At 50.9% G+C, this 56562-nt stretch carries 51 protein-coding genes, 1 tRNA gene, 2 pseudogenes and 1 riboswitch; of the genes and pseudogenes, 24 read left to right on the top strand and 30 right to left on the bottom strand.

The features are described 5' to 3' along the window. Nucleotides 1-345 precede the first annotated feature (345 nt). Nucleotides 346-2565, bottom strand: a complete 2220-nt coding sequence (locus tag A7090_RS16140) for a YgiQ family radical SAM protein (RefSeq protein ID WP_105274785.1) — start codon at nt 2563-2565, stop codon at nt 346-348. A 190-nt stretch (nt 2566-2755) separates the two neighbouring features. Here A7090_RS16140 and A7090_RS16135 point away from each other — a divergent pair. Then, a pseudogene (locus A7090_RS16135) lies at nt 2756-3122 on the top strand (IS1 family transposase); the annotation flags it as partial. Nucleotides 3123-3188: 66 nt separating this feature from the next. Here the strand turns inward: A7090_RS16135 and A7090_RS26645 are convergent. The 7 genes and pseudogenes from A7090_RS26645 to ygiW form a co-directional block, all read right to left on the bottom strand. Beyond that, nucleotides 3189-4598 carry a hypothetical protein gene (locus A7090_RS26645; protein WP_240246550.1) on the bottom strand — a complete coding sequence of 470 codons (1410 nt, stop codon included), beginning with the start codon at nt 4596-4598 and terminating at the stop codon, nt 3189-3191. 230 nt (nt 4599-4828) lie between these two features. Next, the gene (gene ftsP / locus A7090_RS16120; RefSeq protein WP_105274784.1) at nt 4829-6241 is read right to left on the bottom strand and encodes a cell division protein FtsP; all 1413 of its coding nucleotides are present in this window, start codon (nt 6239-6241) and stop codon (nt 4829-4831) included. 73 nt (nt 6242-6314) lie between these two features. Then, nucleotides 6315-7052, bottom strand: coding sequence for a 1-acylglycerol-3-phosphate O-acyltransferase (plsC, locus tag A7090_RS16115; RefSeq protein WP_105274783.1), 738 nt, complete (start codon nt 7050-7052; stop codon nt 6315-6317). Nucleotides 7053-7283: 231 nt separating this feature from the next. Continuing rightward, nucleotides 7284-9542 carry a DNA topoisomerase IV subunit A gene (gene parC / locus A7090_RS16110; protein WP_105274782.1) on the bottom strand — a complete coding sequence of 753 codons (2259 nt, stop codon included), beginning with the start codon at nt 9540-9542 and terminating at the stop codon, nt 7284-7286. Nucleotides 9543-9679: 137 nt separating this feature from the next. Beyond that, nucleotides 9680-9928: pseudogene (locus A7090_RS16105) on the bottom strand (ABC transporter substrate-binding protein); the annotation flags it as partial. A 193-nt stretch (nt 9929-10121) separates the two neighbouring features. Then, nucleotides 10122-10604: an AraC family transcriptional regulator gene (locus A7090_RS16100; RefSeq protein ID WP_105274781.1), complete on the bottom strand. Its 483-nt coding sequence runs from the start codon at nt 10602-10604 to the stop codon at nt 10122-10124. Nucleotides 10605-10656: 52 nt separating this feature from the next. Beyond that, a complete protein-coding gene (ygiW, locus tag A7090_RS16095) occupies nt 10657-11049 on the bottom strand; it encodes an OB fold stress tolerance protein YgiW (protein WP_105274780.1) in 393 nt (130 codons plus the stop codon). Between the two features lie 151 nt (nt 11050-11200). Between ygiW and qseB the strand changes: the two genes are divergently transcribed. The 4 genes from qseB (at nt 11201) to A7090_RS16075 (ending at nt 14242) form a co-directional block, all read left to right on the top strand. Then, entirely contained in the window at nt 11201-11860 is a 660-nt protein-coding gene (gene qseB / locus A7090_RS16090; protein WP_105274779.1) for a quorum sensing response regulator transcription factor QseB, read from the top strand. Continuing rightward, complete coding sequence (gene qseC, locus A7090_RS16085) at nt 11857-13212, top strand: quorum sensing histidine kinase QseC (protein ID WP_105274778.1); 1356 nt, start codon at nt 11857-11859, stop codon at nt 13210-13212. Before qseB ends, qseC begins: the two co-directional genes overlap by 4 nt. Before the next feature lie 103 nt (nt 13213-13315). Next, nucleotides 13316-13897 (top strand): NADPH:quinone oxidoreductase MdaB, encoded by a 582-nt coding sequence (gene mdaB / locus A7090_RS16080; RefSeq protein ID WP_105274777.1) that lies wholly within the window; start codon nt 13316-13318, stop codon nt 13895-13897. 30 nt (nt 13898-13927) lie between these two features. Next, nucleotides 13928-14242: a putative quinol monooxygenase gene (locus A7090_RS16075; protein WP_105274776.1), complete on the top strand. Its 315-nt coding sequence runs from the start codon at nt 13928-13930 to the stop codon at nt 14240-14242. 44 nt (nt 14243-14286) lie between these two features. Here A7090_RS16075 and A7090_RS16070 read toward each other — a convergent pair whose 3' ends face one another. The 5 genes from A7090_RS16070 to A7090_RS16050 are packed head-to-tail and all read right to left on the bottom strand — an operon-like array spanning nt 14287 to nt 18964. Then, on the bottom strand, nt 14287-15174 hold the full coding sequence (locus A7090_RS16070) for a MurR/RpiR family transcriptional regulator (protein WP_105274775.1): 888 nt from the start codon (nt 15172-15174) through the stop codon (nt 14287-14289). Then, nucleotides 15171-16118 carry an iron-siderophore ABC transporter substrate-binding protein gene (locus A7090_RS16065; protein ID WP_105274774.1) on the bottom strand — a complete coding sequence of 316 codons (948 nt, stop codon included), beginning with the start codon at nt 16116-16118 and terminating at the stop codon, nt 15171-15173. Before A7090_RS16065 ends, A7090_RS16070 begins: the two co-directional genes overlap by 4 nt. A 10-nt stretch (nt 16119-16128) precedes the next feature. Further along, the gene (locus A7090_RS16060) at nt 16129-17166 is read right to left on the bottom strand and encodes a FecCD family ABC transporter permease (protein ID WP_123056963.1); all 1038 of its coding nucleotides are present in this window, start codon (nt 17164-17166) and stop codon (nt 16129-16131) included. A gap of 8 nt (nt 17167-17174) precedes the next feature. Continuing rightward, nucleotides 17175-18158 (bottom strand): FecCD family ABC transporter permease, encoded by a 984-nt coding sequence (locus A7090_RS16055; protein ID WP_105274772.1) that lies wholly within the window; start codon nt 18156-18158, stop codon nt 17175-17177. Beyond that, nucleotides 18155-18964, bottom strand: coding sequence for an ABC transporter ATP-binding protein (locus A7090_RS16050; RefSeq protein ID WP_105274771.1), 810 nt, complete (start codon nt 18962-18964; stop codon nt 18155-18157). The genes A7090_RS16055 and A7090_RS16050 overlap by 4 nt, the downstream gene beginning before the upstream one ends. A 369-nt stretch (nt 18965-19333) precedes the next feature. Between A7090_RS16050 and A7090_RS16045 the strand changes: the two genes are divergently transcribed. Next, nucleotides 19334-21475 (top strand): TonB-dependent siderophore receptor, encoded by a 2142-nt coding sequence (locus A7090_RS16045; protein ID WP_105274770.1) that lies wholly within the window; start codon nt 19334-19336, stop codon nt 21473-21475. A gap of 64 nt (nt 21476-21539) precedes the next feature. On the opposite strand, the gene parE is transcribed toward A7090_RS16045, so the two are convergent. Genes parE through nudF form a run of 5 tightly spaced genes read right to left on the bottom strand, consistent with a single transcriptional unit; the run spans nt 21540 to nt 25946 of the window. After that, nucleotides 21540-23432, bottom strand: coding sequence for a DNA topoisomerase IV subunit B (gene parE, locus A7090_RS16040; protein WP_105274769.1), 1893 nt, complete (start codon nt 23430-23432; stop codon nt 21540-21542). Between the two features lie 28 nt (nt 23433-23460). Then, entirely contained in the window at nt 23461-24042 is a 582-nt protein-coding gene (gene yqiA / locus A7090_RS16035) for an esterase YqiA (protein WP_105274768.1), read from the bottom strand. Next, the gene (gene cpdA, locus A7090_RS16030; RefSeq protein WP_105274767.1) at nt 24042-24869 is read right to left on the bottom strand and encodes a 3',5'-cyclic-AMP phosphodiesterase; all 828 of its coding nucleotides are present in this window, start codon (nt 24867-24869) and stop codon (nt 24042-24044) included. Before cpdA ends, yqiA begins: the two co-directional genes overlap by 1 nt. Nucleotides 24870-24893: 24 nt before the next feature. After that, a complete protein-coding gene (locus A7090_RS16025) occupies nt 24894-25316 on the bottom strand; it encodes a DUF1249 family protein (protein ID WP_105274766.1) in 423 nt (140 codons plus the stop codon). Then, on the bottom strand, nt 25317-25946 hold the full coding sequence (gene nudF / locus A7090_RS16020; RefSeq protein ID WP_105274765.1) for an ADP-ribose diphosphatase: 630 nt from the start codon (nt 25944-25946) through the stop codon (nt 25317-25319). A gap of 204 nt (nt 25947-26150) precedes the next feature. Here nudF and tolC point away from each other — a divergent pair, with 204 nt between their 5' ends. The 6 genes from tolC (at nt 26151) to dsbI (ending at nt 33242) form a co-directional block, all read left to right on the top strand. Next, entirely contained in the window at nt 26151-27632 is a 1482-nt protein-coding gene (tolC, locus tag A7090_RS16015; RefSeq protein ID WP_105274764.1) for an outer membrane channel protein TolC, read from the top strand. Between the two features lie 147 nt (nt 27633-27779). After that, on the top strand, nt 27780-28451 hold the full coding sequence (locus tag A7090_RS16005; RefSeq protein ID WP_000831533.1) for a DUF1190 family protein: 672 nt from the start codon (nt 27780-27782) through the stop codon (nt 28449-28451). Nucleotides 28452-28456: 5 nt separating this feature from the next. Continuing rightward, on the top strand, nt 28457-29617 hold the full coding sequence (locus A7090_RS16000) for a glutathionylspermidine synthase family protein (protein WP_105274763.1): 1161 nt from the start codon (nt 28457-28459) through the stop codon (nt 29615-29617). A 457-nt stretch (nt 29618-30074) separates the two neighbouring features. Further along, nucleotides 30075-31871, top strand: coding sequence for an aryl-sulfate sulfotransferase (locus tag A7090_RS15995; RefSeq protein ID WP_105274762.1), 1797 nt, complete (start codon nt 30075-30077; stop codon nt 31869-31871). A 16-nt stretch (nt 31872-31887) separates the two neighbouring features. Then, nucleotides 31888-32556, top strand: a complete 669-nt coding sequence (locus tag A7090_RS15990; RefSeq protein WP_105274761.1) for a thiol:disulfide interchange protein DsbA/DsbL — start codon at nt 31888-31890, stop codon at nt 32554-32556. 14 nt (nt 32557-32570) lie between these two features. Continuing rightward, the gene (gene dsbI / locus A7090_RS15985) at nt 32571-33242 is read left to right on the top strand and encodes a protein-disulfide oxidoreductase DsbI (RefSeq protein ID WP_105274760.1); all 672 of its coding nucleotides are present in this window, start codon (nt 32571-32573) and stop codon (nt 33240-33242) included. Between the two features lie 43 nt (nt 33243-33285). Here dsbI and ygiD read toward each other — a convergent pair whose 3' ends face one another. Further along, nucleotides 33286-34074, bottom strand: a complete 789-nt coding sequence (gene ygiD, locus A7090_RS15980) for a 4,5-DOPA-extradiol-dioxygenase (RefSeq protein WP_105274759.1) — start codon at nt 34072-34074, stop codon at nt 33286-33288. 142 nt (nt 34075-34216) lie between these two features. Between ygiD and zupT the strand changes: the two genes are divergently transcribed. Continuing rightward, nucleotides 34217-34990: a zinc transporter ZupT gene (zupT, locus tag A7090_RS15975; RefSeq protein WP_073553523.1), complete on the top strand. Its 774-nt coding sequence runs from the start codon at nt 34217-34219 to the stop codon at nt 34988-34990. Between the two features lie 61 nt (nt 34991-35051). On the opposite strand, the gene yqiD is transcribed toward zupT, so the two are convergent. Together yqiD and ribB are read right to left on the bottom strand one after the other, a co-directional pair. Then, nucleotides 35052-35222, bottom strand: a complete 171-nt coding sequence (yqiD, locus tag A7090_RS26010) for a protein YqiD (protein WP_000469266.1) — start codon at nt 35220-35222, stop codon at nt 35052-35054. A 261-nt stretch (nt 35223-35483) separates the two neighbouring features. Continuing rightward, a complete protein-coding gene (gene ribB, locus A7090_RS15965; RefSeq protein ID WP_001076997.1) occupies nt 35484-36137 on the bottom strand; it encodes a 3,4-dihydroxy-2-butanone-4-phosphate synthase in 654 nt (217 codons plus the stop codon). A 103-nt stretch (nt 36138-36240) separates the two neighbouring features. After that, nucleotides 36241-36389, bottom strand: a riboswitch (FMN riboswitch). A gap of 121 nt (nt 36390-36510) precedes the next feature. Between ribB and ubiK the strand changes: the two genes are divergently transcribed. Further along, nucleotides 36511-36810, top strand: coding sequence for a ubiquinone biosynthesis accessory factor UbiK (gene ubiK / locus A7090_RS15960; protein ID WP_123056961.1), 300 nt, complete (start codon nt 36511-36513; stop codon nt 36808-36810). Nucleotides 36811-36844: 34 nt separating this feature from the next. Here the strand turns inward: ubiK and glgS are convergent, their stop codons facing one another. After that, nucleotides 36845-37045: a cell surface composition regulator GlgS gene (glgS, locus tag A7090_RS15955; RefSeq protein ID WP_105274757.1), complete on the bottom strand. Its 201-nt coding sequence runs from the start codon at nt 37043-37045 to the stop codon at nt 36845-36847. Nucleotides 37046-37313: 268 nt separating this feature from the next. Here glgS and A7090_RS15950 point away from each other — a divergent pair, with 268 nt between their 5' ends. From A7090_RS15950 to A7090_RS15935, 3 genes are all read left to right on the top strand, one after another. Further along, nucleotides 37314-37943, top strand: coding sequence for an OB-fold-containig protein (locus A7090_RS15950; protein WP_105274756.1), 630 nt, complete (start codon nt 37314-37316; stop codon nt 37941-37943). 26 nt (nt 37944-37969) lie between these two features. Further along, nucleotides 37970-39631 carry a flotillin family protein gene (locus A7090_RS15945; RefSeq protein WP_105274755.1) on the top strand — a complete coding sequence of 554 codons (1662 nt, stop codon included), beginning with the start codon at nt 37970-37972 and terminating at the stop codon, nt 39629-39631. 238 nt (nt 39632-39869) lie between these two features. After that, nucleotides 39870-39929: a type I toxin-antitoxin system Ibs family toxin gene (locus tag A7090_RS15935; protein ID WP_072148302.1), complete on the top strand. Its 60-nt coding sequence runs from the start codon at nt 39870-39872 to the stop codon at nt 39927-39929. Between the two features lie 120 nt (nt 39930-40049). Here A7090_RS15935 and hldE read toward each other — a convergent pair whose 3' ends face one another. From hldE to ygiF, 3 genes are read right to left on the bottom strand one after another with little or no spacing between them, the layout of a single operon-like run. Further along, on the bottom strand, nt 40050-41483 hold the full coding sequence (gene hldE, locus A7090_RS15930; protein ID WP_105274753.1) for a bifunctional D-glycero-beta-D-manno-heptose-7-phosphate kinase/D-glycero-beta-D-manno-heptose 1-phosphate adenylyltransferase HldE: 1434 nt from the start codon (nt 41481-41483) through the stop codon (nt 40050-40052). 47 nt (nt 41484-41530) lie between these two features. Continuing rightward, nucleotides 41531-44371, bottom strand: coding sequence for a bifunctional [glutamate--ammonia ligase]-adenylyl-L-tyrosine phosphorylase/[glutamate--ammonia-ligase] adenylyltransferase (gene glnE / locus A7090_RS15925; protein WP_105274752.1), 2841 nt, complete (start codon nt 44369-44371; stop codon nt 41531-41533). A gap of 22 nt (nt 44372-44393) precedes the next feature. Then, nucleotides 44394-45695: an inorganic triphosphatase gene (ygiF, locus tag A7090_RS15920; RefSeq protein WP_105274751.1), complete on the bottom strand. Its 1302-nt coding sequence runs from the start codon at nt 45693-45695 to the stop codon at nt 44394-44396. A gap of 241 nt (nt 45696-45936) precedes the next feature. Between ygiF and A7090_RS15910 the strand changes: the two genes are divergently transcribed. Together A7090_RS15910 and cca are read left to right on the top strand one after the other, a co-directional pair. Continuing rightward, complete coding sequence (locus A7090_RS15910) at nt 45937-46557, top strand: TIGR04211 family SH3 domain-containing protein (protein ID WP_105274750.1); 621 nt, start codon at nt 45937-45939, stop codon at nt 46555-46557. A gap of 63 nt (nt 46558-46620) precedes the next feature. Continuing rightward, complete coding sequence (gene cca, locus A7090_RS15905) at nt 46621-47859, top strand: fused tRNA nucleotidyltransferase/2',3'-cyclic phosphodiesterase/2' nucleotidase/phosphatase Cca (RefSeq protein WP_105274749.1); 1239 nt, start codon at nt 46621-46623, stop codon at nt 47857-47859. A gap of 103 nt (nt 47860-47962) precedes the next feature. Here cca and bacA read toward each other — a convergent pair whose 3' ends face one another. Next, nucleotides 47963-48784 (bottom strand): undecaprenyl-diphosphate phosphatase, encoded by an 822-nt coding sequence (gene bacA, locus A7090_RS15900; protein WP_105274748.1) that lies wholly within the window; start codon nt 48782-48784, stop codon nt 47963-47965. A 90-nt stretch (nt 48785-48874) separates the two neighbouring features. Further along, nucleotides 48875-49243, bottom strand: coding sequence for a bifunctional dihydroneopterin aldolase/7,8-dihydroneopterin epimerase (gene folB, locus A7090_RS15895; protein WP_105274747.1), 369 nt, complete (start codon nt 49241-49243; stop codon nt 48875-48877). 104 nt (nt 49244-49347) lie between these two features. Here folB and plsY point away from each other — a divergent pair, with 104 nt between their 5' ends. Next, nucleotides 49348-49965, top strand: a complete 618-nt coding sequence (gene plsY, locus A7090_RS15890; protein ID WP_105274746.1) for a glycerol-3-phosphate 1-O-acyltransferase PlsY — start codon at nt 49348-49350, stop codon at nt 49963-49965. A gap of 44 nt (nt 49966-50009) precedes the next feature. Here plsY and tsaD read toward each other — a convergent pair whose 3' ends face one another. Next, entirely contained in the window at nt 50010-51023 is a 1014-nt protein-coding gene (gene tsaD / locus A7090_RS15885) for a tRNA (adenosine(37)-N6)-threonylcarbamoyltransferase complex transferase subunit TsaD (RefSeq protein WP_105274745.1), read from the bottom strand. A gap of 237 nt (nt 51024-51260) precedes the next feature. Between tsaD and rpsU the strand changes: the two genes are divergently transcribed. From rpsU to rpoD, 3 genes are all read left to right on the top strand, one after another. Then, nucleotides 51261-51476 carry a 30S ribosomal protein S21 gene (gene rpsU / locus A7090_RS15875; protein ID WP_001144069.1) on the top strand — a complete coding sequence of 72 codons (216 nt, stop codon included), beginning with the start codon at nt 51261-51263 and terminating at the stop codon, nt 51474-51476. A 110-nt stretch (nt 51477-51586) separates the two neighbouring features. Beyond that, complete coding sequence (gene dnaG / locus A7090_RS15870) at nt 51587-53332, top strand: DNA primase (protein WP_105274743.1); 1746 nt, start codon at nt 51587-51589, stop codon at nt 53330-53332. Nucleotides 53333-53526: 194 nt separating this feature from the next. Further along, entirely contained in the window at nt 53527-55368 is a 1842-nt protein-coding gene (gene rpoD, locus A7090_RS15860) for an RNA polymerase sigma factor RpoD (protein WP_105274741.1), read from the top strand. A gap of 80 nt (nt 55369-55448) precedes the next feature. Here rpoD and mug read toward each other — a convergent pair whose 3' ends face one another. Beyond that, on the bottom strand, nt 55449-55955 hold the full coding sequence (mug, locus tag A7090_RS15855; RefSeq protein ID WP_105274740.1) for a G/U mismatch-specific DNA glycosylase: 507 nt from the start codon (nt 55953-55955) through the stop codon (nt 55449-55451). A gap of 124 nt (nt 55956-56079) precedes the next feature. Between mug and A7090_RS15850 the strand changes: the two genes are divergently transcribed. Further along, nucleotides 56080-56155, top strand: a tRNA-Ile gene (locus A7090_RS15850). 231 nt (nt 56156-56386) lie between these two features. On the opposite strand, the gene A7090_RS15845 is transcribed toward A7090_RS15850, so the two are convergent. After that, a partial coding sequence (locus A7090_RS15845) for a transposase (RefSeq protein ID WP_198599560.1) occupies nt 56387-56562 on the bottom strand: 176 nt, incomplete at its 5' end.

Here is a 56562-nt window from a genome sequence, read left to right as displayed (position 1 = left end):
TGGACATTATTTTTGTAGAGCCGGAGGAAACAGACCAGACGGTTTAAATGAGCCGGTTACAAATGAAGCCACTATTGTTAATCATTTCTATATTAATCCCCTGCCCAGTCTCCCCCATTAAATGTTGAACAACCTCGTGGGCTGGCTCATCTATACTCTAAATAATTCGAGTTGCAGGAAGGCGGCAAGTGAGAGAATCCCGATGAGCTTACATAAGTAAGTGATTCGGGTGAACGAACGCAGCCAACGCACATGCAACTTGAAGTATGACGGGTATAAATGCCTAATGAGATAGATTCTGAAGTAATATCCCCGGTAGCAATTCTGCTACCGGGAACAGCGAATCTAACGTCCAACCACTGCTTTAGGCCGTTTCTTCGCGCCGACATTCACCGGACGAGATTGCGTAGACGACGCTTTTTTTGCCGTAGCAGAGGTCTGACGCTGAGTCGCCATCGGCGTATGTTTGGTCAACGCTGGCCGGGTATTGCGGTTCTGACGGCGAGCTTCACGCATCTCTTCAATGGTTGGCGCAGGCACTAAGCAATCGCGACGGCTGCCAATCAGATGCTTTTTACCCATCGCTTCCAGCGCCTGGCGAATTAACGGCCAGTTTGCCGGATCGTGGTAACGCAACAACGCTTTATGCAAACGACGCTGTTTGTCGCCCTTCGGTACGAAGACGTCTTCACTCTTATAACCAATCTTCGCCAGCGGGTTTTTCCCGGTGTAATACATGGTGGTCGAGTTAGCCAGCGGCGATGGGTAGAAGTTCTGTACCTGGTCGAGACGGAAACGATGCTTTTTCAGCCACAGCGCCAGATTCACCATGTCTTCATCACGCGTACCCGGGTGCGCAGAGATGAAATACGGGATCAGATACTGCTCTTTACCTGCCTGTTTCGAGTAAGTATCAAACAGCTCTTTAAAGCGGTCATAGCTGCCCATGCCCGGCTTCATCATCTTCGACAACGGCCCTTCTTCGGTATGTTCCGGGGCAATCTTCAGATAACCACCAACGTGATGAGTTGCCAGCTCTTTGATATAGCGCGGATCTTTCACGGCGATGTCATAACGTACGCCTGAGGCGATGAGGATCTTTTTAATCCCTTTCAGATCGCGAGCGCGGCGATAGAGGTTGATCGTCGGTTCGTGGTTAGTGTCCATATGCGGACAAATATCCGGATAAACGCAAGACAAACGACGGCAGGTTTGCTCGGCGCGTGGCGATTTGCAGCGCAACATATACATGTTGGCAGTTGGCCCACCAAGATCGGAAATCACGCCCGTAAAACCAGGAACGGTGTCGCGGATCGCTTCAATCTCATTAATGATCGAATCTTCCGAACGGCTCTGAATAATACGTCCTTCGTGCTCGGTAATAGAACAGAAAGAACAACCGCCAAAGCAGCCACGCATAATGTTGACCGAGAAACGGATCATTTCGTAAGCCGGAATACGGGCATTGCCATAGGCCGGATGCGGTACGCGCTTGTACGGCAGCGCAAAGACGCTATCCATCTCTTCGGTAGAAAGCGGTATTGCAGGTGGGTTGATCCACACATAGCGGTCGCCGTGTTTTTGCATCAACGCACGGGCACAGCCTGGGTTGGTTTCGTGGTGCAGAATACGCGAAGCATGAGCGTACAGCACTTTGTCGCCCTTCACTTTCTCGAATGAAGGCAACAACACGTAGGTTTTTTCCCACGGTTTCGGGCGCGGCGGCTGCACGGTAACGGCTTTGGCTTCCTGCTTTTTCGGTGCCACCGGTTTGTTATCAGCGCACGGCAAATCTTCGCCATACGGGTGCGGAATCGGGTCTATTTTCCCTGGGGTATCGAGACGGGTGGAATCCACACCGCTCCAGCCAGGCAGCGCTTCTTTCACGATAATCGCGGTATTACGCACATCGCGGATTTCACTAATCGGCTCGCCCATCGCCAGACGATGCGCCACTTCCACCAGCGGACGCTCACCGTTACCGAACATCAGCATGTCGGCTTTGGAATCCACCAGCACGGAACGGCGCACGGTATCCGACCAGTAATCATAATGCGCGGTACGGCGCAGGCTGGCCTCAATACCGCCGAGGATCACCGGCACATCTTTCCACGCCTCTTTACAACGTTGGGTATAAACCAGTGTGGCGCGATCGGGGCGCTTACCCGCGACGTTATCCGGCGTGTAGGCATCGTCATGACGTAAACGGCGATCGGCGGTATAGCGGTTGATCATCGAATCCATGTTGCCAGCAGTAACGCCGAAAAACAGATTCGGTTTACCCAGCCGCATGAAATCGTTTTTGCTGTTCCAGTCCGGTTGGGCGATGATCCCGACGCGAAAGCCCTGCGCTTCCAGCATACGACCGCAAATCGCCATCCCGAAGCTTGGGTGATCGACATACGCGTCGCCAGTAACCAAAATGATGTCGCAGCTATCCCAGCCAAGTTGATCCATCTCTTCACGAGACATCGGCAAAAACGGTGCCGGCCCAAAACAGGCGGCCCAGTACTGCGGCCAGGAGAACAGGTCGCGATCCGGTTGGATCAGGGAGATAGAGCTCATTTTGCTTCCAGAAATGGTAAAAAAATAATCAAAGGCCGGGGATTATACGCTGTATCACGCAGGGAAATGAAGTGATGTTGATAAACGGTGACGAAATACCCCAGCGAGCGCTGACTCCCTGGCTGAAATTGCATCAGCAAAAACAAAAGGTAATGCCTCTAATTAGTTGAATTGCTTTTGAGGTTTTCTTATGGCCAGCGTTACTGCTCATTGTCCCCGTTGTCAGTCTGCTCAGATCTACCGCCATGGTCAGAACCCTAAAGACGTGACCGGTTTCGCTGTCGTGACTGCCATCGCGTGTTTCTACTCACCTACACCTATGAAGCCCGCAAGCTCGGCAGCACTGGCTCTGGTACGCATACAACACCAAAACAGGCGGTGTTCTGGCTTATACGTTTGGCCCACGCACGGATGAAACCTGCCGCGAACTTCTGGCACTGCTCGCGCCGTTTAATATTGGCATGATAACCCGCGATGACTGGGGCAGTTATGCCAGAAAAGTGCCGAAGGCGAAGCATCTGACGGGCAAAATATTCACTCAGCGTATTGAACAAAACACATGTTCTACTAATTGGATGCACTACCTAAAATAGTACATTTCTATCGGATGACTCCCGGTCAGTTTACTTCTTTGTACACATCGAGGACTGCATGCGGCGTAATTGATTCACTGACAGAACAAGCTCTTTCGCCTGGAAACTTTCTTCAATCGCAGTACAGAATTGCGTTTGGCTCATTCCGGCAGTCAAAAAATCGTCTGGGGTCATGCCATCCTTAATACAGTTCATTATTTCATCTGCCGCCAGTGGCGTGTTTTTCGCCAGCATATCCTTTAAAATCAATGGAAAGGTTTCGTGATCATCCTCGTATTTTTGTCGCCAGGTCGCCAGGAGCAATGGCGTTGAGTGTTCCTGAAGTTGAGTAAACCGTTGCCAGTCAATTAGGTTAGCGTCAATCAGTGCTTGTATTGCAGCAATATTCCCAAAACGCACAACATAAGTGAGCACTGTCCTACCACTCTTATCCCGCGACTCCAGTAGAGTTGGCGACGCCTTCACCTGTTGCACCAGTTCCACCGTGTTGGGGATTACGGACAACGCTTCCAGACGCAAAACAGATGTGGGTGGCGGTTGTATCTGCCAAAAAGCCTTCAGCGTTGCACTGTCATAAGCATCAATAACATTTGCATATGCCTCCTGGGTTAATAATTCCGGCATCAGAGGCAGCAAGGTCAGACTTATCTCGCGGGCAGCGACAAGTTGGCGAGCAATATCGTCTTTGTTATAGCGAATGGGTATGCGTATTCCCTGGTACATATTTTGTAACGGATTATATTGACGAACGATCTCGCGGTATTCCTGCGCTTGTTGGGAATCCCCCTGTAGAAAGCGACTGAATGCACGGATGGCACGGGTATTGTAATGTTCCAACGCGATGGTAAAAAATGAGCGGGAAAAATACTTTTCATCACCAACGGAAGGAACGGCAAATGGTGAGATACGCTTTGACAGATAGCGAAAGGCATTTTCGGACGTTTCATTTTCCGGGGATTTCAACGCCACCAGCAACATCCGCTCCAGATGCTGCGTGTCATAAATAGCATCCAGTGTACGGAAATTCTGCTGCTCTGCGTGGGCCAACTGACTTAATTGTTGGTGATTAAAGCCGATTTTGAATAACGTAGGCTGAACCTGCCAAAATAACAGCAGCAAGCAAATAGTGTGGCAAACACACGTCCATACGAGGGAACGCTGTGACCACTTATTTATCACTAATATCAATAATAGACTGGGGAATAATACCCACACCGATTCCAATAAAGTCAAAACCGCAACGGAATATCGCGCCAAATAAGACAAACCGAGTGACACCAGTAGCGCCATCACCAGTTGCGGCAATGCACCACTGAAGACTACTTTTCGACATTTCGGGCTAAAAAAAGAACAAAAAATCACGATGAATAGCGTCAATAAATAGCCACCCAGTATGAACACCGTCAGAATAAAATGGTGAAGAAATTCATCGTTACGCATGGATTAATCCTTTATTTTTTATCTATATTTCACTTCACTAACAGCATTCATACAGATGTCATCAACGGTTCAACTATGAAGTAGAGCAATATCAGCAGGAAAATAAAGTGAACACGCCATGAATGTATTATTTGCCTGGCGGGAAAAAAACCAACCGGTAACAGGCCGAACTCATCGATGATTCATTCTTGTATCGCCCCAACTTCTCCGTGGGGCGATAAATTGGTACGTTACGGTACCGGATTGACCAACAGTTGCCCAATCGAGCCACGGTCGGCCATTTCCAGCGTCTGACTGTTAAAGTAGAACGGGAAGTGTGCCCAGGAAGGCTGACCGAAATAAACAAGCAGCTCCACTTGTCCATCAACCCAAACGGTATCTTTCCAGCCTCTGTCTTCCGGGAACGGCATCGCACCATTCACGTTACGGATCTGGAACATGACGCCTTCAATATGGAACGCTTGCGGCTCGTCCGCACGTACTGTCCAGCGTTCCCACGTTCCTTGCTGCGCGGTGACATCAATACGGTTGACGTCCCACAGCTGCCCATTAATACCCGGGTCATCACCCAAACTGAGATCACGACTACGAATCGGCGAACCCGCCATGATTTCAGTTGGCAGCAGGCGCATCGGCAGACTGTCTGTAACCAGCGGCAGAAGACCGGTTGGGCGCAGTGTTAGCACCAGCGTAGAAACCAGAATGCTGGATGGCTCAAAGAAGCCACGAATACGATCAACAATGCTCGCCGCTTCACCACAGGTGATAGACACTTCATCACCGTTGCTCATATCAACCAGAATCTCACGGCGCTCGCCCGGCGCCAGCGAAAGCTGCTTCACCGATACAGGAGCAGGCAGGAATCCCTGATCGCCAGAAATCACATGTAACGGACGACCATCGCTCATCTGCAGTTGATAGCGGCGAGAGTTCGACGCGTTCAACAGGCGCAGGCGCACCCAACCGCGTGAAACTTCAACATACGGGCTTTGTACACCATTAACCAGCAGCGTATCACCAACAAAGCCGCCGCTTCCCGGTTCGTTGTATTCTGGCGTACCAAAGTTATCCAGCCTTTTATCCTGGATAATGACAGGAAAATCATCCACACCATAATGGTTGGGAATGGGCAGCGACTTGCTGACTTCATCTTCCACCAGCCACATTCCGGCAAGGCCGTTATAGACCTGCTGAGCCGTGCGGTTGGGAGTATTGGCGTGATACCACAAGGTCGCTGCGTTCTGGCGAATGGGTAGTACGGGCGCCCAGTCAGCGTTTGGCGACATCATCCGTGCCGGACCGCCCATCAGCGGGCCTGGTACCTGTAGCCCGGCCACCGTCATTGAGACATTTTCTGTCAGGCGGTTGCTGTAAATAAGCTTAACATCGTCGCCCTTCCAGACGCGGATAGTCGGCCCCAGGTAACGACCGTTAATCCCCCAGACCGACGCGCGAGTCCCTGGCGTAAATGACCAGTGCGCACGTTGTACAGTCATAAACAGCGGTTGCCCACGGCGAGACTCAAGCAGCGGTGGAACGGGTAGCGGTTGCTGTTGCCCGGCTGCGCTGGCCTTCAGGGGAACAGCGCCTGCACAAAGTGCAATCCCCGATGCCTGAATGAACTGACGCCGACTGAGTGACATATTTGCTCCATGTAAAACTGGCTAAAGTAATACTGTGCAGGAAAGTGTTCCCGCAAAAATACAGATTGCCGACTTAAACTTTTCCGGCGGCTTCGCGTTCTGCGACTTCTTTATCGAGCTCGGCGATTTTTTGTTCCATTATCGAACGACAATGGGCAGCCAACTCACGAACCTGATCTTTGCCATACTGACTGACGTCAATTGGCGGCAGCATTTCGACAATCACCAGACCGTTGTGTAGCCGGTTAAGATTAATCTTATTCGAAGTGGTAGAGACGCACACGGGAATAATCGGGACGCCCGCCGCAATTGCCGCGTGAAATGCTCCGGTCTTGAACGGCAGCAGACCGCGACCACGGCTGCGGGTACCTTCCGGGAACATCCAGATGGAAATACGGCGTTTTTTGAAGTGATCCACGACTTCCGCAATCGTGCCGTGAGCCTTCGTGCGATTGTTTCTGTCGATCAATAAGTTGCCGGTTAGCCAGTACAACTGCCCGAAGAAGGGGATCCATAGCAAACTCTTTTTACCTACCGTCACCGTCGGCGGCTGTACGATGTTCGATGCTGTCACCATGTCATAGTTGTTCTGGTGGTTAGCGATATAGATAGCATTGCCGTAGCTTTCAGCATCTGCAGGTTTGCGGCACTCAACTTTCAGGCCGAACAGCGGCGCAAGACGGCCAAACATATGCCCAAAGGTGGCGACATGTTTCGGGTTTCGTGGGCTGAAAAGGCAGTAAATAGAGCCGAATACACAGACTAAGATGCTGAAAATCAAGGTAATAATAAGACGAAAGATATATAGCATAACACCCTCTGAAGGTCTGAGAGACTGGCATTGTACGTCACCTGAGATCAGGTTAGGGCATTGTTAAAAGCCGCTCTCTGGAAAAGCGTATTGTTAATCGCAACGCATGAATAAACAACGGTTTCAAGGGAATTTTTATTGTTTCCGGGGGTTGAATTCGCTGCCGGATGACGACTTAACGTTTCATCCGGCATTCCTTACAAGTGGGAGGAAGCAAGGCCTCCCCGCATATTACTCTTCGCTATCACCGCTGCTGGCGCGGCGAGGAGAGTCGATCTCGACACGATCGATACGCTGCAAACCGCGCATCAACGTACCGCGGCGTCCACGTTCGCCAGTGACTTTCTGCAACTCTTCCGGGCGCAGTTTAATTTTGCGTTTCCCGACATGAATGGTCAGCGTGCTTTGCGGTGGTAGAACGTACAGTTGCGCCAGACCATCCTCGCCCCGAGCGGCTTCTGCCGACGGAATGTTGATAATCTTATTGCCTTTACCCTTCGACAGCTGCGGCAAATCACTTACCGGGAACATCAACATACGACCTGCCTGCGTGATTGCCAGCAGCATATCGGAAGCATCTTCAATCACCACCGGCGGCATAACATGAGCATTTTCCGGTAAAGTGATTAAGACCTTACCTGCACGATTACGCGCCACCAGATCGTTAAAGGTGCAGACAAAACCATAACCCGCGTCGGAAGCCATCAACAGTTTCTGATCGTCGCTTTCCATTAGCATATGGTCAACGGTCGCCCCTGGCGGCAACGTCAATTTGCCGGTGAGCGGTTCGCCCTGACCACGCGCCGACGGCAGCGTAATCGGGTCAATGGCATAGCTACGACCGGTGGAATCCACAAACACTACCGGTTGGTTGCTCTTACCTTTCACCGCCGCTTTGAAACTATCACCCGCTTTATAGTTCAGGCCCGGCGCGTCGATGTCATGGCCTTTAGCGCTGCGTACCCACCCCATCTGCGACAGCACAATAGTGACAGGTTCAGACGGCAGCATGTCGTGCTCGCTCATCGCTTTCGCTTCTTCGCGCTCCTGCAACGGCGAACGGCGATCGTCACCGTAGGTTTGCGCGTCTGCCTGCAGCTCTTTCTTCAACAGGTTATTCATTTTACGCTCGGAAGCCAGAATGCCCTGCAACTGGTCGCGCTCTTTTTCCAGCTCACTCTGCTCACCGCGAATCTTCATCTCTTCCAGTTTGGCGAGATGACGCAGTTTCAGTTCGAGGATCGCTTCTGCCTGGGTTTCCGTGAGGCCAAAGCGCGACATCAGCGCCGGTTTCGGTTCATCTTCATTACGAATGATCTCAATCACTTCGTCGATATTGAGGAACGCCACCAGCAAACCTTCGAGGATATGCAGGCGCTTGAGAACTTTCTCCAGACGATAGTTCAGTCGGCGGCGCACAGTATCGCGGCGGAATACCAGCCATTCGGAGAGGATTTCCAGCAGGTTTTTCACCGCCGGACGCCCATCCAGACCGATCATATTGAGGTTAATGCGATAGCTCTTTTCCAGATCAGTGGTAGCGAAGAGGTGGTTCATCACCTGATCCATATCCACGCGGTTAGAACGCGGCACAATCACCAGACGGGTCGGGCTCTCGTGGTCAGATTCATCGCGCAGATCGTCAACCATCGGCAGCTTTTTGTTGCGCATTTGCGCAGCAATTTGCTCCAGTACGCGCGCACCTGAAACCTGATGCGGCAATGCGCTGATAACCACTGCGCCATCTTCTTTCTTCCACACCGCGCGCATACGTACAGAACCGCGACCATTTTCGTAGATTTTACGGATCTCGGCACGCGAGGTGATGATTTCCGCTTCGGTCGGATAATCCGGCCCCTGCACGATATCCAGCAGTTGATCGAGCGTGGTTTTCGGCTGGTCGATTAATGCGATTGCCGCCTGAGCCACTTCACGCAGGTTATGCGGTGGAATATCGGTCGCCATGCCGACGGCAATACCAGTCGTGCCGTTAAGCAAAATGTTTGGCAGACGGGCAGGCAGCATTTTCGGCTCCTGCAAAGTGCCGTCGAAGTTTGGCACCCAGTCAGCCGTCCCCTGCCCTAGCTCGCTCAATAGCAGCTCGGAATATTTCGACAACCGAGATTCGGTGTAACGCATCGCCGCGAACGATTTCGGATCGTCCGGCGCGCCCCAGTTCCCCTGACCATCCACCAGCGGATAACGGTAAGAGAACGGCTGCGCCATCAGGACCATCGCCTCATAACAGGCGCTATCGCCGTGTGGATGGTATTTACCCAGTACGTCACCGACGGTACGGGCCGATTTTTTAAATTTGGCGCTGGCATTCAGGCCCAGTTCAGACATCGCATACACAATGCGGCGCTGAACAGGTTTCAGACCATCACCAATAAACGGCAACGCACGGTCCATGATGACGTACATGGAATAGTTTAAGTAGGCGTTTTCCGTAAATTCATGTAGCGCAAGGCGCTCTGCCATATCGCTCATTAATTCTGATTCCTCAACTTATTCGCCAGCCTTCAAAGGGGCAATATTGCCGGAGATACTACATTATCTGCCGCGTCGAGTCACAGGAGATCAGCGTGAATAGCGCCGCCGGACGTGATCCGACGGCGATAAAGGCATCAATGTGCCTTGATATACAACTCTTTGCTATAGACATAATCCTGAGGATTATGCAGCGGAAAACCGCCAACGTAGGGTTTAAGCAGTTTGATTAACGGCTGATAGTAGATAGGAATCAGCGGTGCCTGCTGGTTGATGATCACTTCTGCCTGCTGATACAACGCATTACGCTTTTTCGCATCAGTGATCTGTGTGGCCTGGTTTAGTAAGGCGTCATATTGCATATTTTTCCAGTGGCCGACGTTTTTTGGCGTGCAGAAATTTTTTCGTTAGCTACCCATTTATCAAGCACAAAGGCACCGTTGTAAACCACGGAACCGGCTGCTCAAGCGGAACTTCAAGAGTATGATCATCCGTCGCTTTGGCACCCAACTGCCCGCGACATTGTTCGCTCAAACTGATAGCGAGTGATTTGGCTCACACTCCGCTAAAGATTCCCTATCACGCCAACGGCACATAAACATCCGTTTCCAGTCGCTGCTCAGTCACCCCTTCGGCAAGATTGGTGTAGTGAAACAGAATCGGTGCTTTACGCATTTTCTCGCCGCTTGCAGGCAGCCAGTGGCGAATGATGCCCCATATCGTATGTGAAATATCGTCCAGCTCACCAACGTGGCGGGCCACGGCATAGCGTCCACCGGTAAGTTCACCATTACTCACGCCATAACGATTATCGGGAATCGGTTCGCTAACGCTGCCGCAGATATCAAAGCGGAACGCTTCCGGTGCGGTGGTGGCAGGGTCGTCCCAGGCGACACCAAAAGTCTGGCTTTGGTTAACAGGAGAAAGCCCCGTCTCTTTACGCCACATGATAAATTTCGCCACGCTATAGTTGAGCAACTCAGGGCTACAGCGGTGCGGCAACATCGCCACAGGGGTTGATGGGAAATCGATAATGTTTACATCCAGTGCCAGGTTTGTCATTTTGCCTCCCTGCGAAATTATTCCCGGGAACGCGTCCCGGGAGCGGTAACCATTACGGATTGACCTTGCGGATCTGTTTGACGTCAATTTCAACAGAATTCCAGTCTTTATCGACTTCACCCTGAATCTCAACCGTATCTTTCGGCGTCACCGTCACGCCGTTCCAGCGTTTGTGGTCGATATCAACATTGATAGTACCGCTGGCATCTTTGAACACGTAGAGATCGTCAGCGATGCGTTCAACGATATTGCCGCGCAGGGTGACCCAGTTGTCGTCACGTAGAGATTTTGCGTTTTCTACAGTCGTTACGCTGCCGTTCGGCCCCTGGAATCCTCCGGCCTGACTTTGCGTTGCCGATGGGCCAGAAAAACCGCCCTGCTCTGCTGCCATCACCGGTGCGCTGCACAGGGCCATTACTGCGATTGCTGCTGCGAATTTTTTCATGTTTATTACTCCCTTTAATGTCTGTTTCCGAGCATTTAACAAAATAGTCCTTAACAACTTCTTAAGGGGAAAAAATAAATTTTAGTGCTGTACAGAGCGCGTTACAACACGGTTTACTGGCAGCAAATACGGTTATCACAGGGATGAAAAAATGCGAATTTTACTGATAGAAGATGACATGCTGATTGGCGACGGCATCAAAACAGGCCTTAGTAAAATGGGTTTTAGCGTCGACTGGTTTACACAAGGTCGTCAGGGAAAAGAGGCGCTATATAGCGCGCCTTATGATGCGGTGATCCTGGATTTAACCTTACCAGGCATGGATGGTCGGGATATTTTGCGCGAATGGCGAGAAAAAGGTCAGCGTGAGCCGGTACTGATCCTGACCGCGCGCGATGCGCTGGCAGAACGTGTAGAAGGGCTGCGTCTGGGCGCTGACGATTATCTGTGTAAACCTTTTGCGTTGATAGAAGTCGCCGCCAGGCTGGAAGCTCTGATGCGCCGAAGCAACGGCCTGGCCAGCAACGAACTGCGCCACGATAACGTCATGCTCGACCCCGGCAAACGTATCGCCACGCTGGCTGGCGAACCCTTAACGCTGAAACCAAAAGAATTTGCCCTGCTGGAATTACTGATGCGTAACGCTGGTCGGGTACTGCCGCGCAAGCTGATTGAAGAGAAACTGTATACCTGGGACGAAGAGGTCACCAGTAATGCTGTTGAAGTTCATGTGCATCATCTGAGACGCAAACTCGGTAGTGATTTTATTCGTACCGTTCATGGTATTGGCTACACATTAGGTGAGAAATGAAATTTACCCAACGCCTTAGTCTGCGAGTCAGGCTGACGCTAATCTTTTTAATTCTGGCCTCGGTGACCTGGCTGCTTTCCAGCTTTGTCGCCTGGAAACAAACAACGGATAACGTCGATGAACTGTTCGACACCCAACAGATGCTGTTTGCCAAGCGACTAAGTACGCTCGATCTCAACGAAATCAACGCTGCGGATCGCATGGCACAGACGTCAAATAAATTAAAGCACGGTAATGTGGATGATGATGCGCTGACCTTTGCCATCTTTACCCACGACGGCAGAATGGTTCTTAATGATGGCGATAACGGAGAAGATATTCCCTATAGCTATCAACGGGAAGGTTTTACTGACGGGCAACTGGTCGGTGAAGACGATCCCTGGCGTTTTGTCTGGATGACCTCACCTGATGGCAAATATCGCATCGTTGTGGGTCAGGAATGGGAATACCGTGAAGACATGGCGCTGGCGATTGTTACCGGACAATTGATCCCGTGGCTGATCGCTCTGCCGATTATGTTAATCATCATGATGGTACTACTGGGTCGTGAACTCGCGCCGCTGAACAAACTGGCGCTGGCGCTACGTATGCGTGACCCTGACTCAGAAAAACCACTAAACGCGACTGGCGTACCCAGCGAAGTACGTCCGCTGGTTGAGTCGTTGAATCAACTGTTCGCCCGCACACACGCGATGATGGTTCGTGAACGACGCTTTACCTCCGACGCAGCTCACGAACTACGTAGCCCGTTAACGGCGCTGAAAGTGCAAACCGAAGTTGCGCAGCTCTCTGACGATGATCCGCTGGCGCGGAAAAAAGCACAGCTCCAATTACATTCCGGGATCGATCGCGCTACTCGTCTGGTTGATCAACTGCTCACTCTATCTCGGCTGGACTCACTGGATAACCTTCAGGACGTCGCTGAGATCCCGCTTGAAGACCTCCTGCAATCGTCGGTGATGGATATTTACCACACGGCGCAGCAGGCAAAAATTGACGTGCGACTGACACTCAATGCCCACAGCATCAAACGCACCGGACAACCGCTATTGCTAAGTGTGTTGGTACGAAATCTTCTGGATAACGCCGTGCGCTACAGTCCACAGGGCAGCGTGGTGGACGTCACGCTGAATGCCGATAATTTCATCGTGAGGGATAACGGCCCCGGTGTGACCCCAGAGGCACTGGCACGAATTGGCGAACGTTTCTATCGCCCACCGGGACAAACCGCCACCGGCAGCGGACTGGGGCTGTCAATTGTCCAGCGAATCGCCAGGTTGCATGGCATGAATGTTGTTTTTGGGAATGCGGAACAAGGTGGATTTGAGGCGAAGGTGAGCTGGTCAGAGTAAGACTTTTGCTAAATTCGCAAAAGACTTTGCACATTTTGCTAATTTCACCGTACCGCTCTATGACGTACTATGGCCGGCAAACGTCTCACCTTGAGGATAAAAAATGAGTAACATCCTGATTATCAACGGCGCGAAAAAATTCGCCCATTCCAATGGTCAACTGAACGACACCCTGACCGAAGTCGCGGATGGCACGTTGCGCGACCTCGGGCATGATGTCCGCATCGTTCGCGCCGAGAGCGATTACGATGTGAAAGCCGAAGTACAAAACTTTCTCTGGGCTGATGTGGTGATCTGGCAGATGCCAGGCTGGTGGATGGGCGCACCGTGGACGGTGAAAAAATATATTGATGATGTGTTCACCGAAGGTCACGGTACGCTGTATGCCAGCGATGGCCGCACCCGTAAAGATTCGTCGAAAAAATACGGTTCTGGTGGTTTGGTGCAGAGTAAAAAATACATGCTTTCCCTGACATGGAATGCACCAATGGAAGCTTTCACTGAAAAAGACCAATTCTTCCAGGGTGTTGGCGTGGACGGTGTGTATCTGCCGTTCCATAAAGCGAACCAATTCCTCGGTATGGAACCGCTGCCAACCTTTATCGCTAATGACGTGATAAAAATGCCTGATGTTCCCCGCTATACTGAAGAATATCGCAAGCATCTTGTGGAAATTTTTGGTTAACTAAGGCTCAGGCTTTAGAAGGAGTTAACCATGATTACAGTAATCGCAGAAATCCGTACTCGTCCTGGTCAACATCACCGTCAGGCGGTGTTGGATCAGTTTGCTAAAATCGTTCCAACCGTACTGAAAGAAGAAGGTTGCCACGGCTATACGCCAATGGTGGATTGCGCTGCTGGCGTGAGTTTCCAGTCTACGGCACCGGATTCTATTGTGATGATTGAGCAGTGGGAAAGCATCGCGCACCTTGAAGCGCATCTGCAAACCCCGCACATGAAAGCATATAGCGAAGCCGTAAAAGGCGACGTGCTGGAGATGAATATTCGTATCCTGCAGCCGGGGCTTTGACATTTCTGAAAAGAGGCCGGTGCTGCTACCGGTCTCAGGTCAGATTAGCCATTCTTTCTTCCCGTTTTCAGACCCCGATGGAAATCGTTAATTCGCTTAATGGTTTTAACCGCACGCTGCGGCACTGCGGAAGCCACCGACCAGACAATCATTTCCAGGCACAACAATACTGTACCATGTAGCGGCGTTTTCCCCTTTTCATCGCCGCGCGGAACATGAATCACGATACTGGCGTCCTTGCTAAAACGCGAATCCAGAGCGTTTGTCAGCAAAATAACAGGGATCCCCAGTCGTCTTGCCTCTCGCAGCGTTGTCAGTCCTTCCCGGTGTGCGGATTTTTGCGCCATCATGATCAATACATCACCACGTTGAAGCGCGATCAACTGCTCGGCAAGACCAATACCAGTACGGTTTAGTGCCGTGGCGGGTAAGCCAATACGGTTAAATAACCGCGCAGTATAGTCTGCCAGTATACCCGAAGCGCCAATGCCAAAAATAACAACTTGCCGCGCCTGCACCAGCATGGCTACCGCTTGTGCAAGCGCGTGGCGGTTTTCAGGCTCTGACAGGACATTACAGGTATACAAATGCCCTTCAAGAACAAAGTCGATTGCGGTGTTAACATCATTCGTCAAGTTACTCACCGTCGTAGACATCTTTTCGCTGGAGCTAAGGGCAGGCCCCAGCCATTGTTCCAGAGTGCGCTTCAGATCTCGCAGTCCCGTAAACCCCAGGGCTTGTATAGCCCGAATCACTGTGGCATCGGAAGTGTTCAACGTGGCGGCAATTTCCATCGCTGTTTGCTCGAGTACCACTTCACGATGCTCATTAATGTAGCTGGCGACGGCTCTTAGCCCTGGCGTTAACTGACTCGCGCGAGTGCGAAAACGCTCACCAAAAATATCAACCCGCGTTTTGTCTTTCTGAATCATTTAGCCTCCGGTAGAGGTCGTCCCGCAATTTGTGATTGTATCTGCGCAGCCATCAGCCCCAGAGATGCAAAGGAGTTAGAAATCGCCTCTTCACGAGAAATCAGCACATAGCGCCCGGAGCGGCAGGCCGTCAGAAACTGACACCATCCCGGCATGACTTTTTCCATTGCTGCCAGCTCATCCTGAGGTTTGCCACCGGTGTCACCGCGCCAGGTTGCAAAAACAAAATCGGCATCCAGTTCAGGTAAACGCTCCGCGCTCACATCCATTCGCCCACCTTCAGGAATGCTCTCAATCAGCGGCGGGAAGCGAAATCCTGCATCGCGTAATACACGCCCCAGCGAATGATAACTATGCATCACATTAATTTTTCCCTGATTTGCCTGAATCACCGATACCGTTATTTTTTGGCTGTCCAGCGTCGCCTTTAGCGCATTGATTTGTGCCCGATAGCGGCGTTTAAGTATCTCCAGCCGCGACTGCGTTCCTGTAAGTTCTGCCAGCTTGCGGTAAATTTCTGGTGCCCCCCCTTTGAGATGATCAATGCTCACCGTGGGCGCAATTTTTTCCAATTGTTCAATGGGCGTATTACGGGTCGGTTCTGTGATGATCAGGTCAGGCTTTGCCGCCACAATCGCTTCAATATCAATATCCGCTGTGCCAATAAAGGTGATCGATGAATTATCGAAGTCGACACCTGTCAGTAACACGCCTGATCGAATGAAATGACTACCGTCAGGCCGCGTTCGCCCGTGGCTGGCAACAGGAGGTACACCGAGCTCAATCAGAGGAATAGTGATATCAAGATCGTGTAAAGAGACAATTCTCTTTGGGTGTGCAGGAACAGTGACTTTGCGCCCCAAATCATCAGTAAAGACCTGAACAGGTTCTGTTGCACGTGCAAAAAATGACAACAGTATCAGCAGAGAAAAAAATAAACGCATATAACTCCCGTTAAAAACTGTTCCTGCGCTGCCAGAGCAGTAGTAAAAAAAAGGGTCCACCAATCAGTGAGATAATGATTCCGGCTGGCAGTTGCAAAGGCAAAAAAGCCAAACGCCCCATGCTATCTGCCAGGATAACTAACAACGCCCCCGATACGGCGCTCCCCAGCAGTAATGTCGTCTGCCCGCCACGTAGAATGAAACGTGATATATGGGGGGCTATCAATCCAACAAAACCGATGTTACCAACACACGAAACGCAGACGGCAGTCAGGATTATTGGTGCGGCTACACGCAAAAACGCCAGACGAGAACTATTCACGCCTAACCCGGTGGCAACCTGATGACCAAGCAAAGCAATATCTGCCGTCCGGGCGGTGAACAGCAATAAAAGAGCGGCTGGCAACATCCAACAGGCTGAAATACCGACCAACATCCAGTTAGCTGCATGAAGGCTTCCTGATAACCACATCAATGCAGTTTGTACATCACGAACATCTGCTGTGGTCATAAATACACCAATACCGGCGGCGAAAAACCAGGAAACACCAATGCCAATCAGAACAAATCGCGGACGGGAAATATCGCGCGCACAAAAAATCACGATTAAAGCTACCAACAAGCCACCAGCAAGACCAGCCACTGGGCGCCAGAACATTCCCAGCATTGGAAACTGGAAAATCAGCCACAGCACAGCCACGCTACATCCTTCTTTGACGCCGATTAAACCGGGATCAGCAAGGCCGTTACGCGCAATGGATTGCATTGCGGCCCCTGCCATACCTAACATGGCCCCACATAGCAATGCCATGATGACTCTCGGCAAGCGAATATCCTGCACAATATAACGTGCGTCTGTGCTTACGTTTTCTGGAGCAAACAACGCTCGCCCGACTTCCGATGCCGGGATGGAGAAAGAGCCATGCATCAGACCGAATATCAGTATTCCAACTGCAAGCAGAAACAGCATGCCAAGCAACACCAGATTTTTAGGACGTACCCGTGTCGAAAACTTACCAACACGTAGTGGGCGTAGCCCGACGTTCATTATCAGACTCATTTGAACATCCTCGTCGCCATAATGACAAAAACGGGCGCACCAACTAACGCTGTCATGACACCAGTCGCCAGCTCATAGGGGGTGAAAAGCGTCCGGGCGATAATATCTGCCAGTAATAACAAGAGAGCGCCGACACAAGCCGAAAGAGGGAGAAGGACACGCAGATCCGCAGATACCAGGCGCCGGACCATCTGCGGCACTAGCAGGCCGACAAAGCCAATGGGGCCAGCAATCGATACGGCAGCACCGCAGAGCAACGCGATCGCGATCAAAGTGAATGTCCGCGTACGTAGTACCGAGACGCCCAGCCCCAGCGCCATGCGATCGCCCAGCGCCAGCATGTTAAGAGAGGAGGCAAGGTAAAGGGCTAATACAAATCCCCCCAGAGAAAACCAGGCAGACGTACCAAGCGTCGCCCAATCCTGCCCCGCTAAATCACCCGCTAACCATGTCCGCATCGCCAGCAGTGTTTGTTCGTCAAGAATCAGGATTGCTGCTGTTACTGAGGAAACAAACGCCGATAGCGCCACGCCGCATAAAGTAACTTTCATTGGCGTTAACCCTGAACGCCCTGCGGAGGAAAGCAGCAATATCATCAGAAACAATAACGCGCCCCCCGCAGATGCCAACAGTGGGCGCCCAACAGGAAACGCCAGCCCAAGTGCGCTGGCGGCAACGACGGCCAGGGCGGCTCCGGCATTTAAGCCTAAAATATGTGGCTCCCCCAATGGGTTACGAATGACTGCCTGCAACAAAGCACCAGCAACGCCAAGAGAAGCACCGGTAAGCAATGCAGCCGCTAAACGCGGCAAACGGAGTCTTACAATTACGTTGTGATCGAAGTTTTGCGGTTCAAAATGAAGAAATGCCTGCAACACAGTTTGTGGTGCAATAAATCGGGCACCAATCCCAGGATATACCACGCATCCCACCAGCAGTAAGGCGAGGAAAATGACAGTAACCAGTCCCGTGCGTATCATACTTTTTCTACACCACGAAACGGCATGAAGAACGGTTTTCCCGTCAGAGGATTTATTGATGCGTGAACATCAACGTCAAAGACAGCTTTTACCAGCTCAGGTGTGCAATGCTCCCCCTCATTCAACACACGCACCACTTTCCCCTGGCGTAAAAATATCAACGTATCACCATAATTCACGGCAAAATTCAGATCATGCAACACCACGACAACTGTACGTCCGTGATGACGCGTTAAATCATGTAATAACTCAAGAATTTCAACTTGATAACGTAAATCAAGCCAGGTTGTGGGTTCATCCAGCAGGATGTAAGGCGTCTTTTGCGCCAACACCATCGCAATCCAGCATCGCTGGCGCTGCCCACCAGAGAGTTTTTCAACCGGTAAATGTGCAAACTCCTGCGTACCGGTTAATTTCAGAGCCTCTTCTACCGCCTGCTCGTCGGAGTCGCTCCATTGGCGTATGAAATTTTGCCAGGGAAAACGCCCACGCGATACCAGTTCATAAACGGTTAAGCCCTCCGGCAATAATGGCGATTGCGGCAAGATCCCAAGTCTGCGGGATAATGCTTTCGTTGGTTGCTCGTGAATCGCTTTACCATCCAGCAATATTGAGCCACCCATGGGTTGTAAGATACGTGCAATGGTGCTGAGCAACGTCGACTTTCCACAGCCGTTTGCCCCAACCAGAACGGTCATTTTTTCTGTGGGAACAGAGAAAGAAACACCATCAACAATGATTTTCTTGTGATACCCGGCAGAAACATTGTCGAGGATCAGCCCCTGCCCTTTTGCGTTATGTGCCACGTGTACGCCAACTTAATCAAAGAAAAACAAAAATAAAACTCATTCTCTTTTGAGAGTTTGACGCCACAAAATGTAGTAGTCAAGAAGTTAAAAGCCACACAAAAAAAGGAAAATAGCAGGCAAGGTGTCATTAAGAATAAAAATAAAAACATTGAATATTAATAGGTTAACAACAATCAGGTTGCATTAACCTCTCATAAAAACACATGTAGCATTTTTTTGTTATTTCTCATTTACTACTACATCATCACATGATTGAATGATTCTCAATTACATATCCGGTGGCGAAATAACAAACGGATAGTGCTTAAGCAACAAGAAACAATTTTCACTCACGACAATCCGTGAGTTTTTGGGGTAATAGACTAAATGGCTAAGTTCACATCTTCATTCTCTGGAGTCAAAGGTCGGGCGCTTTTTTCACTGCTCTTTGCGGCACCGATGATTCATGCAACAGATACTGTAACGACCAAAGATGGCGAAACAATTACTGTTACAGCAGATGCAAATACCGCAACTGAGGCGACCGATGGTTATCAACCTCTGAGCACCTCCACGGCGACATTAACCGATATGCCGATGCTGGATATCCCGCAAGTGGTCAATACGGTTAGCGATCAAGTATTGGAAAATCAGAATGCGACGACGCTGGATGAGGCGCTTTATAACGTCAGTAACGTGGTACAGACCAACACATTAGGCGGGACTCAGGATGCTTTTGTTCGTCGTGGGTTTGGCGCTAACCGGGATGGCTCCATCATGACCAATGGTCTGCGAACCGTACTTCCTCGCAGCTTCAACGCCGCAACAGAACGTGTGGAAGTGCTAAAAGGCCCGGCCTCCACGCTATATGGCATTCTCGATCCTGGTGGACTGATTAACGTCGTGACCAAGCGTCCGGAAAAAACATTTCATGGTACTGTTTCAGCTACGTCATCCAGTTTCGGAGGTGGCTCCGGGCAGCTTGATATCACAGGCCCCATTGAAGGCACTCAACTGGCGTATCGACTTACCGGTGAAGTACAGGATGAAGATTACTGGCGAAACTTTGGTAAAGAGCGCAGTACATTTATTGCGCCATCACTCACCTGGTTTGGTGATAATGCAACAGTAACCATGCTCTATTCCCATCGGGACTATAAAACGCCGTTCGATCGTGGAACGATTTTCGACCTTACGACAAAACAGCCCGTAAACGTTGATCGAAAAATACGTTTCGACGAACCGTTTAATATTACAGATGGTCAGTCCGATCTGGCGCAACTCAACGCAGAATATCATCTCAATAGTCAGTGGACAGCGCGCTTTGATTACGGCTACAGCCAGGATAAATACAGCGATAATCAGGCTCGCGTTACCGCGTATGATGCAACGACAGGAACGCTGACACGGCGTGTTGATGCAACTCAGGGATCTACCCAGCGTATGCATTCTACTCGTGCGGATCTGCAAGGGAATGTTGATATTGCCGGATTCTATAATGAGATTCTGGGTGGGGTGTCATATGAATATTATGATCTTCTGCGCACGGATATGATTCGCTGTAAAAAAGCGAAAGATTTCAATATTTACAACCCTGTTTATGGCAATACCAGCAAATGCACAACGGTCTCGGCCTCGGACAGTGATCAGACGATCAAACAAGAGAGCTACTCAGCGTATGCTCAGGACGCGTTCTATCTGACCGATAACTGGATTGCCGTCGCCGGGATCCGCTATCAGTATTACACGCAATATGCGGGTAAAGGCCGTCCTTTTAATATCAATACTGACAGCCGCGATGAACAATGGACTCCCAAACTGGGGGTGGTCTACAAACTGACGCCATCGGTATCCTTATTTGCTAATTATTCGCAAACATTTATGCCGCAGTCGTCAATTGCCAGCTACATTGGCGATCTTCCACCGGAATCATCTAATGCTTACGAAGTCGGGGCAAAATTCGAGCTGTTTGATGGTATCACCGCAGATATTGCGCTGTTTGATATCCATAAACGTAACGTGTTGTATACCGAAAGTATTGGTGATGAAACCATCGCCAAAACGGCAGGTCGCGTTCGTTCAAGAGGGGTAGAAGTCGACCTTGCGGGAGCATTAACTGAAAACATTAATATCATTGCCAGCTACGGCTATACCGATGCGAAGGTTCTGGAAGATCCTGATTATGCAGGGAAACCATTGCCGAATGTTCCTCGTCATACCGGTTCGCTATTCCTGACCTATGACATTCATAATATGCCAGGCAATAACACACTGACGTTTGGCGGTGGTGGACATGGCGTAAGTCGTCGTTCGGCAACCAATGGGGCTGACTATTATCTGCCTGGCTATTTCATTGCCGATGCCTTCGCCGCATACAAAATGAAATTGCAGTATCCGGTCACTCTGCAAGTAAACGTCAAAAACCTGTTTGATAAAACGTATTACACCTCTTCCATCGCCACAAATAATCTGGGCAACCAGATTGGCGATCCTCGTGAAGTGCAATTCACAGTGAAAATGGAATTTTGATCAAAAAAAGCCCGGTATACACTTGTATACTGGGCTATATTTTATTCTCCTGGCGGGAGGATTGTCAGACCTCAATTTCTGCCATGTCGCCTTTCTCCTGCAACCAGTTACGACGATCTTCCGAGCGTTTCTTCGCCAGTAGCATGTCCATCATCGCGTCAGTGCGTTGGTCGTCTTCATCGCTAATGGTCAACTGCACCAGACGACGAGTATTCGGATCAAGCGTGGTTTCGCGCAATTGCATCGGGTTCATTTCCCCCAGACCTTTAAAACGCTGAACGTTCGGCTTGCCTTTCTTGCGTTTTAATTGCTCGAGCACGCCTTCTTTTTCTTCTTCCGTCAGCGCGTAATAGACCTCTTTGCCCAAGTCAATACGGTACAGCGGCGGCAGCGCAACATAGACGTGTCCGTGTTTCACTAGCGTGCGAAAATGTTTTACAAACAACGCGCAGAGCAATGTTGCAATGTGCAAACCATCGGAGTCCGCATCGGCGAGGATACAGATCTTACCGTATCGCAGTTGGCTAAGATCGTCACTGTCAGGATCAATACCGATCGCTACCGAAATATCGTGCACTTCCTGCGAAGCCAGCACTTCGTCGGAAGAGACTTCCCAGGTGTTAAGGATCTTACCTTTCAGCGGCATGATCGCCTGATATTCACGATCGCGCGCCTGCTTGGCAGATCCACCTGCGGAGTCACCTTCTACGAGGAACAATTCGGTACGGTTGAGGTCCTGCGCGGTGCAGTCAGCCAGTTTGCCAGGCAGCGCCGGACCGCTGGTCAGCTTTTTACGCACCACTTTTTTGGCCGCACGCATACGACGCTGGGCGCTGGAAATCGCCATCTCTGCCAGCAGTTCAGCCGCCTGAACGTTCTGGTTCAGCCACAAAGTGAAGGCATCTTTCACCACGCCCGAAACAAATGCCGCACACTGACGCGAAGATAGACGCTCTTTGGTCTGCCCGGCAAACTGCGGGTCCTGCATTTTTACTGACAGCACATAGGCGCAGCGATCCCAGATATCTTCCGCTGATAGCTTCACGCCGCGCGGCAGAATGTTGCGGTATTCGCAGAACTCGCGCATTGCATCCAGCAGGCCCTGACGCAAGCCATTAACATGCGTACCGCCCTGCATCGTTGGGATCAGGTTAACGTAGCTTTCAGTCAGCAGTTCGCCACCTTCCGGCAACCACAATAACGCCCAGTCCACCGCTTCAGTATCACCAGAAAAATTACCGATAAACGGTTTTTCCGGCAGCGTCGGCAGGCCATTTACCGCTTCCGCGAGGTAATCGTTCAGACCGTCCTGATAGCACCAGCGTTGCTCGGTATTGTTGATCTCATCTTTAAAGGTGATCTCAACGCCGGGGCACAGTACCGCTTTGGCTTTCAGTACATGCGCCAGGCGCGAAACAGAAAAACGCGGGCTGTCAAAGAACGTTTCATCTGGCCAGAAGTGCACGCTGGTACCGGTATTGCGTTTACCGCAAGTGCCGACAACCTGCAAATCCTGCACCTTTTCGCCATGTTCAAACGCGATGTTATAGATTTGACCATCGCGGCGTACGTTAACTTCTACGCGCTTCGACAAGGCGTTAACCACCGAAATCCCCACGCCATGCAGGCCGCCAGAGAACTGGTAATTTTTGTTAGAGAATTTACCGCCTGCGTGCAGACGGCAAAGAATCAGTTCAACCGCCGGTACGCCCTCTTCCGGGTGAATATCCACCGGCATCCCGCGACCATCGTCAATCACTTCTAACGACTGGTCAGCATGTAAGATTACGTCCACGCGTTTTGCGTGACCCGCCAGTGCTTCATCGACACTGTTATCAATAACTTCTTGCCCCAAATGGTTAGGGCGAGTGGTATCGGTATACATCCCCGGACGGCGGCGAACCGGCTCAAGCCCGGTGAGTACCTCAATGGCATCAGCGTTATAAGTTTGCGTCATGGTTTAAGTTAGCAATTCGAGTTAATCGTCAGAGATGGTGCAGACCAAGAAAATCGACGATCGGGTTGAAATAATCTTCGAAGCCCGTGAATGCGTGGTTGCCGCCTTCTATGACAGTCTGGCGGCAGGAAGCGTAGTACGCCACCGCCTGGCGGTAATCCAGCACTTCATCTCCCGTCTGTTGCAGCAGCCAGATCAGATCCGGCGCTTCCAGCGGGTCAATCTGCATGACTTTGAGATCGTAAATATGGCGTGACTCTAGCACATATTGCTGCCCGGTGTAGGGGTTCTCGTTCTGACCGAGATAGTCCGTCAGCAGTTCAAACGGGCGCACCGCCGGGTTTACTACCACAGCGGGCAGCATAAAACATTGCGACAACCAGGTGGCGTAATATCCCCCCAGTGACGACCCGACGATACCCAGCGAATCGCCTCCATGTTCCAGGACAAGGGATTCCAGCAGTTCTGCCGCATCGGAAGGATACGGCGGTAACTGCGGAATGATCATCTCAACGTCAGGGTGATGTTCCACCAGCCAGTTTTTCAACAAGCTCGCTTTTGCAGAACGCGGCGAACTGTTGAAACCGTGTAAATAAAGAAGCGTTGACATCAGTAGCCTTCTGAAGCGGTATCAGGTTGGAAACGTGTATCCACCAGGCGGTGCACCTCGGTGGTCAACGTACCATCTGCATGTAACTCGAGCGTACGCCAACCGGGCGCAATGGTGTCCAGCGTAAAGTTGGAACAATGCGGCTTAAACTGTACACAGGTCGACGGTGTTGCCAGCAGGCGGCGACCATTCCAGTCGAGATCCAGCTCCTGATGGATATGTCCACACAGCAAGTATTTGACGTGCGGAAACTTCACCAGCACGTTATCCAGTTCGCCCGCGTTACGCAGGCTGTGTTGATCAAGCCAACTACACCCCGCAGGTAGCGGGTGATGGTGCAACAGCAGCAAGGTATGGCGTTCTGGCGTATCGGCCAGCTTACGTTCCAGCCACTCAAGCTGAAACTCGCTCAGCTCACCGTGCGGCACGCCAAACACCTGGCTATCCAGCAACAGGATTTGCCATTGCTCACCTATAAACACCCGCTTCGCCGGGGAGATACCCGCATCCTGTAACGCGCTGTACATCGCAGGCTGGAAATCGTGGTTGCCCGGCAGCCAGACGCAGGGCGCACGAAAACTTGCGATGCCTTCAGCGAAATGCTGATAGGCCGCAGAAGATTGATCCTGCGCTAAATCACCTGTCGCGACAATCAGATCGAATTCGTGCTGGTGTGGACGAATCGCCTCCAGCACCGCCTGGTAGCTTTCCCAGGTGTTTACCCCCAACAGGGCTTCGTGCTTTTGCGCAAACAAGTGAGTGTCGGTAATTTGTAAAATCCTGACTCTGGCCTCACCAGCCAGAGGAAGGGTTAACAGGCTTTCCAAATGGTGTCCTTAGGTTTCACGACGCTAATAAACCGGAATCGCCATCGCTCCATGTGCTAAACAGTATCGTAACCAGTCCGCTAAAAACTGGTTAATTTGATGCTTTTCGTCGCGTTGATGCAACTTTTTATTGGGGTAATCATACCGCGCTTTGAAGCGAAAAATCTGCTGACTTGAACACACTTCAGCCACCATCGCGTCATGATACAGACGCACCGTCATTGACGGAAGGCTCCAGTAACTGATCGCGGGCGCAGTCTGTTCTATTGTCACCAGGGTAGTGTATCGGGTCGATTCCACAATCGTTAGCCGATATTGTGCGTTTGCCACCTGATAGCTTACAGTTTCGCCTGGTACGTCATTGCGCGGTAACAAACGGCGCAATTGTGAAAAGTTCATCTCGCACAGGCGCATCATTTCAGGAAAGTCAGGTGTGTAACGCTTCATTTATGCCCACTCATTTTTTAACGCTTGATGATGCAGCTGCAGCCATTGCAAAGCGATGACCGACGCTGCGTTGTCAATTTTCCCCTCTTCTACCCACTGGTATGCCTGTTCCCGGCTTACCACATGAACGCGAATATCTTCGTTTTCATCAGCCAGACCGTGAATACCACTTGCGGTCGTGGCGTCCACTTCGCCCACCATAATTGACGAACGCTCACTGGTGCCTCCCGGACTTGCCAGGAAACTTAACACCGGTTTGGTCCGTTTGACTATCAGTCCCGCCTCTTCAATCGCCTCGCGACGGGCGACATCTTCCACACTTTCACCTTCTTCAATCATCCCGGCCACCATCTCCAGTAGCCAGGGGGTTTCGCTGGTGTCGTACGCGGCAATCCGTATCTGCTCAATCAGCACAACTTCATCACGCACTGGGTCAAAGGGTAGCAAGACTGCGGCGTGACCGCGCTCAAAAATTTCCCGCCGAACCTCCTGACTCATTTGCCCGTTGAATAGACGATGGCGAAATCTATAAAGATCTAATGAAAAAAAACCGCGATAAAGTGTTTCTCGTGCAATAATTTCTACATCGTTTTTGCCAAATGTAACGGGCAGATTGTCTGGCTTAAGCATGATTAATGTCCTGGCACTAATAGTGAATTAAATGTGAATTTCAGCGACGTTTGACTGCCGTTTGAGCAGTCATGTGTTAAATTGAGGCACATTAACGCCCTATGGCACGTAACGCCAACCTTTTGCGGTGGCGGCTTCTGCTAGAATCCGCAATAATTTTACAGTTTGATCGCGCTAAATACTGCTTCACCACAAGGAATGCAAATGAAGAAATTGCTCCCCATTCTTATCGGTCTGAGCCTTTCTGGGTTCAGTACGTTGAGCCAGGCCGAGAACCTGATGCAAGTTTATCAGCAAGCACGCCTTAGTAACCCGGAATTACGTAAGTCTGCAGCCGATCGTGATGCTGCATTTGAAAAAATTAATGAAGCGCGTAGCCCATTACTGCCACAGTTAGGTTTAGGCGCAGATTACACCTACAGCAACGGTTACCGCGATGCAAACGGCATCAACTCCAACGCGACCAGTGCGTCCCTGCAGTTAACTCAATCCATTTTTGATATGTCGAAATGGCGTGCGTTAACGCTGCAGGAAAAAGCCGCGGGTATTCAGGACGTCACATATCAGACCGATCAACAAACCTTGATCCTCAACACCGCGACCGCTTATTTCAACGTGTTGAATGCCATTGACGTTCTTTCCTATACTCAGGCGCAAAAAGAAGCGATCTACCGTCAGTTAGATCAAACCACCCAACGTTTTAACGTGGGCCTGGTGGCGATCACCGACGTGCAGAACGCCCGCGCACAGTACGATACCGTGCTGGCGAACGAAGTGACCGCACGTAATAACCTTGATAACGCGGTAGAGCAGCTGCGCCAGATCACCGGTAACTACTATCCGGAACTGGCGGCGCTGAATGTCGAAAACTTTAAAACCGACAAACCACAGCCGGTTAACGCACTGCTGAAAGAAGCCGAAAAACGCAACCTGTCCCTGTTGCAGGCACGTTTGAGCCAGGACCTGGCACGCGAGCAAATTCGTCAGGCGCAAGATGGTCACTTACCGACTCTGGATTTAACCGCGTCTACCGGGATTTCTGACACCTCTTACAGTGGTTCGAAAACTCGTGGTGCCGCTGGTACTCAGTATGACGATAGCAATATGGGCCAGAACAAAGTTGGCCTGAGCTTCTCGCTACCGATTTATCAGGGTGGAATGGTTAACTCGCAGGTGAAACAGGCACAGTACAACTTTGTTGGTGCCAGCGAGCAACTGGAAAGCGCGCATCGTAGCGTCGTGCAAACCGTGCGTTCCTCCTTCAACAACATTAATGCATCTATCAGTAGCATTAACGCCTATAAACAAGCCGTAGTTTCCGCTCAAAGCTCATTAGACGCAATGGAAGCAGGCTACTCGGTCGGTACGCGTACCATTGTTGATGTGTTGGATGCGACCACCACGCTGTACAACGCCAAACAAGAACTGGCGAATGCGCGTTATAACTACCTGATTAACCAACTGAATATTAAGTCAGCTCTGGGTACGCTGAACGAGCAGGATCTGCTGGCACTGAACAATGCGCTGAGCAAACCGGTTTCCACTAATCCGGAAAACGTTGCCCCGCAAACGCCGGAACAGAATGCTATTGCTGATGGTTATGCGCCTGATAGCCCGGCACCAGTCGTTGAGCAAACATCCGCACGCACTAGCACCAGTAACGGTCATAACCCTTTCCGTAACTGACGACGACGACGGGGCTTCGGCCCCGTCTGAACGTAAGGCAACGTAAAGATACGAGTTATCTGCCGCATTCTTCCCCCTTCTCGCTTCAATTTCGACCAGCCATCCTCTATTCTGATGGGTATTTACCACTGGTCCCGGAAGACAAAAATGAAACGGACAAAATCCATACGCCACGCATCGTTCCGCAAAAACTGGAGCGCACGCCATCTGACACCTGTCGCTCTCGCGGTTGCCACTGTTTTTATGCTGGCAGGCTGTGAAAAGAGTGATGAGACAGTGTCTCTCTATCAAAATGCTGATGACTGTTCAGCTGCAAACCCAGGCAAAAGCGCCGAATGTGCCACCGCGTACAACAATGCGCTGAAAGAAGCCGAACGTACTGCGCCGAAATACGCCACCCGTGAAGACTGTGTTGCTGAATTTGGCGAAGGTCAGTGCCAGCAGGCACCAGCCCAGGCTGGCATGGCACCAGAAAACCAGGCGCAGGCCCAGCAATCCAGCGGGAGTTTCTGGATGCCGCTGATGGCCGGTTACATGATGGGGCGTCTGATGGGCGGCGGCGCGGGATTTGCACAGCAGCCGCTGTTCTCCTCGAAAAACCCTGCCAGCCCGGCTTACGGTAAATATACCGACGCGACCGGTAAAAACTATGGCGCAGCCCAGCCCGGCCGCACCATGACCGTACCGAAGACAGCCATGGCGCCGAAACCGGCGACCACCACTACCGTTACCCGCGGCGGCTTTGGTGAATCTGTTGCCAAACAAAGCACCATGCAGCGTAGCGCAACTGGCACCTCTTCTCGTTCAATGGGTGGCTGATACCGATGGAAAGAGTCAGTATTACCGAGCGTCCGGACTGGCGCGAAAAAGCCCACGAATACGGTTTCAATTTTCACACCATGTACGGCGAGCCGTACTGGTGTGAGGATGCTTACTACAAGTTGACCCTCGCCCAGGTTGAAAAGCTGGAAGAAGTCACCGCCGAACTGCACCAGATGTGCCTGAAAGTAGTGGATAAAGTAATCGCCAGCGATGAGCTGATGACCAAATTCCGCATTCCAAAACACACCTGGAGTTTTGTGCGTCAGTCATGGCTGACTCACCAGCCATCACTTTACTCTCGTCTTGATCTGGCGTGGGATGGCATAGGCGAACCTAAGCTTCTGGAAAATAACGCCGATACGCCAACGTCACTATACGAGGCGGCGTTCTTTCAGTGGATCTGGCTGGAAGATCAGCTTAACGCGGGCAATCTGCCGGAAGGCAGCGACCAGTTTAACAGTTTGCAAGAAAAGCTAATTGATCGCTTTGCCGATCTGCGTGAACAGTACGGCTTCCAGTTGCTACATCTCACCTGCTGTCGCGACACGGTGGAAGATCGCGGCACTATTCAGTATTTACAGGATTGCGCTGCTGAAGCCGAAATCGCCACCGAGTTCCTGTACATCGACGATATCGGTTTAGGCGAAACAGGTCAGTTCACAGATCTACAGGATCAGGTGATTGCTAACCTGTTTAAGCTGTATCCATGGGAATTTATGCTGCGCGAGATGTTCTCTACCAAGCTGGAAGATGCTGGCGTGCGCTGGCTGGAACCGGCGTGGAAGAGCATTATCTCCAACAAGGCGCTTCTGCCACTACTGTGGGAGATGTTCCCTAATCACCCAAACCTGCTGCCTGCTTATTTTGCGGAAGATGATCATCCGCAAATGGAAAAATATGTGGTTAAGCCGATCTTCTCGCGTGAAGGTGCAAACGTGTCGATCATCGAGAACGGCAAAACTATTGAGGCGGCAGAAGGCCCGTATGGCGAAGAAGGGATGATTATTCAGCAATTCCATCCGCTACCGAAATTTGGTGACAGCTATATGCTAATTGGTAGCTGGTTGGTGAACGATCAACCTGCCGGAATTGGTATTCGTGAAGACCGGGCGCTGATTACTCAAGATTTGTCCCGCTTCTACCCCCACATTTTTATTGAATGATAACTCTCCTGGCTGCCCTTATTATAAGGGCAGCATATCATATTGCAGAAACTATACCCCTCCTCAATATATTATAACTGAATCACCCCTCTTATTTAACATTAACAAATAACTTAACGTTAATTTGTCACATGCAATCATTATTGCAATTTAAAAACCCAAGCTATCACCATGATTTTATTGATAAAATATATAAAAATAACTAAAAATCACTACAACAACCCAAAAAACAATGCTGGTCAGATCACACTAAACAATATTGAGCATTGTTCTTGAAATATTACCTCCATACTATTTGCTAAAGGTAAAAATACATTTCTGCTGAACAAAAACCATAAAAAAACAACAAAGAGCATTTCTATCCATTATTAACAGCCACTCATTTTCGCAATTTATTACTTAGCACCATCTGAACAATAATTATTATATGTTTTACATTATATAAGGAGATGTATCCATGTTTGATAAATATAGAAAAACACTGGTAGCCGGAACTATTGCATTAACCCTGGGTTTGTCTGCTACAGGCGCGATGGCTGCAGGTTTCAAACCTGCACCTCCTGCCGGGCAGCTAGGTGCAATAATCGTCGATCCCTATGGCAACGCTCCTCTTACTGCATTGGTTGACTTAGACAGCCATATCATTTCTGATGTAAAAGTTACCGTCCATGGCAAGGGCGAAAAAGGTGTTCCAATTACCTATGCCGTGGGTAAAGAGTCGCTGAAAACTTACGATGGCGTGCCTATTTTTGGCCTTTACCAAAAATTTGCTAACAAGGTTACCGTTGAGTGGAAAGAAAACGGTAAAGCGATGAAAGATGATTATGTTGTGCAAACTTCTGCCATCGTAAACAACTACATGGATAACCGCTCCATCACCGATTTGCAGACAACTAAAGTTGTTAAAATCGCGCCTGGCTTTGAAGACCGCCTCTATCTCGTTAACACCCATACCTTTACCTCGCAGGGTTCTGACCTCCACTGGCACGGCGAAAAAGATAAGAACGCCGGTATCCTTGATGCGGGTCCGGCAACGGGTGCATTACCGTTTGATATCGCGCCATTTACATTCATTGTTGATACCCAAGGTGAATATCGCTGGTGGCTGGATCAAGACACCTTCTATGATGGCCGTGACCGCAACATTAACAAACGTGGCTATCTGATGGGTATCCGTGAAACACCGCGTGGCACCTTTACCGCCGTCCAGGGTCAGCACTGGTATGAGTTCGATATGATGGGCCAGGTGTTGGAAGATCATAAATTGCCTCGTGGCTATGCTGACGCTACCCATGAATCTGTTGAAACACCAAATGGTACTGTGTTGTTACGCGTAGGTAAGAGCAACTATCGCCGTGATGATGGTATACACGTAACCACCATTCGTGACCATATTCTCGAAGTTGATAAATCCGGTCGCGTTATTGATGTATGGGATTTGACCAGAATCCTCGATCCGAAGCGTGATGCATTGCTGGGTTCGTTAGACGCTGGTGCAGTCTGCGTTAACGTTGACCTAAACCACGCAGGACAGCAGGCTAAACTTGAGCCGGATACTCCGTTCGGTGACGCATTAGGTGTTGGACCAGGCCGTAACTGGGCACACGTTAACTCCATTGCTTATGATGCTAAAGATGACTCAATCATCCTTTCTTCCCGTCATCAGGGTGTTGTGAAAATCGGTCGTGATAAGCAAGTTAAATGGATACTGGCTCCATCCAAAGGCTGGGAAAAACCACTGGCTGGCAAACTGCTGAAGCCTGTTGATGCCAATGGTAAACCGATCACTTGTGATGAAAACGGTAGGTGTGAAAACTCCGATTTCGACTTCACCTACACCCAGCATACCGCATGGATTTCCAGCAAAGGCACGCTCACCATCTTTGATAACGGTGATGGTCGCCACCTGGAACAACCCGCCTTACCGACCATGAAATATTCACGTTTTGTTGAATATAAAATTGATGAGAAGAAAGGTACCGTCCAGCAGATTTGGGAATATGGTAAAGAACGTGGCTACGATTTCTATAGCCCGATTACCTCTATAATCGAATATCAGGCAGACCGTAACACTATGTTCGGCTTTGGTGGTTCAATTCACCTGTTCGATGTCGGGCAACCGACAATCGGTAAGTTGAATGAAATTGATTACAAAACCAAAGAAGTCAAAGTGGAAATCGACGTAATGTCTGATAAAGCAAACCAGACTCACTACCGTGCGCTGTTAGTACGTCCACAACAAATGTTTAAATAATTAAGAGGGAACAGAAATGTCAAATAAATGGATATCATCACTGTTTAAAAGCGTGCTGTTGACCGCTGCACTGGCAGTGCCGTTCACCGCGTCTGCTTTTACTGAAGGCACGGATTATATGGTTCTGGAAAAACCCATTCCAAATGCCGACAAAACCTTGATCAAAGTGTTCAGCTACGCGTGCCCATTCTGTTACAAGTACGACAAAGCAGTGACTGGTCCGGTATCGGAAAAAGTGAAAGACCTCGTCACGTTCACACCTTTCCATTTGGAAACCAAAGGTGAGTACGGGAAACAAGGTAGTGAAGTCTTTGCGGTAATGATCGCTAAAGACCAGGCTGCTGGCGTTTCTCTGTTCGATGCTAACTCAAAGTTTAAAAAAGCGAAGTTTGCCTACTACGCTGCTTACCACGATAAGAAAGAGCGCTGGTCTGATGGTAAAGATCCGGCAGCCTTTATCAAAACAGGTCTGGATGCTGCGGGCGTGAGCCAGGCAGACTTTGACGCGGCGCTTAAAGAACCAGCCGTTCAGGAAACACTTGAAAAATGGAAGGCTGCGTATGATGTCGCAAAAATCCAGGGTGTTCCAGCATACGTAGTCAATGGTAAGTATTTGATTTACACCAAAAATATCAAATCCATTGACTCTATGGCTGACCTTATCCGTGAGTTAGCAAGCAAATAACAGGGAAACAGGCTATGGGTATTAAGGGAATGTGGAAAGACCTTCGCACTTCACCAGTGGACACGCTGGTAAGATGGCAAGAGAAGCGCTTCTTGTGGCTGTTAATGGCCGTTGCGATGGGCGCGCTGATTATTCTGGCGCACTCTTTCTTCCAGATCTATCTCTACATGGCACCATGTGAACAGTGTGTTTACATTCGCTATGCCATGTTTGTGATGGTTATTGGAGGATTGATTGCGGCGATCAACCCAAGAAACATCGTCCTCAAGCTGATTGGATGCGTAATGGCGTTTTACGGCAGCATTATGGGACTTAAGTTTTCGTTCAAACTGAATGATATCCATCATGCGGTACATAACCCTGATCCGGATTCACTGTTTGGCGTACAAGGTTGCTCTACAGATCCAACTTTCCCCTTTAACCTGCCGCTGGCACAGTGGGCACCAGAGTGGTTCAAACCTACCGGGGATTGTGGCTATGACGCACCAGTCGTTCCCGATGGCGTCACACTGAGTAGCACTCAGCAATGGTTTGTTGACCTTTACCAGCAATCCGAAGGCTGGTATCTGCTGCCACCGTGGCACTTTATGAATATGGCTCAGGCTTGTATGCTGGCTTTTGGTATGTGTCTGGTGCTGCTGGTCATCATGAGTGGCGCATGGGCGCTTAAAATCGTCAGAGGCTAACTCAGCCCCCCGAAGCCAGTCATTCTGGCTTCGGGTCCTTTTATTAGCCTACCTGCACCGACAACATACTTAAACTGCCCATTTCTATACCCTCAACCGGAATGGTAATTGGCTCCAGCCCATCCCATGCACCTAACACATACAGCAGTGGCAAAAAGTGTTCCGGCGTTGGGTTCGATAAAGCGCCACCTTCATGGTCGAGGTAATTCACAAGAGGATGTTGTTCCACTGGTCCTTGCCACGTCAGATTCGCTTTCACATATTCATTAAATGACGTCGCCCACGGATAGGGTGAACTATCACCATGCCACTTCATTGTGCGCAGATTATGCACCACGTTGCCACTGGCAACTAACATTATCCCGTCATCACGCAGCGCCGCGAGTTTGCGCCCCATTTCGAAATGCCAGGCGACAGGTTTGCTACTGTCGATACTCAACTGCACCATAGGGATATCGGCGTCAGGATACATCTTAATCAGCACGCCCCAGGAACCATGGTCAAAGCCCCATGCATCTTTATCCAGCGTCACAGGGACCGGCGCTAACAACTCAACCAGACGCTGTGCCAACGCAGGCGAACCCGGAGCAGGATAATTCATGTCGTACAGCGCCTGCGGGAAGCCGCCAAAATCATGAATCGTGGGCGGCGTCTCCATCGCGGTCACTCCTGTTCCTCGGGTAAACCAGTGAGCCGAAACCACCACAATCGCTTTCGGACGTGGCAATGTCACCCCCAACTTCTGCCAACTGTGGGAATACAAATTATCTTCCAGCACGTTCATCGGACTACCGTGACCTAAAAACAATGCTGGCATACGCGTTGAAGACATGATGATATCCTTCTCTAAAAGTGTCATTTTGATATCCTCACAATACGCTTGTTTGGTGGAGTAAGAACCCGGATAACAATGATGGTGATCATCAGTTATTTTGACGATCAGCCTGAAAGTGAAGATTTATAAGGAGTTGTCGATGTCAGTACCTCTCATTCTGACCATACTGGCGGGGGCAGCCACGTTTATTGGCGCGTTTCTCGGCGTTCTCGGGCAAAAACCCTCGAACCGCTTACTGGCGTTTTCGCTAGGATTTGCGGCGGGGATCATGTTGCTCATCTCATTAATGGAAATGCTTCCTGCCGCATTAGCCGCCGAAGGAATGTCGCCTGTGCTGGGTTATGGAATGTTTATCTTCGGTCTACTTGGCTATTTTGGCCTGGACCGCATGCTGCCGCATGCGCATCCGCAGGATTTAATGCAAAAATCGGTGCAGCCGTTGCCAAAATCGATCAAGCGCACAGCCATTTTGCTCACTCTCGGCATCAGTCTGCATAACTTCCCGGAAGGGATTGCTACCTTTGTCACGGCGAGCAGCAACCTGGAGCTGGGCTTGGGCATCGCGCTGGCTGTAGCATTGCATAATATTCCTGAAGGTCTGGCAGTTGCGGGTCCGGTTTACGCGGCAACGGGGTCAAAACGCACCGCGATTCTGTGGGCGGGGATTTCTGGTCTGGCAGAAATTCTTGGTGGTGTACTGGCGTGGTTAATCCTCGGTAGCATGATTTCTCCGGTGGTCATGGCGGCAATCATGGCGGCGGTTGCAGGAATTATGGTGGCACTCTCGGTTGATGAGTTAATGCCCCTCGCCAAAGAGATTGACCCCAATAATAACCCCAGCTATGGCGTGCTATGTGGAATGTCAGTGATGGGATTCAGTTTAGTACTGCTACAAACGGCGGGAATTGGTTAGTTAAAAGCAACATCAGAAGTTGTCCAACGTATGGACAACTTCTGCCAGCTTTACTAAAGCCCTATTCTACCTTTTCGGCTGTCTCTTCTCTCGTACTGTTTAAGTATTTGTTCCGCGCTTCAAGCAGTGCGTCTCTGTCCTGGCGAAACGCCCGACAATAACGTTTCAAATGCAGGAAATAACCCACCACAACCAGAGCAATCAATACAATCCAGTACCAGGCGATAAACATCCTTTTACCCTTAATATTTAACAATACTAAACATTTAGCGCATAAATTTCACATATCCTTTTTTGGATATATTCATATGGTCGCATAATAACGGAACAATTATATGATTTTGATCATAATGGAAAAGAATGCCTGATATTAATGAAACTTTCTCATAGAAATAGAAGCGGAATTAACATCTTGCATAGCAGGGAAAAATAAAAACCGAAGCCAGCTACAACTTCGGTTTCTTGATTAACGCAGTAAATTAAGCAGCGGTTTTCAGCTGGCTTTACGCTCATGTGCCTGACGGTATGCCACCAGGTCTTCAATGGTCACGAGCGCCATATTGTGTTTATTGGCAAACTCAATGCACTCTGGCGCACGAGCCATCGTGCCATCGTCATTGGTCAGCTCACACAGCACACCAGCCGGTTTAAAGCCGGCCAGCGTCATCAGATCAATAGTCGCTTCAGTATGACCACCACGTGTCAGTACACCACCAGCCTGAGCGCGAAGTGGGAAAACGTGACCCGGACGATTCAGATCTGACGGTTTTGCGCCATCGGCAATCGCTGCGCGAACGGTCGTAATACGGTCAGCGGCAGAAACACCGGTAGTCACACCTTCAGCTGCTTCAATGGTCACGGTAAAACCGGTGCCATAAGCGCTGGTGTTATTTTCTACCATCATTGGCAGATCGAGTTGTTTACGGCGATCTTCAGTGATGCACAGACAAACAATACCGCTACCGTGGCGAATGGTCAGTGCCATCTGCTCAACGGTCATGGTTTCTGCCGGGAAGATCATATCGCCTTCGTTTTCACGGTCTTCATCATCAAGCACCATTACACCGCGTCCTTCACGCAGCGCAGCCAGTGCATTTTCAACACGTTCGAAAGGCGTACCAAAAGAGGAAAGTAGCGTCTGATTCATGGTAAAAAAACCTCACTAAAATTATGGTTACCAGAATCAGGGCAGTCTTAGGAGTGGTGGCATGTAGCCAAAATAACGTGAGCGGGTCCATGCCCGACAGAATCGTTACTCTCTCCCATCCGGACTCTAACCGTCGGCCCCGGAATTACACCGGATCTGCTGTCCTTTGAGTTTACACCCAAAGCGCTCGCGGGCTTTCAACTGAGTTGATTTACCGCCGGTGGGGAATTTCGCCCCGCCCTGAGAATAAGCGGATTCACTATAACGCTAATGATTAGCGGCAGCAACGCATAGCTTCACATAATTCTGGTTTATGACTTACCCTTATCGCACTACAATGACACTCAACACCTATCAGTACAGGGAAACGACAATGATTGACCCGAAAAAAATTGAGCAAATCGCTCGCCAGGTTCACGAATCAATGCCTAAAGGAATCAGGGAGTTCGGGGAAGATGCGGAGAAAAAAATCCGCCAGGCCCTACAAGCGCAGCTGACGCGTCTCGATCTGGTAAGCCGCGAAGAATTCGACGTTCAGACGCAAGTCCTGTTACGGACTCGTGAGAAACTGGCATTACTGGAACAGCGCATCAATGAACTGGAAGCGCGCAATAATCCAGTAGCAGATCCTCAATCTCCTCCGGCTATCCCGTCTATTGATAAAGCAGAATAAAGCAACACAAAAACGGGCCAGACGGCCCGTAATATCAGTGTTCTAATTCAAGTTCTCTGGTTTGCATCATCTGTTGGCAATACCAGGAATAACGTGCGCAAAACCAGGTTCTATGTTCTTCATCCATGTTACCGGTAACGGCCAGGATATCGACCGGACGACCTTCCGCGTGCATTCTGGCAAAACTACGCGCCAGGAAATCGAAATTATTTAAGGAATTAAGACTATGATCCATAAGCACATCCTCCGGTTATCGCATACCTTTTAAGGCCATATGCTTTTTCTGATTTCAGTATTCCCCAATCAGTGTAGAGCCTTTAAACATAACGTGCGTAAATATATTGTCCCTGATCACACTTTCTAGTGAAAAATAAAAAAACGGATTAAAAGACTTTCTCTTCCAGAACTTATCTGACGCGTGTTATTATTAACACAAGCAAATGTAAGCAAGGAAACTATCCCGAAGTGAATGTTGCGTCACTAAATGGACATTGGAGTGACATATGATTTTATTCGCCGACTATAACACCCCTTATCTTTTCGCTATTTCCTTTGTACTTTTGATCGGCCTTTTAGAAATTTTGGCACTTATCTGCGGTCACATGCTCTCCGGTGCTCTTGATGCGCATCTTGACCATTACGATTCCATAACCACAGGTCATATTAGCCAGGCACTTCATTATCTCAATATCGGAAGATTGCCAGCTCTCGTCGTTCTCTGCTTACTCGCTGGTTTTTTTGGTCTTATTGGCATCCTGTTGCAGCATGCCTGCATCATGGTCTGGCAATCACCACTCACGAACCTGTTCGTGGTTCCTGTCAGTTTACTGTTCACAATTATTACAGTGCATTATACCGGTAAAATAGTTGCGCCCTGGATTCCACGCGACTATAGCTCAGCCATTACAGAAGAAGAGTATATTGGTAGCATGGCGTTAATTACCGGTCATCAAGCCACTTCAGGTAACCCCTGCGAAGGAAAACTCACCGATCAATTTGGCCAAATACATTATTTACTACTGGAACCTGAAGAAGGAAAGTTTTTCACTAAAGGAGACAAAGTGTTAATTATTTGCCGACTTTCTGCAACGCGATATTTGGCAGAAAACAACCCCTGGCCCCAAATATTGTAATTTATTAATCCAAAGGAAATTTAATAATGGATGATATTGTTAGTTCTGTGCCCTCCTGGATGTTTACCGCAATTATTGCCGTATGCATTCTGTTTATTATTGGAATTATTTTCGCCAGGCTCTATCGTCGCGCTTCGGCAGAGCAAGCATTTGTTCGTACTGGTTTAGGTGGGCAAAAAGTGGTGATGAGTGGTGGCGCAATCGTGATGCCAATTTTCCATGAAATAATCCCCATTAATATGAATACCCTGAAGCTGGAAGTCAGCCGCTCAACCATTGATAGCCTGATTACGAAAGATCGTATGCGCGTCGATGTCGTGGTCGCTTTCTTTGTGCGCGTAAAACCTTCAGTAGAAGGGATTGCCACTGCGGCCCAGACGCTGGGGCAACGCACCCTGTCACCTGAAGACTTACGTATGCTGGTTGAAGATAAATTTGTCGATGCCCTGCGTGCGACAGCAGCACAAATGACCATGCATGAGTTACAGGATACCCGCGAGAACTTCGTGCAGGGAGTACAAAATACCGTAGCTGAAGATCTGTCGAAAAACGGCCTGGAACTGGAAAGCGTTTCACTTACCAACTTTAACCAGACGTCGAAAGAACATTTCAATCCGAACAATGCCTTTGATGCCGAAGGTTTAACCAAACTGACTCAGGAGACAGAGCGCCGTCGCCGCGAGCGTAACGAAGTTGAACAGGATGTGGAAGTCGCAGTGCGTGAGAAAAACCGTGATGCGTTGTCGCGCAAGCTGGAAATTGAACAGCAAGAAGCGTTTATGACGCTTGAGCAGGAGCAGCAGGTTAAAACCCGTACCGCTGAGCAGAATGCGAAAATTGCGGCTTTTGAAGCTGAACGTCATCGTGAAGCAGAGCAGACGCGAATTCTGGCTGAACGACAGATCCAGGAAACGGAAATCGACCGCGAGCAGGCCGTCCGCTCCAGAAAAGTTGAGGCCGAACGTGAAATTCGCATTAAAGAGATCGAACAGCAACAGGTCACCGAAATCGCCAACCAGACGAAATCAATCGCCATTGCGGCAAAATCAGAGCAACAATCACAGGCAGAAGCGCGTGCCAATCTCGCACTTGCAGAAGCGGTAAGCGCCCAGCAAAACGTAGAAACCACTCGCCAGACAGCCGAAGCCGATCGTGCCAAGCAAGTGGCACTGATTGCCGCCGCACAAGACGCAGAAACCAAAGCAGTTGAATTGACTGTACAGGCAAGAGCAGAAAAAGAAGCCGCAGAGATGCAGGCGGCAGCTATCGTTGAGTTAGCCGAAGCTACGCGTAAAAAGGGTCTGGCAGAAGCAGAAGCACAACGTGCGTTGAACGACGCTATCAACGTACTTTCTGATGAACAAACCAGCCTTAAATTCAAACTGGCATTGTTGCAGGCGCTGCCTGCGGTAATTGAAAAATCCGTTGAGCCAATGAAGTCCATCGACGGCATCAAAATTATTCAGGTCGATGGGCTGAATCGTGGCGGCGCTGCGGATGATGCAACATCAGGTCGCGTTGGTGGAGGAAATCTGGCAGAACAGGCATTGTCTGCCGCACTCTCTTACCGCACACAGGCACCGCTGATTGACTCCTTGCTCAATGAAATTGGCGTTTCAGGCGGCTCGCTGGCGGCATTGACTTCCCCCTTAACCTCAACAACTCCCGTCGCAGAAAACGTAGAATAAATTTCCAGCTATGAACATCCCTGGCCCAAAAAGCCGGGGATTTTTTATATCTGCATTCCGCTAAAAGGTGCAAATGATCAGGTTGTTGCAGCATTTTGCGTGACCGCTCGGGGAAGGGAAAACTGCCTCTGGGAAAGCGTTGCGCGAGGTCTGGCGCTCATCAACAATCGGGGAGTCAGCAGGGGGCTGAAACGGGAAAGCCCCTCCCGAAGAAGGGGCCTTATAGAAGGAAAGGGTTATGATGAAGTTCGTCATCATACTGATTGTGTTGTTACTCGTAAGTTTCCAGGCTTATTAACAACCAATTCAGAGGGGGGAGAAATCCTCCCTTACCCTTGTTCCTTTACTCTAGGTTGAAAAAACAACAGCGTCAATAGGCCTGCCAGACACAAAGCGAGATCTGCGACTCGCTTTCCGGTTAGCCTTTTTTATCCAGTTGGATCTTCTTGATAATGTTAGTGGTCGAGCAACCATCTTCGAAGTTGAGCACCAGCACTTCGCCACCGTTGGCCCAGACCTCTTTACTCCCGGCGATCTCTTCTGGTTTATAGTCGCCACCTTTCACCAGCAGGTCTGGCAGGATCGCGGTGATCAAGCGCTGCGGCGTGTCTTCTTCAAACGACACTACCCAGTCGACCGCTTCCAGTGCGCCAAGCACAATCATACGCAGTTCGAGCGGGTTAACGGGGCGGGAATCACCTTTCAGGCGTTTGGTGGAGGCATCGCTGTTCACTGCGACAATCAAGCGGTCACCCAGTTTGCGGGCATTTGCCAGATAAGAGACGTGCCCGGCGTGCAGGATGTCAAAGACGCCATTGGTCATCACCACTTTTTCACCGCGTTTACGCGCTGCCGCTACGGCCAGCTTCAGCTCCTCTTCGGTCATCACACCAAAACCGGTGTCCGCACGTCCACGTACTGCGTTTTCCAGCTCAATCGGCGAAACCGTGGATGTGCCCAGTTTGCCAACCACCACGCCAGCCGCCGCGTTGGCAAAGTAGCAAGCCTCTTCCAGCGACTTACCCGCCGCCAGCGTTGCTGCCAGCACACCAATTACTGTGTCGCCCGCACCGGTAACGTCATACACTTCCTGCGCCTGAGTTGGCATATGCAGTGGCCCTTTAGCCGGTTGCAACAGCGTCATACCCTGCTCGGAACGGGTTACCAACAGCGCAGAGAGTTCGTAATCGGCAATCAGTTTCATGCCGCGTTCAACAATCTCTTCTTCGGTCTTACATTTACCGACAACAGCTTCAAATTCCGAGAGATTCGGCGTCAGCAGCGTAGCACCACGGTAACGTTCAAAATCGGTACCTTTTGGATCAATCAGCACCGGTACGCCTGCTTTACGCGCCAGCTGGATCATCTGCTGCACACTTGTCAGCGCACCTTTCGCATAATCAGAAAGCACCAACGCGCCAATCGAACTCAGCGCCTGATTAATCCGCTCGTGCAGTGGCTGCGGATCAACGCCTTCGAAACCTTCTTCGAAATCCAGACGGATCAGCTGTTGGTTGCGGGAAAGCACCCGCAGTTTGGTGATGGTCGGATGTGTCGGTACAGAAACGAAGTCGCATTTGACGTTGACATCGGCCAGGGATTTACTCAGCGCGCGCGCCGCATCGTCAATGCCCGTCAACCCGACCAGGCGAGCATTGGCACCGAGAGAAGCGATATTCATCGCCACGTTAGCCGCGCCGCCCGGACGTTCTTCGATGGCATTCACTTTAACCACGGGCACCGGCGCTTCCGGCGAGATACGGCTGGTGGGACCGTACCAGTAACGATCCAGCATCACATCACCAACCACCATCACTCCTGCACGTTCAAACTCTGGCAGAGTTACTTTCATTCCTGTCTCCTGAGAGATTCAAAATTTGTACGCGATGATACCATACTTCATTCTTCCTCCAGCCACTTCTGCCAGCTTGCCCGCACCAGATCACGCTCTGTGGTGAAGTAATCCTCCGGTACATGACCCGGCAATTCCTGTAATGCCAGATGATGAAGTTCATCGCGCAGCGTCGTGTAAGCACGGGTCAGTGCCATCGCTTCCTGCTCTTCCATAATGTCGTTTTGCGCCAGCAGTTCCAGAATACGCACGTTGTCTGACCAGCGCGTTAACTTCGGTTTTTCATGAGCGTAGCGCAACACCAGATACTGCGTAATAAATTCAATATCAGTAATTCCACCTTCATCGGCTTTGATATCAAAGCGATCGCGATGTTTATTACCGAGATGAGCGCGCATTTTCTCGCGCATTTCCCGCACTTCCGTTTGCAGAGTTTTACCTTCACGCGGCAGCGTCATAATCTCGCGACGCACCGCATCAAAGTGCGCGGTGAGCTGTGGATCGCCATACACGACACGCGCACGCACCAGCGCCTGATGTTCCCACGTCCAGGCCTCGTTTTTCTGATAATCGGCAAACGCTTCTGCGGAAGTAACCAGCATTCCCGCCGCCCCGGATGGACGCAGTCGAGCATCCACTTCATACAAAATGCCGGAAGAAGTACGCGTACTGAACAGATGCATAATGCGTTGCGCCAGACGCAGATAAAACTGTCGCCCGTCGATTTCCCGCTCGCCGTCAGTCACCGCATCCATTGGGCAATCATGGAGGAAGATCAGGTCAAGATCGGAACTGTAGCCTAACTCCCAGCCGCCCAGCTTGCCGTAGCCAACCACCGCAAAACCACGCCCTTCGCGTTCGTTCAGGTGATTCGGTTTACCGTAGCGGGCAACCATTTGAACCCACGCCTGCTGTACGACGGCATCTATCATGGCTTCAGCCAACCAGGTTAAGTGATCGCTCACTTTCATTACCGGCAGCGTACCGGCAATATCTGCCGCCGCAATACGTAACAGTTGCGCCTGTTTAAACTGACGCAACGCCTCAAGCTGTTGTTCTTCGTCATCTTCCGGTACGCGCAGCAAATACTGGCGCAGTTCATCACGGTAGGCATCAGTCGCCGTTGGTTGGTAGAGGGTATTTGGATCGAGCAATTCATCCAGCAATAACGGATAACGCGCCAGTTGGCTGGCTATCATCGGTGATGCGGCACACAGAGAAATCAAATGTTTAAGCGCCGCCGGGAATTCACTGAGCAATTCTAAATAGGTGGTGCGGGTAACAATCCCCACCAGCAAGGCCGTAATGCGCGACAGCGTGACAGCAGCATCTTCACGCGTACATACATCACTTAGCAGATGCGGCATCAGATGGTCGAGCACCTGACGTCCACGCGGCCCGATAGTGCGCTTATCCAGCTCTTTGCGGAAATCGGCAATCAGCGTCAGCACTTGTTTGCGTTCGTCCTCGCTAAGGTGCGCCAGCACTGGCGTGGTGTCATCTTCCTGCAACGCATCCTGCCACAACTCACGCCACTGTTCCGACAGCGATTCTTCCTGAGTTTCGCTTTCGTCGTCGCCAATCAATTCGTTAAATACCCGGCGTACATTGACCATGTGCTCAGCCAGCACCCCGGCCAGTTGCTGCCAGTCAGCAAAATCCATCGCCCACGCCAGCCGCGCACGGTTAAGCTCATCGGCTGGAAGCGTCTGGGTTTGTTCGTCGTTAATGCTTTGCAGCAAGTTTTCCAGACGCCGCAGGAACAGATATGCCACTCGCAATTGTTCGGCATCGTTTTCAGAAAGCAGATGCAGCGCGGCAATGGCACTGAGAGTGGGCAGCAAAGAGCGCGATTGCAGCGACGGTTCGCGCCCGCCGCGAATAAGCTGGAACACCTGGACGATAAACTCGATTTCGCGAATGCCACCCGCGCCAAGTTTGATGTTGTCGGTCAAACCACGACGGCGCACTTCACGGGCAATCATTCCCTTCATGTTGCGCAGCGACTGGATCACGCTGAAATCAATGTAACGACGGAAAACAAACGGACGCAGCATCGAACGCAACTCGTTAGCATAGATGCCATCGCTATCGCCCATAATCCGCGCCTTGACCATCGCGTAACGCTCCCAGTCGCGCCCCTGCTCCTGGTAATAATCTTCCAGCGCCGCAAAGCTCAACACCAGCGGTCCGCTTTCGCCAAACGGACGCAGCCGCATATCTACGCGATAGACAAAGCCATCCTGCGTCGGTTGATCCAATACTTTAATCAGCCGCTGGCCCATGCGGGTAAAAAACTGCGCATTATCTAATTCCCGGCGCCCGCCCTGCGTGCAACCATGTTCCGGCCAGGCAAAAATCAAATCGATATCGGAGGAGAAATTCAGTTCCCCGCCGCCCAGTTTGCCCATACCTAAAATCAGCAGCGGTTGCGCTTCGCCCTGCGCATTGCACGGCGTTCCCCACTCACGACAACAAGCGTCATACAGCCAGTCGCGCGCCGCGACAATCAGCGTCTCTGCCAGATGACTCAGTTGCTGCAAAATGCTCTCTTCAGTAACCAGTGCCAGCGTTTGCGCCCAGGCAATACGTACCATAATGCGCCGCCGGAACAGCCGCAGCTCGCGCATTAACCCAGTTTCGTCGTTCACATTACTGAGCGCATCCTGCAACCACACGCCGTAATGCTGCCATTCGTCGGCCTGCGGCGGCTGGCTTTCCAGTTCCGTCAGCCACTCTGGATGCGCAATTACGCTGTCTTGCACAAAATCACTGAAAGTAAGTACCGACTTCGCCTGTGCACTAAGTGATTCCTCGGCTAAAGGCGCTGACAGCCGCTCAACAACGGTCTGCCAGTACTGCTGTAACGGTGAAGAGAGCAGCTTCATAAGCGATTTTATCCTTGCCTGATTAACGTTTTCCGCTGTGCAACCAGAACGGTTCCTGATTGTTTGCCTCATTACGGAAATGTTCAATTTCAATGCGTTGCCCGGTCGCAATAGCGTGACGTAGCCCCTGCCAGTTCTCCAGCCAGGCTTGCGCGACGACAGGATCGTAGTAACCCGCCAGCAACAGTATTGAGTCAATGTCACGCGTCAGGCGCGGCAACTGGTCATGGTAGCGATCGCCTAACGGCTGGCAGAAAACGCTTTTCAGTTCAGCGGCATGGCGGGAAAGCTGGATATCGGCAAAGCGTTTAAAGGAATCGCTGATTTTGCTCTGTGCTTTGGCATCTAAAAACGGCTGCCAGGCTTTGCTTACCAGCCATTCGGTCAACGCCAGCTTCGCCATTGCGGTTTCGGTAGAGTAGACCGCCGTCACGGCAGACACCGCAGAAGCGATAGTTGCTTCGCATTGGGTCAGCAGGTCACGTAAGTGAGCACTCGCTTTACGCGGCACAATGCCACCGAATAGCACCAGCGTATGACGGACCAGGCCAATGGCTGCCAGCACCTGCTCTTTCGCCGCATCATTGCCGCGTACCCACAGTTCTTCATGATACTGCCATTGCGCTAACGCCAGCTCGAGCGCGGCTTCCAGCCCCTGTTCCACATCAGCTTTTGCCGCAACATGCAAAATGGTGGTGGGTTTAATTTCACGCGCAGGGTTGCCCTGCGCCAGATGATAGCCACGTGCCGCTTTGCTCAGGCTGCCCTGGCGTAATCCGGTTTGTGATACCAGTTGGTTCGCCAGTTTTAGCACCGCGCGCGTGTCGCCGCTAAGCAGTTCCAGTTCCAGCTCGCAGATAGGTTCAGCAAATTCACCGGCTTTCACCTCACCCTGGTCGAGAGCGATTTCAATCTGACTCTCATCCACGTCCACCAGCCATTTTTCGCGATAAAAATCGGTGCTGAACAGCGGTTGTACGCGGGAAGCGAGATCGGCAGGTAATTCGCCGTTAGGCCAGACTTCCGTCGGTAACTTCGCCAGGTCGAGCGTCGGTTCGCTCAACGCCACGTTATATTCCGGGCGCTGGTGTAAGCCGCCTGTTACTCTTCCTGCGACTTTCATGGTCATCTCATAGCGACCATTTTCGCCCCGAATACGTAAGCCCATGTCGTGCCCACGCAGCCAGTTATCCGGTGTTTCGTAATAAATATTCAGCAACTGCACGGGGTCATGGTGCTCGCCGCCCAGCGTATTGAGATGGTCACGCAATGCCTTAATGGCACTGTGATTAACAATAAACTTTAATTCGATTTCCTGAGCCATAGACTTTACTTATCGGTTATGTCACATAAGTGACGATGAACGGCGAACTTAATGCGATCTTTTTTGTCAGTAGATAGTATTTTGCGCCAAATTGCCATGCAACGGGCAATTTGACGGGCGTAAAAGTTTGAAGCAGTGGCAAGACCTGACACAGAGGATTCCTATTGATGTCGAATGCTTTGCGTAGAGACACTGATGCCACTACTATCGTTCCACTTTCCATGACAATAACGACAGCCTGATGCCAAAATTACGTCTGATCGGATTAACTTTACTCGCACTTAGCGCCACTGCCGTCTCACACGCCGAAGAAACTCGCTATGTTTCTGACGAACTGAATACCTGGGTCCGTAGTGGTCCGGGAGATCGTTATCGCCTCGTGGGCACGGTTAACGCCGGCGAGGAAGTGACCTTATTACAAACTGACGCCAACACCAATTACGCCCAGGTGAAAGACAGCTCTGGCCGTATCGCCTGGATCCCGTTGAAACAACTTAGCACTGAGCCAAGCCTGCGCTCCCGTGTGCCAGATCTGGAAAATCAGGTCAAAACCCTGACCGATAAACTCAATAATATTGATAACACCTGGAATCAGCGCACCGCAGAAATGCAGCAAAAAGTGGCGCAGAGCGACAGCGTGATCAACGGATTAAAAGAAGAAAATCAGAAACTGAAAAACGAGCTGATTGTCGCACAGAAAAAGGTCGATGCCGCCAGCGTGCAGCTGGATGACAAACAGCGCACCATCATCATGCAATGGTTTATGTATGGCGGCGGCGTGCTGGGGCTTGGCTTGCTGCTCGGTCTGGTACTGCCGCACCTGATCCCAACGCGCAAACGTAAAGATCGCTGGATGAGCTAAATCGCCTTCTTCGTTGCACTGTCTTATTATTAGGGATTGTATATTTGATGAAGGGATGATGGCGTGAAGATTTATCTGGTCGGTGGTGCTGTTCGGGATGCATTGTTAGGGCTACCGGTCAAAGACAGAGATTGGGTGGTGGTCGGCAGTACGCCACAGGAGATGCTCAATGCGGGCTACCAGCAGGTAGGCCGCGATTTTCCTGTTTTTCTGCATCCACAAACGCATGAAGAGTATGCGCTGGCACGTACCGAACGGAAATCCGGTTCCGGTTACACTGGTTTTACCTGCTATGCTGCACCGGATGTCACGCTGGAAGATGATCTTAAGCGCCGCGATCTGACCATTAATGCGCTGGCCCAGGACGATGACGGCGAGATTATCGACCCGTACAACGGTCTGGGCGATCTGCAAAATCGTCTGTTGCGCCATGTTTCCCCCGCTTTTGGCGAAGATCCGTTACGCGTACTGCGCGTGGCGCGTTTTGCTGCGCGTTATGCCCACCTCGGTTTTCGTATTGCCGATGAAACTCTGGCGCTGATGCGCGAGATGACCCACGCGGGTGAACTGGAACACCTGACGCCTGAACGGGTGTGGAAAGAAACGGAAAGCGCCCTCACCACCCGCAATCCACAGGTGTTCTTCCAGGTGCTGCGCGATTGCGGTGCACTGCGCGTTTTATTCCCGGAAATTGACGCCCTGTTCGGCGTTCCAGCGCCCGCCAAATGGCATCCGGAAATCGACACGGGTATTCACACTTTAATGACACTCTCAATGGCGGCAATGCTGAGTCCGCAGATTGATGTCCGTTTCGCTACCTTATGCCACGATCTCGGTAAAGGGCTGACGCCGCCAGAACTTTGGCCGCATCATCATGGTCACGGTCCGGCGGGTGTGAAATTAGTAGAACAACTATGTCAGCGTCTGCGCGTACCCAATGAAATTCGCGATTTAGCCAAACTGGTAGCCGAGTTTCACGATCTCATTCACACCTTCCCAATGCTGAACCCGAAAACCATTGTTAAATTGTTTGATTCCATCGACGCCTGGCGCAAACCGCAGCGTATCGAGCAACTGGCGCTGACCAGTGAGGCTGACGTGCGCGGCAGAACCGGGTTTGAATTGGCCGACTACCCGCAAGGCCGCTGGTTGCGCGAAGCCTGGGAAGTGGCGCAGTCAGTACCGACAAAAGCCGTCGTTGAAGCGGGATTTAAAGGTGTGGAGATCCGCGAGGAGCTGACCCGACGCCGGATTGCGGCGGTAGCCAGCTGGAAGGAACAACATTGCCCAAAGCCTGAGTAAATACTGGCTATTTTGCCAGATACGGCCTACGCGATCGTGGACAATTGTAGGCATGTAGGTCGGATAAGACGCCTCAGCGTCGCATCCGACACGATTCTTAACATCAAAAGAACACAACGTACACCGCAGCCGCCACAATAAAGCGATAAATGGCGAACGGGATAAACGAAATGCGCTTAATCAATTGCAGGAAGGTTTTAATCGCTATCAGCGCCACCACAAAAGCGGTGATAAACCCAACGGCAAACATCGGGATATCGCCGGTTGTCAGGAAACCCCAGCTTTTGTAGAGATCGAGCGCCGTTGCGCCCATCATCATCGGCACTGCCAACAAGAACGAGAACTCGGAAGCCGCGTAACGGCTCACCCCCATCAGCATCCCGCCTGAAATTGTCGCCCCGGAACGGGAGAAACCCGGCCACAGCGCCAGACACTGGAAACAGCCAATCATAAACGCCTGACGATAGGTCATATCATCCAGACCCGGCGCACGCGGCTCTTTCGGCTTCAGGCATTCGGCGGCAATCAGCAACAAACCGCCAACAACCAGCGCATACATCACATTTATTGGGTTAAACAATGACTTAATCGTGTCGTGGAACAACAGCCCCAGCACCACCGCCGGAATCATCCCCAGCAAAATGTGGATCAGCGTTAAGCGGCCTTTGCTTTCTCCTTCATGTTGCCGTGGGCGACCAAAATGAATGCCAATCAGGCCAAACAGACGCCGCCAGAACATCACTACCACCGCCAGAATAGACCCGAGTTGGATCACGACTTCAAAGGTTTTCGCCGTGTCGCCCTCAAATCCCAACAAGTGACCGACAATAATCATATGGCCCGTACTGGATACCGGCAGAAATTCTGTCAATCCCTCGACCACACCCAATATTGCCGCTATCAGCAGCGAGTGCATATCGCTCATCAATAAACCCCTAAATTATAAAAATGTAACGCTTGTCCGAACTACCGCAGTATGACCAGGTTATAACCGTTTGGTTTAACAGCTGTAAAATTAATTATTTTCTTTCAGATTATTGCCACGCTCAATGATTACGCCAACATTCGCCGCCCGCGCCACTGCGCCTGGCTTGCTGAGTTTGATACGCACCCACGGCGAGTTGAAGCGTGCTAACAGCAGCTCTGCTACCTCTTCTGCCACGCGTTCCACCAGCGCAAAACGCGCTCCCTCGACGTGGCTGACCACTGTTTCGGCGATATCAGCGTAGCTGAGGCAATCCGCTACATCATCACTTTTCGCCGCTTTACGGTTATCCCACGCCATTTCGATATCGAACACTAACTTCTGTTCGATGGTCTGTTCCCAGTCGTAAACACCAATAGTGGTGATTATCGAAAGTTGCTCTATAAATACAATATCCATCACGTCCTGCCTGCTTTTTGGCTAACCGGATACCACTTCCGGCGAAATGTGCGTATTATCCACAGATTCATCGTTGAACACGAATTTTCAAAACGGAACAGCTTATGAGTGTAATCGCGCCTGGAATGATCCTCATCGCGTACCTCTGCGGCTCCATTTCCAGTGCCATTCTGGTTTGCCGCTTGTGTGGGCTGCCCGATCCGCGAACCAGCGGCTCCGGCAATCCTGGCGCAACCAATGTATTACGTATCGGTGGCAAGGGAGCAGCCGTAGCAGTACTGATTTTCGACGTTCTGAAAGGAATGTTACCCGTCTGGGGCGCGTATGAATTAGGTGTCAGTCCCTTCTGGCTAGGCTTAATTGCTATCGCCGCCTGTCTTGGACACATCTGGCCCGTTTTCTTCGGTTTTAAAGGAGGGAAAGGCGTTGCTACCGCTTTTGGCGCCATCGCCCCGATAGGCTGGGATCTCACCGGAGTAATGGCGGGAACCTGGTTACTGACCGTGCTATTGAGCGGATACTCGTCGCTGGGAGCGATTGTCAGTGCACTGATTGCTCCGTTTTATGTCTGGTGGTTTAAGCCCCAATTCACCTTCCCGGTTTCGATGCTCTCTTGCCTTATCCTGCTGCGTCATCATGACAACATCCAGCGTCTGTGGCGTCGTCAGGAGACCAAAATCTGGACGAAATTCAAAAGAAAGCGCGAAAAGGATCCTGAATAAAAATTTTCAGCCTGCGGGTATACTTTACAGGCTGAAATACGCTTTTACGCAGCCGGTAACTCTGCCAGCGGCCAGCGCGGACGCACGCTAACGCCGAGATCTGCCGTTGCGCCAGCTTTAAAGCGCACCATTCCGGCATAGGCGATCATCGCACCATTATCAGTACAAAATTCCGGACGCGCGTAGAACACTTCGCCGCGGCGTTTTTTCATCATTTCGGCCAGTTTCGCCCGTAGCGTGCGGTTAGCACTCACGCCGCCCGCCATGACCAGTCGCTTAAAGCCCGTCTGATCCAGCGCTCGCTTACACTTAATCATCAACGTATCAACCACCGCATCTTCAAAAGCGCGGGCGATATCAGCACGCGTCTGGTCGTCGGTGCCGTTGTCACGAATGGTATTTGCCGCGAAGGTTTTCAGGCCGGAGAAGCTGAAATCCAGCCCCGGACGATCGGTCATCGGGCGCGGGAAAACAAAGCGCCCGGCTGTACCCTGCGCCGCCATTTTCGACAGTAACGGACCGCCAGGATAATCCAGCCCCAGCAGCTTCGCGGTTTTATCAAACGCTTCACCAGCAGCATCATCGATAGACTCGCCGAGCAGCTCGTACTGACCAATGCCAGTCACGCTGATTAACTGCGTATGACCGCCGGAAACCAGCAATGCGACAAACGAGAATTCAGGGGGATTATCTTCCAGCATCGGCGCTAACAGATGCCCTTCCATATGGTGTACCGGGATCGCCGGAACGTTCCAGGCAAACGCCAGAGAACGCCCCACGGTTGCGCCAACCAGCAGCGCACCGACTAATCCAGGGCCTGCGGTATAGGCCACAGCGTCAATGTCTTTTGCCGCTAAACCGGACTCTTTCAGCGCCGCCTGGATCAACGGTACAGTTTTACGCACGTGATCGCGGGAGGCCAGTTCAGGCACGACGCCGCCGTAGTCAGCGTGCAATTTCACCTGACTATACAATTGGTTGGCTAACAAACCTTTTTCATCGTCGTAAATGGCGATGCCGGTTTCATCGCAGGAAGTTTCAATACCCAGTACACGCATGACTTGTTTTACCTCGCTTTATTACCGCGCAGTGTAGGGCCAATGCGGGTTGATGTAAAACTTTGTTCGCCCCGGGAGTTAGCCTCGTGTATACTCATCACCCTTATAAAAGTCCCTTTCAAAAAAGGCCGCGGTGCTTTACAAAGCAGCAGCAATTGCAGTAAAATTCCGCACCATTTTGAAATAAGCTGGCGTCGATGCCAGCGGCAAACCGAATTAATCAAAGGTGAGAGGCACATGCCGGTAATTAAAGTACGTGAAAACGAGCCGTTCGACGTAGCTCTGCGTCGCTTCAAGCGTTCCTGCGAAAAAGCAGGTGTTCTGGCGGAAGTTCGTCGTCGTGAGTTCTATGAAAAACCGACTACCGAACGTAAGCGCGCTAAAGCTTCTGCAGTGAAACGTCACGCGAAGAAACTGGCTCGCGAAAACGCACGCCGCACTCGTCTGTACTAATTCACCGAGAGCGTTGCTCTCCGATCAGATCGAGTTGTAGTTGTAAGGCCGTGCTTCCGAAAGGAATGCGCGGCTTATTTTCGTTTATGAATTGCTAAAAATCGGGGCCTATGGCTGGACGAATCCCACGCGTATTCATTAATGATCTGCTGGCACGCACTGACATCGTCGATCTGATCGATGCCCGTGTGAAGCTGAAAAAGCAGGGCAAGAATTTCCACGCGTGTTGTCCATTCCACAACGAGAAAACCCCGTCATTCACCGTTAACGGTGAGAAACAATTTTATCACTGTTTTGGATGTGGCGCGCACGGCAACGCGATCGACTTCCTGATGAACTACGACAAGCTCGAGTTCGTCGAAACGGTCGAAGAGCTGGCAGCAATGCACAATCTTGAAGTGCCATTTGAAGCAGGCAGCGGCCCCAGCCAGATCGAGCGCCATCAACGGCAAACGCTTTATCAGTTGATGGACGGTCTGAATACGTTTTACCAACAATCTTTACAGCAACCTGTAGCCATATCTGCGCGCCAGTATCTGGAGAAACGCGGATTAAGCCACGAGGTCATCGCCCGCTTTGCGATTGGTTTTGCGCCCCCCGGCTGGGACAACGTCCTGAAACGGTTTGGCGGCAATCCAGAAAATCGCCAGTCATTGATTGATGCGGGCATGTTGGTCACTAACGATCAGGGTCGCAGTTACGATCGTTTCCGCGAGCGGGTGATGTTCCCCATTCGCGATAAACGCGGTCGGGTGATTGGTTTTGGCGGGCGCGTGCTGGGCAAAGATACCCCCAAATACCTGAACTCGCCGGAAACGGACATTTTCCATAAAGGCCGCCAGCTTTACGGTCTTTATGAAGCGCAGCAGGATAACGCTGAACCCAATCGTCTGCTTGTGGTCGAAGGCTATATGGACGTGGTAGCGCTGGCGCAATATGGTATTAATTACGCCGTTGCGTCGCTGGGTACGTCAACCACTGCCGATCACATACAGCTGTTGTTCCGCGCGACCAACAATGTCATTTGCTGTTATGACGGCGACCGTGCTGGTCGCGATGCCGCCTGGCGAGCACTGGAAACGGCGCTGCCTTATATGACAGACGGTCGTCAGCTACGTTTTATGTTTTTGCCTGATGGCGAAGACCCTGACACGCTGGTACGAAAAGAAGGTAAAGAGGCGTTTGAAGTGCGGATGGAACAGGCGATGCCACTCTCCGCATTTCTGTTTAACAGTCTGATGCCGCAAGTTGATCTGAGCACCCCTGACGGGCGCGCACGTTTGAGTACGCTGGCACTGCCATTGATATCACAAGTGCCGGGCGAAACGCTGCGGATATATCTTCGTCAGGAATTAGGCCACAAATTAGGCATACTTGATGACAGCCAGCTTGAACGATTAATGCCCAAAGCGGCAGAGAGCGGCGTTTCTCGCCCTGTTCCGCAACTAAAACGCACGACCATGCGTATACTTATAGGGTTACTGGTGCAAAATCCAGAATTAGCGACGTTGGTCCCGCCGCTTGAAAATCTGGATGAAAATAAGCTACCAGGACTTGGCTTATTCAGAGAACTGGTCAACACTTGTCTCTCCCAGCCAGGTCTGACCACCGGGCAACTTTTAGAGCACTATCGTGGTACAAATAATGCTGCCACCCTTGAAAAACTGTCGATGTGGGACGATATAGCAGATAAGAATATTGCTGAGCAAACCTTCACCGACTCACTCAACCATATGTTTGATTCGCTGCTTGAACTGCGCCAGGAAGAATTAATCGCTCGTGAGCGCACGCATGGTTTAAGCAACGAAGAACGCCTGGAGCTCTGGACATTAAACCAGGAGCTGGCGAAAAAGTGATTTAACGGCTTAAGTGCCGAAGAGCGATCGGGAAGCCCCCGACAGCCGCACTGAGAGGCAGCGGCAAATATATAAGTACGCCCTCGTAATTATCGTTGGCGGTAAACAACCGTTGGATTTCAGCATTAACGCCTGAAGGACATCGGGTCAATCGCCCAACACCAACCTCATGAAATAAGTGTGGATACCGTCTTATGGAGCAAAACCCGCAGTCACAGCTGAAACTTCTTGTCACCCGTGGTAAGGAGCAAGGCTATCTGACCTATGCCGAGGTCAATGACCATCTGCCGGAAGATATCGTCGATTCAGATCAGATCGAAGACATCATCCAAATGATCAACGACATGGGCATTCAGGTGATGGAAGAAGCACCGGATGCCGATGATCTGATGCTGGCTGAAAACACCGCGGACGAAGATGCTGCCGAAGCCGCCGCGCAAGTGCTTTCCAGCGTGGAATCTGAAATCGGGCGCACGACTGATCCAGTACGCATGTACATGCGTGAAATGGGCACCGTTGAACTGTTGACCCGCGAAGGCGAAATTGACATCGCTAAGCGAATTGAAGACGGGATCAACCAGGTTCAATGCTCCGTTGCTGAATATCCGGAAGCGATCACCTATCTGCTGGAACAGTACGATCGTGTTGAAGCAGAAGAAGCGCGTCTGTCCGATCTGATCACCGGCTTTGTTGACCCGAACGCAGAAGAAGATCTGGCACCAACCGCCACTCACGTCGGTTCTGAGCTTTCCCAGGAAGATCTGGACGATGATGAAGATGAAGACGAAGAAGATGGCGATGACGACAGCGCCGATGATGACAACAGCATCGACCCGGAACTGGCTCGCGAAAAATTTTCGGAACTGCGCGCTCAGTACGTTGTAACGCGTGACACTATCAAAGCGAAAGGTCGCAGTCACGCTGCCGCTCAGGAAGAGATCCTGAAACTGTCTGAGGTATTCAAACAGTTCCGTCTGGTGCCGAAGCAGTTTGACTACCTGGTCAACAGCATGCGCGTCATGATGGACCGCGTTCGCATGCAAGAACGTCTGATCATGAAGCTCTGCGTTGAGCAGTGCAAAATGCCGAAGAAAAACTTCATTACCCTGTTTACCGGCAACGAAACCAGCGATACCTGGTTCAACGCGGCAATTGCGATGAACAAACCGTGGTCGGAAAAACTGCACGATGTCTCTGAAGAAGTGCATCGCGCCCTGCAAAAACTGCAGCAGATTGAAGAAGAAACCGGCCTGACCATTGAGCAGGTAAAAGATATCAACCGTCGCATGTCTATCGGTGAAGCGAAAGCTCGCCGTGCGAAGAAAGAGATGGTTGAAGCAAACTTGCGTCTGGTTATTTCTATCGCCAAGAAATACACCAACCGTGGCTTGCAGTTCCTCGACCTGATTCAGGAAGGCAATATCGGTCTGATGAAAGCGGTTGATAAATTCGAATACCGCCGTGGTTACAAGTTCTCCACCTACGCAACCTGGTGGATCCGTCAGGCGATCACCCGCTCTATCGCGGATCAGGCGCGTACCATCCGTATTCCGGTGCATATGATTGAGACGATTAACAAACTCAACCGTATTTCTCGCCAGATGCTGCAAGAGATGGGCCGCGAGCCGACGCCGGAAGAGCTGGCTGAACGTATGCTGATGCCGGAAGATAAGATCCGCAAAGTGCTGAAGATCGCCAAAGAGCCAATCTCCATGGAAACGCCGATCGGTGATGATGAAGATTCGCATCTGGGCGATTTCATCGAGGATACCACCCTTGAGCTGCCGCTGGATTCTGCGACCACCGAAAGCCTGCGTGCGGCAACACACGACGTGCTGGCGGGCCTGACCGCACGTGAAGCGAAAGTTCTGCGTATGCGTTTCGGTATCGACATGAACACCGACCACACGCTGGAAGAAGTGGGCAAACAGTTCGACGTTACCCGCGAACGTATCCGTCAGATCGAAGCGAAGGCGCTGCGCAAACTGCGTCACCCGAGCCGTTCTGAAGTTCTGCGTAGCTTCTTGGACGACTAATCGGTAGGCCGGATCAGGCGTTACGCCGCATCCGGCACTTGTCCCTCTGCATAAACGCCACCTCTTAAGTGTGGCGTTTTTTATCGCCCATGCACCACCAGCGCCTGGTCCAGCTCGCGATACGCTTCCACCAGCTTTTCCAGTGAAACGCGACTCAAACCGCTGGGATTTGGCAGCAACCAAATCTGCGTCGCGCCAATGGTGAGCGTTTGTTTCCCCCACTGTGCCCCGCGCTGGCTGAATCCCTGTTCATATGCTTGTTTGCCCAGAATCGCCAACGCCTGCGGCTGATAATCTTCAATTTTTTCAACCAGCTTACGCCCGCCTGCGTGTAGCTCTTGCTTTGAAACTTCATTGGCTTGCACCGTTGGACGGTCTACCAGTTTGGTGACGCCACAACGATAATCCAGCAGATGCTGCGCCTCCTGCGGCTTCAACTGACGGTCAGTAAATCCGGCCAGATATATCACCTTCCAGAAGCGATTCGCCGGGTGGGCAAATGGAAAACCAGTCCCGGCAGATGAAAGCCCAGGATTGATACCGCAAAACACAACCCGTAATCCTGGAGCCAAAATATCCTCAACCATATTTACTCCTTTCTAACATCACCGGGTAAAGTATAACGGATTGAAAATACATTGTTTATAAAAACAGCAGGCGCGCGTTAATGGCTGGATTACGGCACGGAGTTACTTTATAATCCGCAGCCATGGCCCCTTAGCTCAGTGGTTAGAGCAGGCGACTCATAATCGCTTGGTCGCTGGTTCAAGTCCAGCAGGGGCCACCAAATAAAACAAAAGGACTTACGCTAAAAACGTGAGTCCTTTTGTTTTTCTGGGGATACTTCGGGGATACCGCAGAAAATGCGCGTCCCGCTTTTCATGCGGCCTACTATGCTGGCGTCAACGTAACGGCGTATTTTTTGTCTCCGCTGGGATCTCTTCTGCAACAACTGCGGCCGCTTTTTTAGCAAATGCCCCGTAAACCCTCGCCCAATCGGGCGGAGATATAAGGGGAGCTAATCAGGTGTTTTCTGCGATTCCACATACGCTTTCAGTGTTTCGATTGTTGCGCCGCCAGCACTACAGGCGAAATAGGAGCGTGACCAGAGCACCCCGCTATCACTCACCTTGCGTAAATTCGTATTCAGGATGCGCACACGGCGGCTACTGATCGACTTCAAATTATTTACCA

This window comes from Escherichia sp. MOD1-EC7003, from assembly GCF_002965065.1.
GTDB lineage: Bacteria > Pseudomonadota > Gammaproteobacteria > Enterobacterales > Enterobacteriaceae > Escherichia.
The sequence above is the reverse complement of the archived record's forward strand: the minus strand, read 5'-3'. Positions and strand labels throughout refer to the sequence as shown.

Coding starts and splice junctions, on each gene's coding strand:
- A7090_RS16140 (WP_105274785.1), bottom strand. CDS start 2,565: ATGAGCTCTATCTCCCTGATCCAACCGGATCGCGACCTGTTCTCCTGG.
- A7090_RS26645 (WP_240246550.1), bottom strand. CDS start 4,598: ATGCGTAACGATGAATTTCTTCACCATTTTATTCTGACGGTGTTCATA.
- ftsP (WP_105274784.1), bottom strand. CDS start 6,241: ATGTCACTCAGTCGGCGTCAGTTCATTCAGGCATCGGGGATTGCACTT.
- plsC (WP_105274783.1), bottom strand. CDS start 7,052: ATGCTATATATCTTTCGTCTTATTATTACCTTGATTTTCAGCATCTTA.
- parC (WP_105274782.1), bottom strand. CDS start 9,542: ATGAGCGATATGGCAGAGCGCCTTGCGCTACATGAATTTACGGAAAAC.
- A7090_RS16100 (WP_105274781.1), bottom strand. CDS start 10,604: ATGACAAACCTGGCACTGGATGTAAACATTATCGATTTCCCATCAACC.
- ygiW (WP_105274780.1), bottom strand. CDS start 11,049: ATGAAAAAATTCGCAGCAGCAATCGCAGTAATGGCCCTGTGCAGCGCA.
- qseB (WP_105274779.1), top strand. CDS start 11,201: ATGCGAATTTTACTGATAGAAGATGACATGCTGATTGGCGACGGCATC.
- qseC (WP_105274778.1), top strand. CDS start 11,857: ATGAAATTTACCCAACGCCTTAGTCTGCGAGTCAGGCTGACGCTAATC.
- mdaB (WP_105274777.1), top strand. CDS start 13,316: ATGAGTAACATCCTGATTATCAACGGCGCGAAAAAATTCGCCCATTCC.
- A7090_RS16075 (WP_105274776.1), top strand. CDS start 13,928: ATGATTACAGTAATCGCAGAAATCCGTACTCGTCCTGGTCAACATCAC.
- A7090_RS16070 (WP_105274775.1), bottom strand. CDS start 15,174: ATGATTCAGAAAGACAAAACGCGGGTTGATATTTTTGGTGAGCGTTTT.
- A7090_RS16065 (WP_105274774.1), bottom strand. CDS start 16,118: ATGCGTTTATTTTTTTCTCTGCTGATACTGTTGTCATTTTTTGCACGT.
- A7090_RS16060 (WP_123056963.1), bottom strand. CDS start 17,166: ATGAACGTCGGGCTACGCCCACTACGTGTTGGTAAGTTTTCGACACGG.
- A7090_RS16055 (WP_105274772.1), bottom strand. CDS start 18,158: ATGATACGCACGGGACTGGTTACTGTCATTTTCCTCGCCTTACTGCTG.
- A7090_RS16045 (WP_105274770.1), top strand. CDS start 19,334: ATGGCTAAGTTCACATCTTCATTCTCTGGAGTCAAAGGTCGGGCGCTT.
- parE (WP_105274769.1), bottom strand. CDS start 23,432: ATGACGCAAACTTATAACGCTGATGCCATTGAGGTACTCACCGGGCTT.
- yqiA (WP_105274768.1), bottom strand. CDS start 24,042: ATGTCAACGCTTCTTTATTTACACGGTTTCAACAGTTCGCCGCGTTCT.
- A7090_RS16025 (WP_105274766.1), bottom strand. CDS start 25,316: ATGAAGCGTTACACACCTGACTTTCCTGAAATGATGCGCCTGTGCGAG.
- nudF (WP_105274765.1), bottom strand. CDS start 25,946: ATGCTTAAGCCAGACAATCTGCCCGTTACATTTGGCAAAAACGATGTA.
- tolC (WP_105274764.1), top strand. CDS start 26,151: ATGAAGAAATTGCTCCCCATTCTTATCGGTCTGAGCCTTTCTGGGTTC.
- A7090_RS16005 (WP_000831533.1), top strand. CDS start 27,780: ATGAAACGGACAAAATCCATACGCCACGCATCGTTCCGCAAAAACTGG.
- A7090_RS16000 (WP_105274763.1), top strand. CDS start 28,457: ATGGAAAGAGTCAGTATTACCGAGCGTCCGGACTGGCGCGAAAAAGCC.
- A7090_RS15995 (WP_105274762.1), top strand. CDS start 30,075: ATGTTTGATAAATATAGAAAAACACTGGTAGCCGGAACTATTGCATTA.
- A7090_RS15990 (WP_105274761.1), top strand. CDS start 31,888: ATGTCAAATAAATGGATATCATCACTGTTTAAAAGCGTGCTGTTGACC.
- dsbI (WP_105274760.1), top strand. CDS start 32,571: ATGGGTATTAAGGGAATGTGGAAAGACCTTCGCACTTCACCAGTGGAC.
- ygiD (WP_105274759.1), bottom strand. CDS start 34,074: ATGTCTTCAACGCGTATGCCAGCATTGTTTTTAGGTCACGGTAGTCCG.
- zupT (WP_073553523.1), top strand. CDS start 34,217: ATGTCAGTACCTCTCATTCTGACCATACTGGCGGGGGCAGCCACGTTT.
- yqiD (WP_000469266.1), bottom strand. CDS start 35,222: ATGTTTATCGCCTGGTACTGGATTGTATTGATTGCTCTGGTTGTGGTG.
- ribB (WP_001076997.1), bottom strand. CDS start 36,137: ATGAATCAGACGCTACTTTCCTCTTTTGGTACGCCTTTCGAACGTGTT.
- ubiK (WP_123056961.1), top strand. CDS start 36,511: ATGATTGACCCGAAAAAAATTGAGCAAATCGCTCGCCAGGTTCACGAA.
- glgS (WP_105274757.1), bottom strand. CDS start 37,045: ATGGATCATAGTCTTAATTCCTTAAATAATTTCGATTTCCTGGCGCGT.
- A7090_RS15950 (WP_105274756.1), top strand. CDS start 37,314: ATGATTTTATTCGCCGACTATAACACCCCTTATCTTTTCGCTATTTCC.
- A7090_RS15945 (WP_105274755.1), top strand. CDS start 37,970: ATGGATGATATTGTTAGTTCTGTGCCCTCCTGGATGTTTACCGCAATT.
- hldE (WP_105274753.1), bottom strand. CDS start 41,483: ATGAAAGTAACTCTGCCAGAGTTTGAACGTGCAGGAGTGATGGTGGTT.
- glnE (WP_105274752.1), bottom strand. CDS start 44,371: ATGAAGCTGCTCTCTTCACCGTTACAGCAGTACTGGCAGACCGTTGTT.
- ygiF (WP_105274751.1), bottom strand. CDS start 45,695: ATGGCTCAGGAAATCGAATTAAAGTTTATTGTTAATCACAGTGCCATT.
- A7090_RS15910 (WP_105274750.1), top strand. CDS start 45,937: ATGCCAAAATTACGTCTGATCGGATTAACTTTACTCGCACTTAGCGCC.
- bacA (WP_105274748.1), bottom strand. CDS start 48,784: ATGAGCGATATGCACTCGCTGCTGATAGCGGCAATATTGGGTGTGGTC.
- folB (WP_105274747.1), bottom strand. CDS start 49,243: ATGGATATTGTATTTATAGAGCAACTTTCGATAATCACCACTATTGGT.
- plsY (WP_105274746.1), top strand. CDS start 49,348: ATGAGTGTAATCGCGCCTGGAATGATCCTCATCGCGTACCTCTGCGGC.
- tsaD (WP_105274745.1), bottom strand. CDS start 51,023: ATGCGTGTACTGGGTATTGAAACTTCCTGCGATGAAACCGGCATCGCC.
- rpsU (WP_001144069.1), top strand. CDS start 51,261: ATGCCGGTAATTAAAGTACGTGAAAACGAGCCGTTCGACGTAGCTCTG.
- dnaG (WP_105274743.1), top strand. CDS start 51,587: ATGGCTGGACGAATCCCACGCGTATTCATTAATGATCTGCTGGCACGC.
- rpoD (WP_105274741.1), top strand. CDS start 53,527: ATGGAGCAAAACCCGCAGTCACAGCTGAAACTTCTTGTCACCCGTGGT.
- mug (WP_105274740.1), bottom strand. CDS start 55,955: ATGGTTGAGGATATTTTGGCTCCAGGATTACGGGTTGTGTTTTGCGGT.